This is a genomic window from Kribbella sp. NPDC003505 (genome assembly GCF_040610875.1).
Lineage (GTDB): Bacteria > Actinomycetota > Actinomycetes > Propionibacteriales > Kribbellaceae > Kribbella.
Genome location: NZ_JBEXNA010000009.1, coordinates 220838 through 277108, shown reverse-complemented (window position 1 = coordinate 277108; position 56271 = coordinate 220838). Strand labels below are relative to the sequence as shown.

The following is a 56271-nucleotide window of genomic DNA, read 5'->3' as shown; positions in this document are numbered from 1 at the left end:
GTTCTGCTCGTCCTCGCGGTCCTCCTGCTCGTGCCCGTCCCGCCGGCCGCGCAGGCGGCGCGACCAGACGAGTATCCCTGCCTGCACCCGGACCTGACCGTCTCCGGGGACTGCGAGGTCCTGAGCACCGGCACGGAGGTCGCCAACGACGGCGGCATGGCGCACGCCGGCACCGGGGTCACCTTCACCTTCCAGGCCCGGACGTTCAACCTGACGATCGACCTGTGCAACCTCCGGATCACCGACGGCCGCACCTGGCAGGTCAACCACTGGCCCTGTGAGAACGTGCCGAAACCGAAGCCGGCCCGGACCCAGTCGCTGAGTTGGTCGGTCACCGTTCCGCTGGACTGCAAGTTCGTCGGGCTCACCGAACCTGCTGGACGTGTCCTTGACGAACGGCAAGGCATCGGCAGGCGCCTCGGTGATGATCTACGCGGGTGCGCCCGGATTCGTGCTCCCGGACAAGCAGGCGCGGGCGTTCTTCGGGCCGTTCGCGATGCAGTCCGATCCGGTCAACTCGCTGACGGGCGCGCTGACCGCTGTCGAGACGGACGCGTCGGTCGGCGCCCTCGGCGTACCGCTGACGGTGACCCGGACGTACAACTCGAACGACACGTCCACCGGCTCGCTCGGCGCCGGGTGGCGGGCGTCGTTCTCGGATCGGCTCGAGCTGTCGCCGGGTGGTGCGCGGTACCTGGCGTCCGACGGACGGGAGATCGGGTTCACGCGGGAAGGTGCCGGCTTCGTCGTCGAGCCGGGGCCTGCGCGCTTCACGCTGGCGCGGTCGGGGCCGACGTACGTGCTGACGAGTATCGACCAGGTGCGGATGCAGTTCTCGGCCGCTGGCGAGCTGCAGGCCATCCGGGACCGCAACGGTCAGGGGGTGGTCGTCAGCCGGGCCGCGGGGCGCGTGCAGACCGTCACGAACGGGCGGCGGTCGCTGTCGTACGAGTACTACGCCGGCGGACAGATCGCGTCGGTGCGGTTGTCGGGCCCGGGCGTCGCGCCGCGGACGGTGCGGTACGAGTACTTGGACGGACGGCTGGTCGGGGTGACGTCGCCGGGCGGGATCCGGACGCGGTACTCGTACGTCGACGGGCGGCTGACGTCGGAGACGGTGGGGGACGCGGCCAAGCCGGCGTACGTGACCGAGTACGACTCTGACGGGCGCGTCGTCGCCCAGACCGACGGGAAGGGCGGCCGGTCGACGTGGTCGTGGGACACGGAGGGCATCCGCGGCACGTCGACGATGACCGACCCGACGGGTGGGAAGTGGATCAACGAGTACGAGCGGAACCGGTTGATCCGTCAGACGGATCCGACCGGGGCCACGGCCACGTTCCACTACGACGCCGACGGCAATCTGATCCGCGTGTTCGACAGCCTGGGACACGGCGCTCGGCATGCGTACGACACGCTCGGGCGAGACGTCGCCTCGATCGATGCCGTGGGTGCGGTGACCCGGCGTACGTACAACGCGCGCAACGACGTCGTCGCGACGGTGGATCCGCTCGGGCGGCGTACGACGTACAGCTATGACGCCCGCGGGAACCTGATCGGCACGGCGTACGCGGGGCGTGTCTCGTCAGCCACCTACGACACCCGTGGCCTGGTGTCGGCGACCCGCGACGCGCTGGGTCGGACCACGCAATACACCTACTCGGTCGACGGTGATCTGACGACGGTCACAGATGCCTTGAAGCGGGTGACACGCATCGATAACGACGGCTGGGGCCGTCCGATCAAGGTGACCTCGCCGCGCGGTGCCGTCAGCACGGTCACCTACAACGACGACGACCAGCCGCTCGAGCAGCACGGCGCGCTCGACGTCACCACGCGGCAGACGTACGACGGGCAAGGCCGCGTGGCGACGCTCACCGATGCCCGCGGCGGCACCACCAAGCTGCGCTACGACGACGCGGGCGCAGTCGTCGGCATCACCCGACCATCGTTGCCCGAGGCCACCACAACGTTCGATTTGTCCGGCCGGGTGACCCAGGCTGTCGACGCCAGCGGCCGTTCGCAGACGTTCTCCTACGACAGTGCCGGGCGGACGACCGAGGCGACATACGGCGGCCGCACCTGGCGGTTCGCGTACGACAAGGCCGGGCGCCTGATCCGCACCACGCTCCCGTCTGGCAAGACGGCGTCCTTCGTCCTGGACGCCCGCGGCGCGCCGCTCCGGATCGCGTATTCCGACAAGACACCCGCCGTCAGCTACACCTGGGACGCCGCGGGCCGTCGTACCTCGATGACCGACGGGCAGGGCACGACCCGGTTCGGCTACGACGCCTTCGACCAGCTCACATCGGCGGGCGCCGTCTCCTACCGCTGGGACCCCGCCGGCAACCTCATCGCACGCTCGGCAGCCGGCCACACCGAGTCCTACACCTGGGACGCCGGCAACCGCCTCACCTCGGCTGCAGCCGACGGCAAACCACTGGCGTCCTATCGCTACGACGTTGCCCACGGCACCATCACGACGACCCAGCCCGGCGGACTCGTCAAGACCGAGCGTCTGGACCTCCGCGGTCGCACGACCTCCCTGTCCCTGACGCAGAACCGGCGCCCGCTCCGCACCATCACCTCCGCGTACGACGCCGCCGACAACGTCACCCGCTCCGCCGACTCCGTCGCCGGCCAGTCGTCGTACACCTACGACCCTCTGAACCGCCTGACCTCAGCGTGCTACGGCGTAGAGCAATGCACCGACGAGGCCCGCGACTACATCCGCTACGCCTACGACGCCAACGGCAACCGCATCTGGGAGAAGCGCCCGACAGGCAGCACCTGGTCCCTGTACGGCCCAACGAACGAACTTCAGGCCTCTCTGAGCACACCGGCCAACTACCCACTCGACCCGCCCACTGCCCGCACCTACACCTACGACCCCGACGGCAACCTCACCTCCGACGGCACCACCACCTACACCTGGTCCGCCGCCGGCAAACCCCTCACCTCAACCACCGCCGGCGTTGCGACGAGCTACACCCACACGGGTGACGGCCGCCGAGCGACCTCCACCACCGGGACCCGAACCACCCGCTACCTCTGGGACCCGCTCTCACCCCAGATCCTCAACACCACAGACGGCCAGAAGCCCACCCGCTACCTCTACGCCGCCGGCCTGGTAGCCCAACAAACCCCGACCGCCACAACCCCGCTAGCCACAGCCCCGAACGGCTCAGTCCTCACATCCCCGACCGCCCAACCCGACTACGAGCCCTACGGCCAAACCCGAGCCGGCCCTCCAACCGCGAACAGCCCCGGCTACATCGGCGCCCTCAATCTCCCCACCGGCAACTACCTCCTGGGCCAACGCGAGTACAACCCGACCACTGGCACCTTCCTCACCCCAGACCAAGCAGGCTCCGCCAACCCCTACGCCTACACCTCCGGCAACCCCCTCAAAACCACAGACCTCCAGGGCCTCGACGAAATCGAAGGCACCCTCACCGACGTCTCCCACATCTCCGGCTACATCTCCACCGGAGCCCTGGCAGGCGCCATCATCTGCACCATCGCCCGCCCCTGTGCCCCCGCCGTCCCCGTCCTCCTCCAAATCTCCTCCGCGACCGGCGTGATCTCCGCAGGCGCAGCCGGCATCCTCGACTCCCAAGCCTGCATCCTCAAAGGCAACTGCTCCCAACTAGTAGCCGACGTAGGGGTTGGCCTTGTAGCTAGCCGCTTCGCAGCGCTGGGAGCGGTTGGAACACGAACCCGTGATCCTGTGGTCAGCCAAATCCTGATACGTTCGCCGAAGCAGTTGCAGGCGAAGTTCAAACATGCTGCTGACTTCGGTGTGACCGGGAACTACAACAAAACGAACGCGGCTCGGTTCAGCGCAGCTCTTAACGAGCACATCAACGCTCCCGGCACCCAGGTGATCACCGGCACGTACCACGGTGATGCGGTGACACACTATCTGGATCCAACAACCGGACTGAACGTGATCGCTCGGAATGGGACGTTCGTCAGCGGTTGGAAGCTGAGCCCCGCTCAACTGAGCAACGTTCTTCAGCATGGAGGTCTTGGCGGTGGCTGACGAAATCTTGCTGGGATTGTCCCGCGATCAGGCACTAGTACTTTTCGATTGGTTGGCTCGGACCGACGAAGCCGGAGAGCCTGCGGGTTTTGCGGATCAAGCTGAGCAGCGCGTGTTCTGGGACATGAGCGCGGCTCTGGAGAGCCTTCTCGCCGCGCCGTTCGCGTCGGACTATCGAGCACAGCTGGAACGAGCTCGTGCGACGGTTCGAGATAGCGAAGAGTAAATGCGCAGGGCGAGGCGCTTGGTCCGCTGCGAGGGTGTTACATCCGAGGGACTGCGGACGCGGCAGCCGCCGGAGGAGCGCCCAAGGTGAGGATCGAGACATGGAATGGTGGCGTTCGAGAACACCGCGCCATGAGTGAAGAATTTCGGGCCCGCCAAACGCGTGGTCACGGGTCGTCATGCACGCGCTCGACGACTTGCAGGCTGGCGGGGGTGAGATGCGGGGACGGGCGCGCGCTACCCGGGTGGTCCGCAACGACAGCGAGCCAGCGGGCGTCGTACTACAGGCCAGGGCGACAACTGAACCAGGTGCCGGATCCATGACCTGCTTGAGGCGCTCTCATGCGACTACTTCCCTCTAGTGACGAATCAGTCCGGTGTGTTGGGCTCGACCCCGATAAGATAGCGTTCGCGACGACTCGCGCCGAACTCGCATTTCTGACGAACTCGATCCAGGAATGCCTTGAGGCAGTTGAGGACGGGGAGCGGCGCACTGACGCGGAGGCAGTAGGTAGGCCTCGACTCGCGGTCGTCCCCGCCCGGCTTCCTGGCCGTCTTGGCAATCGGTAATTCGGTTGAGGAGGGCCGGGCAGCACCTCATCATGAACCCATGATTACTGCGACCTTTGGACTGTTGCTTGTGGAACCTGTGGCCTTGGCGGCTCGGGTTCAGCAGCAGGCCGGTCGTTGTAGGGGGTCGAGCTTCGGTCCGTTGTGATCGGGGTGGTGGTCGCGGGGCTCTTGGCCGGGTTTGGGGTTGCTATGCCGGTCGGGCCTGTCGGGACCTATCTGGTGGCGTTGACTGCGCGGAGTTCGTTGCGGATCGGGGCGTTTGCGGCGCTCGGGGTTGCTTCGGCTGACGGCGTGTACGCGGCGGTGGCCGCGGGTGCCGGCACTGTGCTGGCTCCGCTGCTGGTGCCGATCGTCGGACCGTTGCGGTGGGCATCGGTCGTCGTGCTGATTGGACTGGCCGTCCTTGGGGCGGCCAAGGCGGTACGGCGTTATCGCGAGCGGCGGATCGTTGCGTTGCAGCAAGAGACACCGATCGGCGCGTGCACGGCGTACTTCGGAATGCTCGGCATGACGATGCTCAACCCGTGGACGATGATCTACTTCGCCGCGCTGATAGTGGGCGGGTCCGGTGTCGCGGGAGTCGGTGAACGGATCGTGTTCGTCGTGGCAGCATTCGTGGCGTCAGCCAGCTGGCAGCTGCTACTCGCGGGCGGTGGCGCGTTGCTCGGGCGATTGTTGACCGGGGCAACCGGCCGGCTCGTCACCACGTTGGCGTCGAGCCTGCTCATCGTCGTACTCGCGATACGCCTGGTCGCCTGACTGAGCGGCGTTCGCGGCGGGGACGCGGCAACCGCGATCACCTGTCCTGGGTGCAGATCGCGTCCTGCTGCTTCGCGGTGGCAACAGCCCATGAGAGCTGTTGCCACCGTGGACGCGTTGTCTGACAACGTCGGGTGTTGGAGGCGCTGGTTGCCGTTTCGGGCTAGCGGTCCTGGACGGTGTAGGTCAGATGGGTGACCTTCGGGGAGGACTCCGCGTGGGTCTGTGTGAGGGCGATGCGGCTGGCGTCGATGCCTTCGAACAGGCGGATTCCGGTGCCGAACAGTACGGGGGACAAGGCTATTGAGAACTCGTCGATCAGGCCGGCGTTGAGGTACTGGAGGATTGTCTCGGCGCCGCCGGCGATGCGGACGTCGCGGTCGCCCGCGGCTTGGCGGGCCTGGTCGAGGGCCGGCTCGATGCCGTCGTTGATGAAGTGGAAGGTGGTTCCGCCCGGGCGTTCCCAGGGGTCGCGCTTCTCGTGCGTTACGACGAAGACCTGGGTGTGGAACGGCGCCTCTTCCGGCCACATTCGTTCGCCGGCGTCGAACATCCGCTTGCCCATGATGCTCGCGCCGGTGCGCTCGAACGTCTCGCGCGCGATATCGTTGTCGCGGCCTTCCTCACCGCCTTTGCCGAGCTTCAGGTTCTCCCGGAAGAAGCGCAGCGGAAAGACCCATCGCTGCAGTTCCATCCACTGCTTCCCCATCAGGTCCTCCGGGGAGTCGGGCGCGATGAAGCCGTCGAGCGACATCGATACGCCGAAGTACACCTTGCCTGCCATCAGTCTTGCGTTCCTTTCAGGACGAGTTCGGTGATGTAGGCAGCCAGGTTGCCCAGGGTCTGTTGGCCGCCCACGATCGCGTGGTACCTCTCGACTGCCTCGTCGCGCAGTTCCTTGGTCGGGAAGACCGTGCGCATCTCGATCCGGGTCGCCGTACCGTCGGGCTCGAACGTGATGAGCGACTCGAAGGCGTCCGGGTCGGCGCGGTACTCGCCGTGTACCAGGGCGATCCGCTCGGGTGGGACAATCTCTGTCCAGGAGATCCATTCGGGATAGTCGGTCCCGTCCGGCCCGTGCAGTACGAAGACCCACTCGCCGCCGACGTGGAACTCGAACGACCGCGTGGTGGTCGTGAACCCGTCCGGACCCCACCACTGCGACAGGTGCCGGATGTCGGTGAACGCCTCGAAAACCACCTCCGGTGGGGCGTCGATGATGCGGGAGATGACGATCTCGCGGTCGGCCGTCGTGGCGCGCACCGATACCTCTGGTGCCGTGTCGGATTGCGCTGGGACCGCAGCTTCCGTGTCGGTCCGCGCCGATCCTCCCGGTTCCGCCTGGGGCTGTGCTGGTACTGCGGGTTGCGTCTGCGACTGCGCTGATATCGCAGGCCCCGTCTCGGACTGCGCCAACTCGTCGGGTCTGGTCTCGGACTGTGCCGATACACCCGGTGCGGACGCGAGGTGCGCGGGTGCTCCTTGGGCCTTCGCGCTCATTGGTTGTCCTCCTGCCGTGCGTGCTTGAGGTCCTGTACGTAGGCGTCCAGCCGGTCGAAGCTCTCGTTCCAGAACTGCTCGAAACCGCCGATCCACTCGTGGACTGGCCGCAGCCCGCGGGCGTCGAGTCCGTAGAGGCGCTGTTTGCCTGCTTTGCGGTCCTGCACCAGCCCGACCTCCCTGAGTACCCGCAGGTGCTTGGATGCGCCGGGCTGGGTCATGCCCAGCTCTTGGGCCAGCTCGGTCACCGGGCGTTCGCCTGTCCGCAACAGCACCAGGATCTGCCGGCGCTGCGGCTCGGCGATGGCGTTGAAGACGTCGGACGTCGTGGCTGCTCGTGCCATGAACGTCATCATATGCCCATATGGGCATGCGTCAAGGGTGGGTGTGATGCCGGGCTGCGGCGGCTCGGGCGGTGCGTCGTGCTGGGGACGGATCGTGAGCCGAGCGGGTCGTGCACCGGCCGCGTTGGCCGAGCAGGGCAGCGCACGCCGTCGTGTTGGGCGGCAGGCATCGTTCGGCGGGCTGAGCTGTTGCTCGGTCGGCTGCCTGGCGTGCGGATGTGCCTGGGGGCGGCCGCGGTGCCTAGCGGCTGTACGAGGCGGGACGCGCGGCTGGTCCGGGACGTCGACTCGGCCCGGCCCGGTCCGGTCCGGTGGGCATGGTGGGCTCGGCGTGGCGCGGTGGGGCGCGATGCGAGTCGGCATGACGCGGTGGGGGTCGGCGTGAACCGAGCTGGGCTCGACGCGACCCGGCGTGATCCGGGCGGGCTCGGGGGGATTGCGGCTCGGAGCGGCTTGGGGTGGGGGGAGAGGGCTGGGGTGGCGCGGGAATGGGTGGAGGTTAGAGGGGGCGTTCTACGGCGGTGGTGGGATTGAGGAAGAGGAGCACGGGTGGGGCGGTGTTGGGGAGGATTTGGGCGTAGGCCTGGAGTTGGGGGGCGTAGTAGGCGACTCTCGCGTCCAGGGCTGAGGCGGGGATGACGTCGGTTTTGTAGTCGACGATGGTCAGGCGGCCGTCGTCTTCGCGGTAGATGAGGTCGACGAAGCCTTCGAGGATGGTGCCGTCGGGTTGCTCGGTGCCGACGTACGACTCGCGCCAATGGTCGCGGGCGGCGGCGCGTTGTACGACGTCGGATGCCAGGGCTGAGCGGACGAGGCCGGTGACCACGTCGGCGTACTCGAGGACGCCCTCGGCGAGGCATTGGGTTGAGACGGCGGCTTCCAGGCCGGCGCCGGTGGAGAGGTCGACGACCTGGAGTACGGCGTGGACGGCGCGGCCGATTGCGGTGCCGTAGCGGCCCTTGGACCAGGGTGGGAGTTCGAGGTCGCGGGCCGCCTTCGCGGTGCCGGGGTCGACAGGTTCGTGGTCGGAGCCGGAAGCAAGATCCGTGAGGGTGAGTTCGGGGCCTGTGCCCTCCAGGCCGGAGGCCGATTGAGCGGAGGGGCGGCGGCTGGCGGACTGGGCGGTGGTGGCTCGGGTTTCCCAATCGGTGCGGGAGATGGGCGGGGTGACGTCGGGGCTGCTGGTGGGTTCGCGGTCGGGGACCGGCGGGCTGGTGAAGACGGTGGCGTGCGGCGCGTCGGCGCCGCCGGCGGTGGCGAGGAGCTCGGCATTGCTGGTGTGGCGGCGGTTGCCCGAGCGGTGCAGCGAGACGACCAGGTGATCGCGGGCGCGCGTCGCGGCGACGTACAGCAGGCGGCGGCGTTCGTAGTCGTCCATCTGCTCGTCGACGGGCTGGACGAGGTCGAAGTCCTCGGTCTGGACGGAGGACTTCAGCTTGACGGCGTACCCGCCGGTGAGCGGCCAGAGGACCTGGACTCCGCGCTGACGGTTCGGGGACGCGGTCATGCCGGAGAGGATGACGATCGGGAACTCGAGACCCTTCGCGGCGTGGATCGTCATCACCCGGACGGCGTCGGCGTCGGTCTCGGGCAGCACCGCCTCGGCGACGCGGGACGTCTCCTCGCCCTGATGGGCGGCCCAGGCGAGGTACGAGCGGAGGCCGCCGTGCTCGACCTCGGACCAGGCGCGGGCCTGGTCGACGACGAACCGGATCCGGCGCCAGGCGTCACGGGCGCGCGGGCCGATCGCGGCGACTTCGAGCATCCGGCGGTCGGCGACGATCTTCGCGAGGGCCTCGCTGGGGGTGAGCCAGCGGGCGGCGTAGTACGTCCGGCGGAGCCACTCCATCGCCTCGGCGACCGGGTGGGTGAGGAGCTGGTCGGGGATCGGGGCGGTGAGGATGAACCGGCCGCCGTCGCGTTTCCAGGTGTACAGGTCGTCGTCGCCGCAGCCGAACAGCGGCGAGCGGAGCGCGGTGACGAGCGCGAGCTGGTCGCTCGGGTCGCCGAGCGCGCGGGCGCAGGCGAGCAGGTCGCGGACCTCGGCGGTCTGGTAGACGAGCGAGCTGGCTTCCGCGCGGTACGGGATGTCGGCGCGGTCGAGCGCGTCCTCCAGGAACGGCAGCGAGGTGCGGGCCGGGACGAGGACCGCGATGTCGCCGGCTTCCGCGGGACGCCAGGTTTCCGCGTGCTCGTCGTACACCAGCCAGCCGTCGCGGAGGGCCTCTTCGATGACGGAGGCGACGTCGGTGGCCTCGCGTTCGCGCAGGACGGAGGCTTGCGCGCGGGGGAGGTCGTCGTGCGGCACGGCGCCGAGGATCGTCACGGCCGGGCCTGCCGCTGGATCCTCGGGTGCTTCCTCGCCCCAGTCCTCGACCGCGTCCTGGACCGCCGCGTCGACGGCGTCGTCGCGGCGGCGGAACGGGAGGACTGCGGCGAGGTCGGCCACCTCGTCGGAAGCGGGCTCGTCGAACAGCGTGGGCTCGTCGAAGATCGAGAGCTGGTCACCCCGGACCGGGTCGGAGGACGACGGGGCGGGCGCGTCCTGGTCGGGTCGGCTGCCCAGGCGCGACGGGCGTGCGGCGCCGGCCGATGACGGCGAGCCGGGGCCGGCAGCCGAGGTGACGGCGGGGCCCGCGGATGCGGACGAGCTGAGGCCGGCAGCGGAAGCGGCGGTGGTCGGATTCGTGCGGTGGGGAGAGAGCGACTGGTACGACGGCTGGGCCGACTCCTGCGGCTGGATCAGCGTGCCGAACACGGTGTTGATCCACTGCAGGATCGCCGGCACCGTGCGGAAGTTCGTGGTGAGGGCGACCGTCTCGCCGAGCAGCTCCTGGGCGGTGAGGTACGTCGCGATGTTGGCGCGCCGGAACCGGTAGATCGACTGTTTCGGGTCGCCGACCACGAACAGCCGCCCCTCGGGGACCTCGACGTCCTGCCAGTCCGGTGCGTCGGCCTCCGCGCCGCCGGCGATCCGGACCGCGAGCTCGATCTGGATCGGGTCGGTGTCCTGGAACTCGTCCAGCAGCAGCCGCTCGAACCGCTCCTGCAGGGCGGCACGCACGTCCGCGTCGCGGCGGAGCAGGTCACGCGCGAGCACCAGCAGGTCGTGGAACTCCAGCCGGCCCTCGGCCCGCCGCAGCTCCGCCGACTCCAGCACCCGCTCCGCGATCCAGTGCGAAAGGTGCCGAAGGCAAGCATCAAGGAGCAGCTCGACGAGTGAGCCGGCGACCTCGACGACCTCGGTGCAGTCCGCGCGGACCTTCGCGATGTCCGGCCAGTTCTCCTTCCGGCCGATCCGGCCCACCTTGAGACCACGGAACGTCTGCAGCAGCGCGAGCTGCGTCTCCTGGTCGGACGCGGCGTCGAGCATCAGGCCGAGCTCCTGGATCTGCTGGACCTTCGGCAGCAGCCGGTCGTCGGCGTCGAGGCAGGAGCCCGCCGCGGCGCCGATCTGCGCGGCCGCGGCGACCAGGCCGCTGAGGTCGGGCATCGCGACCAGCTCGGGCGGGTCGACCAGGACCCGGTCCGCGATCAGGTCCCAGTCGTTGCCGAACAGGCGGGCGAGCGACCGGAGATGCTTCAGCTCGACGCCGACGGCCATCGCGAGCAGCAGCGGCTCGGCGATCGAGTCGTCGTCGAGGAGTTGCTGCTGCAGCTCGGCCCAGCGTTCCTCGAAGGCGACCGACGAGCCGACCTCGTCGAGGACGTCGATGAGGGGCGGCAGCCCGGCCTCGATCGGATGCGCGAGCAGGATCTGTTGCGCGAACGCATGCAGCGTCCCGATCGACGCGGAGTCCAGATCGTCGAGCGCCGCGTCGGCGAGCCGGCCCGCCGAACGCTTGCGCGCCCGCTCGAACTCGACCCGCAGCCGGTCCCGCAGCTCCGCCCCGGCCTTCTCGGTGAAGGTCACGGCGGCGACGGTCCGCAGCGGTACGCCGTCGCGCAGCACCAGCGTGGCGACCCGGTCCACCAGCGCGTGGGTCTTCCCCGACCCGGCACCCGCCTCCACGAACAGCGTGGTGTCGGTGTCGGACCGGATCCGGTCGCGCGCGGCCCCGTCGAGCAACTGCTCGGTCATCGGCAGCCTCCTGGCCGGAGCGTCGGGTGGCGACGGCTACTCATCCGAGGCCACCTCCAGCGCGGTCGGGTCGATGAGCCGCACCAGGCGCTCGAGGACAGGGTCGTGACGTTTGCGGTCCCACCGGGCCCGGACCTCGCTGTGCCCCAGGCTGTCGGGATTGCAGTACGGGCACTGCACCCACAGGAAGTCGGGCACCTCGGGCGCCTTCGGCGGGAAGAACCCGGCCGCGATCGAGGACACGATCACGTCGAGCGTGTCGACGTACCGCGCCTCGACCTCGGGCGTCAGCGGGACCGGGATCCGCTTGCCGCCGCGGCGGACGAACCAGTACGACGCCTCGACCGGGGTGGACGGTTCGCCCAGGCGCGCGCGGGCGGCATACGCGTACACGGGCAGCTGCAGTTTCGTCCCGCCGGCGACGGGATCCGATTCGATGCCCTCGTACCGCGAGAAGCCGCCGGTCTTCACGTCGGTGACGTAGATCGTGCCGTCCGCGCCGAGGTCGACCTTGTCCGCGGATCCACGCAGCAGCACCCGCCCGGACGGCACCGGGATCTCGACCGGCGGCTCGCCGTCGAACCCGAACGTCAACTCGCTGGCCACGACCGACGCATTCCGCTCCGAACGCCAGCGGTCGTCGTCGGTGAGCAGCACCATCAGATCGCCGAGGATCCGCAACCGCTCGCGCTGCCACAGCCGGGGGTGACCGGTCAGGCCCTCGGCCTCGAACTGGTCCGCGAGATCCGCGCCGATCGCCAGCAGCAGCGATCGTTGCTCCTCGGTCCAGGGCTCGCCGTACCCAGGCAGCGAACCGGCGAGCCGGGTGACGAACGCGTCGAGGCTGTTGTGGATCAGATTGCCCACGTGGACGGGGGAGATGACGAGCAGATCCTCCGGAGCCTCCAACGGCTCCACCTGGAGCAGCCGCTCGACGAAGTACGCGTGCGGGCACGTCGCATACGACTCCAGGGAGGTCGGCGAGGCGATCCGGTCCTCGACCGCGAACTCGGGCAGACCCGACACGCCCGACAGGTCGCCGTCGAAGCGCGTGAACGCGCTGGAAGCACGGCCCCGCAGCAATTCCCGGGCCTGCACGAGCACCCGGTCCTGCACCCACAACTTCGCCGCGGCCGCCCGCGTCTGCCACTCCTGCTCGGTCGCCGGCATCGTTGCCGTGATCAACGAACCGGCGTACGACGCCGACGTCCGCAACACCTCGCCGTACCGATCCCATTGCGTCGCCGGCAGACCGTGGTCACCGGTCAGCTCCCGCAGCGAGCCGAGCAACCAGCGCGTCGGCAGCCGCCGCGACGACCGGCGCAGATCGCCGCGCGGGAACGACGCCACCACGCGCGCGCCCGCCGAGAACGCGACCAGCAGATGCCGCTGCTTCGCGTCCAGACGGTCGCGGAACGACGCGAGCTCCGGCGCGGCTGCCTCACGCACCCGGTGCGGAAGCAGCGCGTCCTCGTGGACCCGGCCCGGATACAGATCCTCGGACAGACCGACGACATACACGATGTCGGCCGACAACCCGACGCTCGCCGACAACGGCGCCACCAGAACGCCGGTACCGAAGGAACCGACGCGGGGAAGTGATTGCTGCAGCTCCAGATCGAGAACGTCCCGCAGGACGGCGAGACTCGCCGGTGTCCCGAGCTCATCGAGTGTCGACAGACCCTTCAACGACCCCTCGACGGCGGCCGCGGCGTACTGCTCCTCGATGGGCAGCGACGAGTAGTCCCCGAGCAAGTCATGGAAGAGTTGCAGCACGCCCTCCGACAGCGCGGACCAGGTTTCGAGCTCCGCCAGACGCGCGAGCCGTCGACGCAGGGTTGAAGCGAACGTATGCAGGCGCTCGGCCATCGAAGCGTTGTACTGCGCGCGCCGGATCGCGGCCGGCCGGGGATCCTCGGCGGCCTCTTCCTGGTCGGCGGTCCGCCGCTCGGACTCGGCATACCGCGCGAGGCGGGTGTCCCAGTCGTCACCGCGCACCACCCCGGCCGCCCGCGACATCCGCTCCCACTGCGGCACCGGGATGCGCTCGCCGGCGAAGTCCCGCGTCGGCGCGTTCGCCAGCGCGCGGAACACGTCCGCGCGTGGCAGATCCTGGTCGACGAGCGCCAGCACTTCGAGCAACGTCCGCGCGATCGCCCGCTCGTGCACCGGACGCGTGCCGGGTCCGTTGACCTCGATGCGGGCGGCGCCCAGGTGCTCGTGCAGGAGCCGTGCGTACGGCGAGGCGGCGGCGTACAGCACCGCGATCCGATGCGCCGGCGTGTGCTCGAGCGCGGCGACGACGTCACGCACCACGCAGCGAACCTCGTCGTCCGCGTCGGACGCGTTGAGGATCTCGGTCGCGACCGGATAGTTCTTCGAGATGGACGGCGGCAGGTCGATCCCGATCCGCTCGAGCGATCGCCGGACGGCCCGATCGGCCCGTCGGACGTCCGTCAACCCGACGATGACGGTGAGATCGGCCGCGGCGTCGCCGAGCGCGGCGACGAAAGCAGCCTGGGACTGGGTGAGCTCCTGAGGGAGGTACAGCACGAGTGCGCCGAGCTCGCCGACGACCTCGGGCGACGCCGCGATCCGGGCCGTGGCGGCGCGCAGCAGATCGGTCTCGTCGTACCAATCGGCGGCCAGCTCGGTGGTGACATAACGATGCAGCCGAACGAGATCGGGGCCGAGCGCCGACGCATGCGCGACGTTGTCGAGCGCGAAGTCGGTGAGGTCGCGGAGCTCACGATGCGCGGATGCGAGCGCTTGAATGGTCGACGGGTGCCCGGCGACCTCCTCGAAGATCCCCGGCGCCTTCGCGAGCGCCGTCCGCCAGGTGGCCGCGACGATCGGACGGGTGGCCGGGCGACGCGGCGTCAGCAGACCGGCCGCGATCTGCTCGGCCAGCCGCTCGAGGGTCGCCAGATACAGCCCGCCGATCGACGAGCGGGCGAGGTGGCGGCGGGCGACGACGCCGGCCAGATTGTTCGGCAGGAGCAGGGTGACAGGGGTCATCGGATCGTCGGCCTTCAGCCGCGCGACGACGGCGTGCAGGCGCTCCAGAGCGGCGGCGCCGTACGCCGTGCTCTCGATCCGGGTCGTGCTCACTCCAGCCCCCGATCCGTCCACTGTCACCGCATTGTCACCGCAGACCGTAAACCCTGCCACGGACAGAAAGCTGACGGGGCGCGAAACGCCAAGGTTTCTGCAGGGTCGGCGGCTGCCTCGCACAATGAAGAAATGACCAGGGAGACGCGGTTCGCGCGGGTGTTGCTCGTGCTCGTTCTCGCGCCCTCCGGCGGGCTGTTCGGCAAGGCCGTCGCCGAGGCCGCGCAGGCCCGTCCGTGGTGGCCGTGGCTGGTCGCCTCGCTCGGCTGGCTGCTGCTGTCCGGCGCGATCTCGATGGCCGTGTCGCATCATGACGCCGAGCACAGATAATGCTCCGATGGCCGCCGCGGTGCATCACGTCGAGATCTGGGTCCCGGACCTGTCCCGGGCCGTCACGAGTTGGGGCTGGGTCCTCAACCGGCTGGGCTGGAAGGACGGTGACGGCTGGCCGGGCGGGATGACCTGGGCCGCCCCGGACGGCTGTTACGTCGTCGTCGAGCAGAGTCCGGCGATGTCGGCCGCCGAGCACGACCGGCTGCGGCCCGGGATGAACCACCTGGCGCTGAACGCGGGCAGCCGGGCCGAGGTCGACGGCATCGTCGCGGAGGCCGCCGAGCACGGCTGGACGCTGATGTTCGCCGACCGTCATCCGTACGCCGGCGGCCCGCAGCATTACGCCGCCTTCCTCCACAACACCGACGGCTACGAGCTCGAGATCGTCGCTCCTGATTAGCAGGTGAGACTACTGATACCTGGAGTGACCACTGGGGCCACTGGTGTGACATGGTTACACCACGCAATCAACGGGGCAATCAGTACGGTCGCGGGGCAAGTGTGGAAGGACGATGCTCGTGACGGAGAAGCCTGACGGGGGGAGTGCGCCCGGTCCGGCCGCACCGGAGCTCCTGGAAGCGCGGATCCGCGGTTTGCAGCATGCGCTGGGACAGTTGCTGGACAACGCCCGCCGCTTGACGTACGGCGAGCACCAGCGCGCCGTGAAGCTGCACCGTCAACTGCAGGAGCAGACGGCGGCGGCCCGGCGGGAGTCGCGGTCGCTGGTCGACGCCAAGACGGCGGAGGCGCTGTCCGACGCGGAGCCCCGGGCCCGGCTGCTCGCGGACCGGCTCGCCCCCGGACTGGCATCGATCCCGCCGAACGACGCCCGCTGGCGTTCGCGGCAGCTGATCGGCGCGGGCGTCCCGGCGTACGTGCGGGTCGGGGAGCTGGACACCGGTACGCCGGTGGTCGCGCCGCTGCTGCGCACCAACGGCTGGAAGGTGACCGGCGACCGTCACGAGTCCGCGCGCCGCCTGCTGCAGAGCATCGCGCTGCGGCTGGTCGCGGCGTCGGAACCGTTCCGGCTGCGCATCGACGCCTTCGACCCGAAGCTGACCGGGATGATGGGTCTGCTCGGGCACCTGACCACGAAGTACCCGCAGTTGGTGCCCAGGGCAACGCACACCGCGGAGCAGCTGCACACGGTGCTGTCCGGCCTCGTCGACGTGTCGTCGCTGCGGGCCAGCCGGCAGGCGCAACTCGGGCACGAGCGGTTCGAGGACCTGCTGAAGGAGACCGGTCAGGTGACCGATCCCTATCGGGTGGTCGTCCTGTTCGACTACCCGTTCGGCATCGACACGCTCGCCCAGCGCGACCTGCTCCGGCTGGCCGCGACCGCCGGCCGGCGCGGCATCTGCTTCCTCGTCCACTACGACGCGTCGACGGCCGCCGAGCTCGACGTCGACTCGAAACAGTTGCTCGATCTCCTCAATCCGGTTGCCATCGTCAACGACCGGGTCGAGATCGCGCAGCTGCCGCCGGCCCGGCTGGATCCGCCGTTCGACGCGACCGTCGCCGCGCGGATCTGCGACGTGATCGCCGAGCAGGCCGAGATCGCCGTCCTCCCGACCGTCGACTTCGACCGGACGCTGCCGGACCGCTCGACCTGGTGGCAACCGGTCAAGGACGAGATCGGCACGGTGATCGGGTACGACGACCGCACGCCGGCCTTGGTACGGCTGCGCAGCGGCAACCCGGCCCTGCCGCATGTGCTGGTCGGCGGCGCGGTCGGCCAAGGCAAGTCGAACCTGCTGCTCGTGCTGATCCACGGTCTGGCCGCGCGCTACTCGCCGGCCGACCTGGAGATGTACCTGCTCGACTTCAAGCACGGCGTCGAGTTCTCGGCGCTCGGCCCCGGCCCGGATCGGCCGCACTGGCTGCCGCAGATCAGAGTGCTCGGGGTGCACAGCGACCGCGCGTTCGGTCTCGCCGTACTGCGTCACCTGTCGGACGAGCTCGCCCGGCGCAGCGAGATCTTCAAGTCGCACGGCAACGTCGCCGACATCGCGGAGCTGCCCGCAGGACCGGAGCGGCCGCCGCGCATCCTCGTCGTACTCGACGAGTTCCAGGTGCTGCTCGAGGACGACGACGAGTTGGCGGACGAGGCGGCGAAGCTGCTGGAGCGGCTGGTCCGGCTGGGTCGCGCGTACGGCGTGCACGTCGTGCTGGCGACGCAGACGATCGAGGGCGTGAAGCGGCTGTCGACGCGGCGGGACTCGATCTTCGGCCAGGTGCCGTACCGGATCGCGTTGAAGACGACACCGGCCGACTCGCAAGCAATTCTGCGCAGTGGGAACACGGCGGCGGCGGAGCTGCAGTTCCGCGGCGAGGCCGTGCTGAACGCGAACTTCGGCTCGCCGGACGACAACCAGCATGTGCTGGTGAGCTTCGCCGACAAGGCCGTGCTGGACTCGCTGCGGCAGGAGCTGTGGACACGGGCGGGTACGGCGGTACACCCGCCGCGGGTGTTCCACCTGGCCGAGCCCGCGCGGCTGACGGACACGGCGACAGCGGTGAAGCCCGAGCTCGGCCGGCCGTGGACCGGGCTGCCGATCGCGGTGACCGAGGAGCCGGTCGCGGTCGAGGTGCAGCCCGAGCCCGGTGCCGGTGTACTCGTGCTGGGCGACGGGCCGGCGGACGCTCTCGGCGTGCTGACCGGGCTCGCGGTGTCGACGGCCGCCGGGGCACTGGAGCCGCCACGGTTCCTCTTCGTCGACGGCACGAACTCTGCGCCGTCCGTTGCTGAGGGCAAGGATGCGCTGGTGCAGGTGCTGCGGCAGCTCGGGTGCGAGGTCGAGACCGTCGACAAGCACGACGACATCGCGCCGCGGCTGTTCGCGCTGCGGGACGCGATGCGGAGCGGGGAGGCCGCGGGGACGTACTTGCTCGGGTTCGGGTTCCACGGCGTACCGCGGATGCAGGTGCATGCCGAAGGGTTCTTCGAGAGCCCGGCGAACGTGCTGCAGGACATCGTGCGGGACGGGCCGGCGCAGGGGCTCATCACCTTCGGGTGGTGGAACCGGCTGCACGTCTGCACCGAGCAGCTCGGGTACGGGCGCGCGAACGTGGCGACGCATCTGTTCCTGCGGCACCCGCAGGACGGCGTACGCGCGGTGGCGGGTCCGCTGGTGCGCTGGGCGTCCGAGCCGCACCGGGCGTTGCTGTGTGACGGGCTGCATCCGGAGGCGCAGGTCGTCGTACCGTACGCGGCGCTGCGGTCGGACGAGGTGGATCGCGCAGTGGAGCTGGTGCGGCGATGAAGACTGAAGAGCAGGAATGGTCCGAGTACACGCGCGCTCTCCGGACGGTCGCGATGGCGCGGGCCGACGCGCAGCAGGCGCAGGACCGGGTGACGGCGCACAAGTCGAAGGCGGAGGCGACCGCGGCGGCCGAAGCCGACGCGATGGCCGAGCGCGGCCGCAAGCTGCAGACGCGGCTCAACTCGCTCGCCGAGAAGGCCGCCGAGAGCCTGCAGCGCGCCGGGCTGCCCGCGGAAGGAACACGGGCCAACCACACGCTCCCCGAGATCCGTGCGCTGAACGACATCGAGAAGGTCGCCGAGCGGATCACGGAACAGCTCGCCGAGAGCGTCGACCAGCTGGAGGAGCTGCGGACCAAGGCCCGGGCGCTCCAGGAGCGGCGCAAACGGCGTACCATCAGCGCGGTCCTGGCGCTGGTCGGGTTCGTGCTGGTGTGGGTGCTGACCGGCTCGTTCCTGGCCGGTGTCGAGGCCGCGGCGATCGCCGCCGTCACGATGCTGGCCGCGTCGCGGGTGCTCGGGCTGCCTCGGCTGCCCGGCGCGCGCTGGTGGGGCTGGGGCGGTGCCGCCGCGGTGCTCGTACTGATGGCGGCCGGGCTGCCCTGGTGGCTCGGGATCCTGGTGCCGGTCGTGGTGGCGGGGACGGCGATCGTGCTGCCGAAGAAGCGCACTAGTTTGGGAGTGGGTTGAGGTGTCGGACGTACTGCGGCTCAAGGAACAGCTGCACCAGGTCTCGATGGAGGCCAAGCAGGCGGCGGGCGGCCTGGCCGGGTTCAAGCTCAGGTTCACCCAGCACAGCCAGCTGGTGGAGAGCCTGATCGCGGGTACGGCCACCGGCATCGACCGCGACATCACCGAGATCCTCGAAGCCGCGAGCAAGGCCGTGGAACAGGCCGCCGAGGCACTCGAGATCGCCTCGGCCGGCTGCAAGAACTACGCCGACCAGATCTGACACCCGAGTCACCACGGTGCCGTCCGAGCTGCAGCGGGTCGCCCGCGGCCTGGTCGACTGCTTCGACGAGATCCCGCGTGTCGTCGAACAGCTCACGCGTACGGCGGCTCGCTGCCGGGAGAACGCCCAGCTGGCACTGCTGGCGTCCCGCGGCCAGGCCACCGTCGCCGCCCAGCAACTCGACGCCGCGGCCCGCGCCTGCGAAGCCGCCGCCCATTTCCTGTCGATGGCCCCACCAAAGGCCCGCGGCTGGGCCGAAGGCCTCGTCGGCGACCGCGGCCCGAGCACGAACCGGCCTTCGTCCGACTCCGCCGACCGCAACCGCGCCACCGGCGGATCCGTCGACCTGAAGACCAAGCGGCTCAGCGTCAGCTACGAGGACGTCGAGGTCGTCGAGGACGACGAGCCGCCAGTGATCACCGTCGCCCGCAGAGCCTTCGAGAAGTACCTCAAGGCCCAGGAGAAGGACGACGAGAACCGCGAGGACCCGGAGCCCCTGGAACTCGAGATCACCGTCACCGAAACCGGCGAGCTGATCTTCGAAGAACGTGACAAGAGCGAAGAGCAGAAGCGAGCCGAACGGCTCACCCGGGACTTCGAGTTCGGCGGCGAGCCCGACGACGAGGCTCCGGAGCCCGAAGCGCGCGGCGACAGAGAAGATCACAAGCGCGCGGACCGCCTGACTCGCGACTTCGAACTCGACCCTGACCTCACCGAAGCAGTCAAGGCCTTCCTCGAGACGATGGCGGAGGACCGGCACTGGGAGCACGCCACCTTCACCATCACCACCGGCCTCATCGAGGCCACGTTCGACGACCCCGAAGAAGGTTCTCGCGCACCGATCGTCGTCGACATCGAACTCCCGGACCTCCCGACACTGGTCGACCTGGACTTCGATCCGGCCTTCAACCCGCGGCCGCTCGACGTGAGCTTCTCGCCCGGCGTCGTCGACCCTGAGAACGTCTTCACGCCGAAGGAGCGGGCGATCGCCGAGCGGCTCGCAGAAGAGGGGTGGCGCGTGGACGCGAGGCCGGCAGACCACACCAGGGACAAGGTGCGGAACCCCGACAGCATGGTACGAAAGGCCAGGGGCACTGCAGGCGTCGTTGTCGAGTTCAAGACGCCGATCAGCGGGAAGCCGAACGCGATCAAGCGGAACATCCACGAGGCGAGCAGTCAGGCGGGCGAGGGAAACGAGATCCTGATTGACGGCAGAGGGATCGAGCTGTCGGAGGACGTCGCGTCGAGAGCGTTCCGGAGAGCGTGCGGTCAGCCCGGCGGACAAGTCGCCGATGTCGTTCATGTCATCGTCGGTGACGGGCGTCTGATCACGTACACGAAGGAGAACTGATGTCCAACAGTGACACGATCTTTGTGGCCGCCGAGCAGCCGTTGGTTGCGCTGGCCGGGTGGCTCGCGGACACCTTGCAGCTGGAGCGGCTGGACGATCCGGAGCTGCAGGCGGATCAGTATTTCTTCCGTGGACGTGCACGGACCGTTGACGGGCGGGTTCTGCTGCTCGTCGGGCCCAACATCTACGGTGAGTCCGACCCGGCGCCGGAGGACGTGTCGGCGATCGATCGGTACACCGGAGTGGTCGACGTGCGCATCTCGGGCTCGAGGAACGAGGAGGCGCAGACGAAGGAAGCGCGTGCGATCTTCGACGAACTCGCCGCGACGCAGCCTCAGGTCGCCCTCGTCCTCGCGAAGGCGATGTCCTGGATCGTGGCGGCGTACCTTCCCGGTGCCGGCGTCCACAGCTTCCCACCGCAAACCACACTCGACGCCGATGACCTCGACGCCTGGCGCCCTTGGATCGTCGGCTGAATCTCACGGGCTGTGAGAAAATTCTCTGGATTGGCGTCATGAACAGCTCGGCCGGTCGTCACTTCCTGTGAACCCATCCCCACAGGGAAGTGGAAGTGATTGCCGTGAAGGGTTGTGCGAGGTCGCTGATGGGATCCGGCTCGATGCGGTGCCGGGTGTGTTGAAATGGCCGACGGTGCGGTCCGGGTGGAGCGTCGTCGGGTCAGGGTCTGGTTCGGGGATCATGTGGTCGCCGACTACCGGGCCGAGGCGGAGTTGGCCGAGCGGTACGCGGCGGCCATGTCGCGCAGGTTCGCCGGGTTGCGGGTGACCAGCGACCCGATTCCGGACCACGATCCAGGACCGGAGCGGAGGCTGCCGGGGGAGCGGCTGTGGGAGGTCGCGCCGACATGAGCTCCCGTCGCTTCCGGTTGATCCGTCATCAGGACGTCTCCGGTGTCAGCGGCACCGGACCCGTCGCCGAGGGGGTGCAGTTCACCGACGGCGCGGTCGCGCTGCGCTGGTACGGCGACTACCCGACCACGACGGTCTGGGACAGTATCGAGTCGGTGGTCGCGATCCACGGTCACGGCGGTGCCACGGCGGTCGAGTGGCTCGACCCGGAATCGGGTCCCGATCCCGAGCTGAGGCTGCCGCCGCGCGAGTCGCTTCCGCCCCGGCCGTGGCCGGATCTGCACTCCACGACCGAGCGGCAGGACCCCGACCCGCTGCATTCCGACCGCGACCTCGGGCCGCACGGCGCGGCGCCGCCGTCCGCGGGGCCGTCGTCCCGGGTCTTTCGCTGAGGTTGCGATCCACCGGTGCCGGGTGACCCCTTCCGGCACCGGTCACCTCGGTACGGCGTACGCCCGGGCGAGCCGGCGTACGCCGTACCTGAGGATCAGCGGTACTCCTGCTGGTCCACCAGGTCGAGGTTGTAGAACGTGCCGGGCCCGTCGCAGAGCTCCATCATCCGCTCCGAGAATTCGGTGGTGTCAGTCCGCCGTGAGTTCTCCATCGCCGCTTCGTACGAGGCGAACTCGACGATCGCGAAGTAGCGCCCCGGCTCGTCCCGGTCGGCACAGGTCATGCCGCGCGTCGGCGCCGCGCCGCCCGCGTCGGCTTCACGCTTGGCGCGGAAGTCCTCCATCAGCGCCGCGATCTCGTCCGGCTTGGACGTCCGGTACTCGATGATCTGAACGAAACCAGCCATCTCTCCCCCTGCTGCCACAGACACTCACCCCTGGGTGTCCTGATGGTTCGACAGTGCGCCCGGATCGTGCGGCTGGCAAGGGGGCGACGACGACGGTGACCTGACGCGGGCGGCGGATCACCGACGGGAGTTTCTGCCCTCGGCAAAGGTGCTTGGGAATCGTCGCCGCCGCCTGATTGGCTGGCCCGCATGGAGATTCTGATCCTCGGTGGTACGGCGTGGCTCGGTCGGGAGATCGCGACGCAGGCGATCGCCCGCGGGCACGCGGTGACGTGTGTGGCCCGCGGCGAGAGCGGCGCGGTCGCGGACGGCGCGACGCTGGTGGCCGCCGATCGCAGTCGTCCGGAGGCGTACGACGGGGTGCCGGTGCGGGACTGGGACGCGGTGTTCGAGGTGTCGTGGGAGCCGGGCTTCGTGAAGGGTGCGCTGGCCGCCTTCGGCGCGCGGGCGAAGCACTGGACGTACGTGTCGTCGGTGAACGCGTACGAGAAGTACGACACGCCCGGCGCGGACGAGACCGCCGCACTGCGGGAGCCGACCGCCGCGGACGCGGTGGACCGAGAGCTGTACGGCGAGGCCAAGGTCGCGTGTGAGCTGGCGTCCCGCGAGGTCGTCGGGGACCGGCTGGTGCTCGCGCGCGCCGGGCTGATCGGCGGCCCCGGGGATCGCAGCGACCGCGCGGGGGCCTGGGTCGCGCGGGCGGCGCGGGCGCCCGAGGAGCCGTTGCTGGTGCCCGACACGCCCGAGTTGGCGACGTCGGTGATCGACGTACGAGACCTTGCCGGATGGCTGCTGGACAACGCGACCGAGGGGCGGACCGGGACGTTCGACGTTCGCGGACCCTTGGTGCCGTTCGGCGAGTGGATCGAGCTGGCCCGGGAGGTCGGCGGTCACACCGGGCCTGTGGTGCGCGCGCCGCGGGAGTGGCTGGTGGAGCAGAAGGTCGACCAGTACATGGGGCCTGACTCGCTGGCGATGTGGCTGGTCGAGCCCGGGTACGAGGGCTGGTCGTCGCGCAGCGGCGCGGCAGCGGCGGCGGCCGGGCTGACCCATCGGTCCCGTCGGGAGTTCCTGGCGGACACGCTCGCCTGGGAACGCGAGCTCGGCCTGGACCGTGAGCGAAAGGCCGGCCTGAGCCCGGCCAGGGAGCAGGAGTTGATCGAGGCCCTCGAGGCGTAGAGAGTGGGCGCATGCGCCTCCTGCTCATCTCTGACACGCACTTGCCGGTGCGGGCGAAGAAGTTGCCGGCACCGGTGTGGGAGGCGGTCGACGACGCCGACGTGGTCGTCCATGCCGGCGACTGGGTGAGTGTCGCGCTGCTCGACGAGCTGGAGGCGCGCGCGAAGCGCCTGATCGGGTGCTGGGGCAACAACGACGGTCCCGAGCTGCGGGCGCGCCTGCCCGAGGTCGCGCGGGTGACTCTGGGCGGCGTATCGGTGGCCGTGGTGCACGAGACCGGCCCGGCCAAGGGGCGGGAGGCCCGCTGCGAGGCGGCGTACCCGGGAGTGGATCTGCTCGTGTTCGGGCACAGCCACATCCCGTGGGACACGACCGGCCCGGGTGGGCTCCGGCTGCTCAACCCGGGGTCGCCGACCGACCGCAGGCGGCAGCCGTACTGCACCTACCAGACCGCGACAATCACTGGCGGACACCTGGAACAAGTTGCCTTGCACAACCTTTAGGTTGCGTACCGCAACGAGAACGGCCGGGCAGCCGTGGATTGCCGCCGTACCACCGAGTTACGGCGTATCCACGTCTGCCCGGCCGGGCTTCGCAGCCGGGTCAGGCGTTCGCTGCTTGCTTGACCCGGGCCTTGAGACGATCACGGACCTCTTCGGGCGTGTACGCCTTGCGCTTGCGCTCTCCGCGGGCGATCACGACACCCGTCGCGGCGACGCCGACGAGCCCCGCAAGCCCTACCACCTTCCATACCTTCATGGCGACTAACCTAGCGATGTGACCAGCCGGATATCACTGGATGACGCTACGGAACTGACACGAACAGGTGACATTTGGCTGTTCCGTGGCGACAGCGCGGCGGACCGTGCCATTCAGCTGACCACCAACAGCCCGGTCAACCATGTCGGGATGGCGATCGTCATCGAGGACTTGCCGCCGCTGATGTGGCACGCGGAGCTCGGCCGCTCGCTCCCGGACGTCTGGACCGGAAAGCACCACCGCGGGGTGCAACTGCACGACCTGCGGGACGCGGTCGTGGTGTGGGGCCGCAAGTACGGCCAGCGCGCGTGGCTGCGGCAGCTCGACCATCCGGTCACCCGCGCGATGGAGGACGCCGTACTGAAGACCGTCGCGCGGCTCGACGGTACGCCGTTCCCGTCGACGGCCAGGCTCGCGTCGCGGTGGGTGCGCGGCCGGGTGCCGGCGCTGCGGAAGGGATCGCGGGAGCTCGAGCTGGAGTCTGCGTACTGCGCCGAGGTGGTCGCGGTGACGTACGAGGCGATGGGACTGCTGCGCGGCCGGCGGCCGAACTGGTACGACCCCGGCCGGTTCTGGAGCGGTGACGAACTGCAGCTCGCGCAGGGCGCGAAGCTGGGCGCGGAGATCGCCGTCGACGTGCCGGATTCCTGACCGGACGGAAACTGTCGGCGGGCTGTGATTGGGTTGTTCCAGTCGGTCAGCGAGCCGGAGGAGGGCCCGGGATGTATGCGGTCATCGACACCGAGACGACCGGCCTGCTGCCGACCCATCGGCACCGGGTCATCGAGATCGCGGTCGTGCTGCTGGACGCGCGCGGGCAGGTCGAGCGCGAGTGGGTGACGTTGCTGAATCCCCAGCGCGACCTCGGCCCGCAGCACATCCACGGGATCCTCACCGCCGACGTGCTGGCGGCGCCGGAGTTCCGGGACGTCGCGCGACAGCTCGGTCAGCTGCTGGCCGGGCGGATGGTTGTCGGGCACAACGTCGAGTTCGACCTGGGTTTCCTGCGCGCCGAGTTCGCGCGGCTCGGCGTCGCGGTTCCGCTGATCACCGAGCGGTCGATGTGCACGATGGCGCTGGCGGGATATCTGCATCCGGGCGCCAAGCGGACGCTCGGCGCCTGTTGCGCGGCGGCCGGGATCTCGATCGAGGGCTGGCACTCGGCGCTGGCGGACACGCGCGCGACCGCGGAGCTCTTCGCTCAGTATTTGGGGGCGTTCGCGTCGCCGCCGCCGTGGCAATGGGCCTATGAAGAGGTCCGGCGGCTGCCCTGGCCCGACCTGCCCGGGTCGGAGGTCGCGCCCACCGTCCGGCCCGTGCATGCCGGCGGGCGGCACGGCTGGATGAGCCGGCTCGTCGATCAGCTGCCGCGTGTCCCGGAGCCACCCCAGGCCGATTCGTATCTGGTGCTTCTCGACACGCTGATCGCCGATCGTGAGATCACGGCGGCGGACGCGGATCAGTTGGTGCAGGTGGCCACCGAGTTGGGCCTCACCCGCCCCCAGGTGGACCACCTGCATCGGTTCTACGTGTCCGCGCTGGCGGCCGCGTCGTGGGGGACCGGCGAGATCACGCCCGACCAGCGCAGCGATCTCGACAAGGTCGCGGTCATCCTCGGGCAGCGCGCGTCCGACGTCGACGACGCGCTGCTCCGGGCGAGCGCCGGGCGGTATGTCGTACCGGATCGTCCCGGGGCGCGGGGGTTTCCACCCGGGAGCACCTTGGTGTTCACCGGGGACATGGTCGAGCCGCGCGAGGTGTGGTGGGACCGTGCGGTGGCCGCCGGGTTCGCGCCGCAGGAGGCAGTGCGCCCCGACACCACGTTCGTGGTCGCCGCCGACGTCGACAGCCTGTCCGTGAAGGCGCGTGCGGCGCGGGAGTTCAACGTCCCGATCATCTCCGCCGACGATTTCCGCCGACTCCTCCCGGACGCCCCGCGAAAAGCGGGCTGAATCAGGGCTGCAGGTGCTCCGGGGTGAGCAGGGAGTGCAGGGTCAGGCCGGCTTCGGTGAGCGGTGCCGGGGTGGTGAGGTTGCGGTTGATGACACACAGGGCGTCGGTGATGGTGGCGCCCAGGGCGCGGAGCTCGTGGGTGGACAGGACGATCTGCCCGCCGGTGGTGACGACGTCCTCGACGATGGTGACCCGGCGGCCCTCGGTCTCGGCGCCCTCGGCCAGGCGGCAGGTGCCGTAGGACTTCGCGTGCTTGCGGACGAAGGCGCACGGCAGGCCGGTGTGCCGTCCGAGCGCGGTGACGACCGGGATGCCGCCCATCTCCAAGCCGGCCAGCACCTCGGTGCCGTCGGGGATCAGCGGGACCATCGCCGCGGTCACCTCGTCCAGCAGCACCGGATCCGCCTCGAAGCGGTACTTGTCGAAGTACTCCGTCGTCGTCTGCCCGGACCGGAGCAGGAACTCCCCGGTCAGATGCGCGGTCGCGTGTACCCGACGTCCCAGCTCAGCAAGCTCCACGCCCCGCACCCTACCTGCCGGCCCGCCGGCGCCATTCCCGCGGAGTCGCGCCGTACGCCCCGCGGAAACGCCGGCTGAAATGGGCCGCGTCGTCGAACCCCCAGCGTGCCGCGACGGCTGCGATGGGCAGGTGCGCACTCGCCGGATCGGTGAGCTGGCGAGCGGCGCCGTCCAGGCGTTCGGTGATCAGCCACTGCTCGAGGCTGCGGTGGCGCTCGGCGAACAATTTGTACAGGTACCGGACCGACACGTTGTGTGCAGCGGCGATCCGGGCGGGGCCGAGCGTCGGGTCGGTGAGATGCCGGCGCACGTACCAGGTGATCCGCGAGAACAGGACGTCGGTCAGCGCGGGCGGCGCGGCGTCGTGGTCCGCGGCGGAGGTCAGCAAGGCCCGCACGAGCTGGGTGCTGGCCGCGCCGACCATGTCCGCCGACGGCGAGTCCTGCAGCGACTCGAGGATTCGCGGCAGCGCGGTGAGGTGATGCAGGACGAGCTCGTACACGGGGCTGCTCGGCAGCCGCGCGGCCGCCGCGCGGATCGTGTCGACGCTCAGCCCGAGGTCGGCGTAGTCGATCTGGAAGGCCTGCGACGCGGCGTGTCCGCTCCAGGCGAAGTCGTACGGCGCGGTCAGGTCGACCAGCATCAGCTCACCGGTCCGGACCCGCTGGTCGACGCCGCCCTGGCTGAACACCCCCGACCCGATCACCTGCACCGCCAGTGCGAGCCGTTCCGGGCCGCCGATACGGACGTGTTTCGGCGTCCGGACGAGACGGATGCCGGAGCCTTCGTTGCGGAACAGGTCCGGCGTACCGAGTTGCCAGAAGTCCATCCGGGCGTGGACATCGCCGTCCGGGTTCTCGTGCTCGACGCGCGACGGCACGCTGGCCGACATCATCGCGGCGTGGAACGCCTCGGTGCGGTCCCGTCGCGGCAGGACAGCAGTGTCGAGCAGCACGGCCATGTCGCGCCTCCCACCCCGGTGATCTGGTGGGCGAACTGTGCACACACAGCCCAGATCCGTGCAGGCACATTCTAGGGAGCCCGCGATCGGCACAGCTACGGTTTCGGCAGATCCGACGGAGGAGGGAGCTGCGACCATGCCTGCCGACACGATCGTGCTGGTGCACGGTTTCTGGGTGACGCCGCGAAGCTGGGAGCACTGGATCACCCACTACGAGGCGCGCGGGTTCCGCGTGCTGGCCCCGGGGTACCCGGGCTTCGAGGTCGAGGTGGAGGCGTTGAACGCCGACCCCGAACCGGTGCTCAAGGTCACCGTGCCGGCCATCATCGAGCATCTCGAGTCGGTGATCCGCGAGCTGTCCGAGCCGCCGATCATCATCGGTCACTCGGCCGGTGGGGCGTTCACCCAGATCCTCCTCGACCACGGCTTCGGCGCGGCGGGTGTGGCGATGAACTCGGCGCCGACCGAAGGCGTCCGGGTGGTGCCGTTCTCGCAGGTGAAGTCGACGTTCCCGGTCCTGAGGAGTCCGGCGAACCGGCACAAGGCGATCGCGCTGTCGTTCGAGGAGTGGAAGTACGCCTTCACCAACACGTTCACCGACGACGAGGCGCGGGCGTTGTACGAGCGCTACGCGATCCCGGCGAACGGCGGGATCCTGTGGGGGAGCGTACTGGCGAACTTCCAGCCCGGTCACCAGGACACCTGGGTCGACTACCACAACGACGCCCGCGCTCCGCTGCTGTTCGTCTCGGGGTCGGAGGACCACATCATGCCGCCCGAGGTGCAGCGCTCGAACGCCAAGCACTACAGGTCGAACACGATCACCGAGATCCGCGAGTACGACGGTTACGCGCATCTGCTCCCGGCGCAGGTCGGGTGGGAGCAGATCGCGGACGACGTGCTCGACTGGGCGCTGAAGCACTCGTCGTGAGCGAGGCGCGCATCACCCACGTCGGCGGGCCGACGACGTTGATCGAGGTCGACGGCTGGAGCCTGCTCACCGACCCGACGTTCGACCCGCCGGGCCGGCGGTACACGTTCGGCTGGGGGACGGCGTCGCGGAAGCTGGCCGGGCCGGCGATCGGGGCCGGAGACCTGCCGCCGATCGACGCCGTCCTGCTGACCCACGACCAGCACGCGGACAACCTGGACGACGCCGGCCGGGCGTTGCTGCCGTCGGTCGGCGCGGTGATCACGACCGCGGCCGGTGCCGTACGGCTCGGCGGTGGCGCGGTCGGGCTGCGCCCGTGGTCCGTCCACACTCTGCGCCGACGCGGCCGGCCGCCGCTGGAGATCGTCGCCACACCGTGCCGGCACGGGCCGCCGCTCAGCGGCAGGATCACGGGTGACGTCATCGGCTTCGCCCTGCGCTGGCCCGGTCAGGAACACGGCGCCCTGTGGATCACCGGCGACTCGGTGCTGTACGGCGGCATCCGGCAGGTCGGGGTTCAGCTGGACGTCGGTACGGTGCTGCTGCATCTCGGCGGCGTGCAGTTCGGTGTGAGCGGACCGTTGCGCTACACGATGACCGGCGCCGACGGCGTGGAGCTGTGCTCGCTGATGAAGCCGCGCACCGTCGTACCGGTGCACTACGAAGGCTGGAGCCACTTCCGGCAGGGCCGCGACGGAATCGAGCAGGCCTTCGCGGCCGCGGGTCCGGAGCTCACCTGGCTGGACCCAGGAACGCCGGGCTCGGTGTCGGTCTGAGGTCTATTCCTCGTCGGGGACGGTTTCGACCTCGAAGCGGAGTTGCTTGCCGGAGCGGATCCGTTCGATCGCGGCCAGGCAGGCGTCTTCGCTCATCTGGACGTTGATCTCGGCGAGCTTGTGGCGCAGCACCCGGGCTGCGTCGTCGGCGGAGCGGGCGCTCGACTCGTTGATCGCCTCGATCGTGGTCGCGGTGAGCCGCTCGCGGATATCCGGATGCGTCTTGTGGATCTCGTGCGTGATCCGGAACTCGGTCATCGCGCTCTCCCTGGTGCTCCGAGGCCGACTGTGGGGTACCAGCGTAGTGTCAGGCACACACGCGGCGGATGAAAGCCTCCAGGCGGGTCGCGAGGCGTTCGGCGCGGACTTCCGGGGTGGCGGTCTCGCCTTGCGGGACGTCGAGTTCCTTCAGACCGCGGATGTACAGCGAGCAGGCCAGATCGGCGCAGATGTACATGCCGACGGTGTTCCCCTCCCGCCCGGCCGAGCCGGCCCGGCGGGCCGCGAACAGCGCGACGTCGCTCACGTGGTGCGCGGTGTTGCACAGGTCGCACAGCCCCGCGAACCGGCGCGCCGCGCCCGACGCCTGCGTGCTCACCGCGATCCCGGTCACGCCGGCGTCACGCCGGACGACGAGGTAGCCGCGGTTCGGCGCCTTGCCGTCGCGCCAGCCGAGGAAGTCCAGGGACTCCCAGGGCAGCTCGGCGAACTTGGGCGGCAGTGCCATCGCCTTGATCTGGCTCTTGGACGAATTGACGAACGAGCGCCTGACGTCCTCGGCGCTGAGCGGTTCCACGACGGTCCTCCGATCTCCGACCACCTATGAGACAAGCTCGCCGGCGCGGCCGCAACCGGTTAACTCTGTTGCTGTAGGCAACGGTTGACCCGGCGGCTCGAGTCCGATCTCCGGTCGGGTCCGCGTCCACGACTCGGACACGCCGGCGGGGGAGTGGACATCCGGGCCGGAAGGGTGAAACCTGTACTGTCTAAAGTTCAACTACTTTCCTGGAGGAATCCGCGATGTCCAGCGAGTACGCCGCCCTCAGCGGTGACTACACCCTCGATGCCTCGCACACCCGGATCGGCTTCAGTGCCCGGCATGCGATGGTGACCAAGGTTCGGGGCGCGTTCGACGAGTTCGAGGGCTCGTTCCACATCGACGGGGAGAACCCGGCGAACTCCTCCGGCCGGGTGACGATCCAGGCCAAGAGCATCAACACCCGCAACAGCCAGCGCGACGAGCACCTGCGCAGCAACGACTTCCTCGCGATGGACGAGAACCCGGAGATCACCTTCGTGTCGACGGCGATCGCGCCGGCCGGCGACGCCGAGTTCGTGGTGACCGGCGACCTGACGATCCGCGGTGTGACCAAGTCCGTCGACGTCACCTTCGAGTACACCGGTACGGCGACCGACCCGTTCGGCAACCAGCGGCTCGGCCTCGAGGGCTCGGTCGTGATCAACCGCAAGGACTTCGGCGTCAGCTGGAACGCGGCGCTCGAGGGCGGCGGTGTCCTGGTCAGCGAGAAGGTCACGCTGGAGCTCGAGGTCTCCGCGATCAAGAACGCCTGACCGCAGAGCCCCCGGCGGGGACCTTGGACAAGCCGTTGCCTGTCGAAGGTCCCCGTTTCGTGTCCAAGGTCAGGCGTGGCGGGTGGTTTGCTGGAGCAGGGACTCGACTGCTCGGCGGAGCTCGGTGTCGTGGTGGGGGCCGGACCAGACCACGATGCGGCCCTTGTCGCCGAGCTTGGTGGTGATCAGGTCGCGGGCAGGAGTGGGGTCGCCCTGGTTGACGAGGACGACCAGGCGCCGGCCGTCGCGCTGCAGGCGGTCCAGCAGCGGCGGCAGGGTGGAGCCGCGGAACAGGCCGGGGTCGCTCTTGACCTTGGTCTCGATCATCACGCCGCGGCCGCGGACCACCAGCAGGAAGTCGGCGCGGTCCCGGGTGAACTCGCGATCGTGGTAGATCCGCGCCTTCGGCCACAGGCGTTGCAGGGCCGCGTCGACGTCGGCGTCGTACTGCGCGGCGAGTCGGCTCACCCGCGAGCTGGTGCCGCGTGGGCGCAGCGCTTCCGGCGTACGGCGGCGTCCAAGGAACGGCAGCCACCGTCCAATACTCGTGTCGATCATCGGCGGACCCCTCGACCTAGCCGGCACTTACGGCGAAGTCTTCCCGGGCCGGTGCGGTGGAACCCAGGGGCCACGCGATCGTGATCCCACTGGCATAAAGCCGTGGGTTTCAGCAGGCGCTCGGCGTGGTGGTGCCCCCGTCGACGACCCAGCGGCCCTGCTGGTTGAGGATACGCATCTGGTCGAGCCAGCGGGTCGGGGTGGTGTTCGGCAGGACGCCGCGACCGCGGACGTTCACGGTGCGCGCGGCGGAGGTGTCGTAGCAGGCGCTGACCATGACGCCGTTCGACGCGAGGGTGCGCTTCGCCCAGAGCACCTTGGTGGTGCCGGTGTTGCGCAGTTTGCGGGTGCGGAAGTACTTCGCCTGGGCGCTGATCGCCTGGAACATCGCCGGCGTCATCACCGGCTCCAGTTGCTTGGTCTTCGCGCCGCCGCTGCGCATCATCACGTCGAGGGCGACGCGGTACCCGTAGTAGGCGTTCAGCACGGGGTCGTCGGAGCCCACGGCCTCGTCGACGGTTGTGGTCCGGGTCGCCTTCTGGGCCGCGGGCGCGGCCGCGGCGACGCCGGCGTCGGTGCCGCAGCCGGCGAGGAGCAAGACCGGGATCAGCGTGGCGGTCACTGCCAGGTTCTGCATGTGCATGGGGTCCGGATACCTCCTGTTGGACGCGCCGTCGGCAGCACAGCGAGCCGTGCGGACTGTTCGGCACTGACCGTGTAACGTCGGGACACGCATTGTGGTCACTGTGACCTGGGTCACATCAACCCCCTACCCGGGTACTGGTCCCGGATCGGTTCCGCGGCGGGAGGCGCCGGCCGCTCCGAATTCCTAGCCTCGATCTCAGGACCTGAGACAGAGGAGATGACCATGACCGACGTACTGACCCGCCCCGCGGCCACCGCCGAACCCGGCAGGATCCAGCGCTTCGTTCGTTCGCTGCGGTACGGCGCGTTGCTCGCACCCGTCGGCATGCTGGCGATGGCGGACGCGATCGCGGGCGAGGAGGAGACCGCGGCGCGTCGCCTCGGGATGCGGCCCGCCGGCGGTGCTCGCGCCTTCGGGTACGGACTGCTCACCGCTGTGCTCGGGCTGGCGAGCTGGTTCGTGATGGTGCTAGCAGTGCTCGCGGTGGTGCGCGGACCGTTCTGGGGATTCGTCGAACACGGCCCGGTCGAGCCGGGCACCTGGGGCGGACCGACGCGAGCCGGTGCGTGGGCAGCGCACGGCCTGATCGCCGTGCCGTGCCTCGCCCTCTTCCTGGCGGTGCTGCGGGCGATCGCGGCGCTGCAGCGGCTCCTGGTCGAGGGCTCCCGCAGGTGGGTGCTCCCGGCAACTATCGTGGCGGCAGTGGGCAGTCTCGCGTTCTTCTGGTCGTGGCTCCAGCAGCTGTGAGTAGGGTCCAACCGTGCAGATTCCGAACGGGTGGCCGCGCCGCCGCTGGGCGTGGGTAGCAGGCCTTGGAGTCGCGGCGCTGCTGGTGCTGACCGTCATGGACCTCGGGCAGCACTACGACGTGTCGCTCGGGGCTGTGCTGGCACTGGCGATCGCGCGAGCGCTGGCGCTGGGGCTGTCGTGGCTGCGGCCGCGGCTGGCCGTGGTGGTTTCACTCTTCACCACGGCCGTCACCGCAGCGTTGACGACGCCGGTCGCCTCCAGCGAACCCTGGCCGTGGGGTACGACGGCGGCGTTCGGGCACTCGTTCGTTCTCGCGATCGCGGGTGCGCGTGGACTCGGCCGGCGGGAGCTGGTCGGCTGGTGGGCGGCGACTCAGGCCGTGGGCATTGTCGCGATCGAGCTGGCGCCGGACCGTGGCAGCTGGAGCAGTCTGATCACCATGGCCGTGCTGTCGGCAGCTGCTGTGGTCGTCGGTGACCTCCTCCGGTCCCGCGCCGAGACGAACCGTCGGCTGGCCGAGCAGGAGACGATCAGTAAGGCAGAGCGTGCGGAGCGGGAGCGGCTGCAGGAGCGGGCCAGGATCGCCCGCGAGCTGCATGACGTCGTGGCTCACCACCTGTCCGTGGTGGTGGTCCGGGCGGACAGTGCGCCGCACCGGTTGCCCGACGTGCCGGACGCCGTACGTGCGGAGTTCACGGGCATCGCCGACGAGGCACGGGCTTCGCTGACAGAGATGCGGAGGGTGCTTCGGCTGCTGCGCGAACCTGTCCAGCAAACAGGGGAGCTCGGCCCGCAGCCCGGGCTGGACCAGCTGGCCGAGCTCGTGGAGAGCACTCGGCGTGCCGGTGCCGACGTGCAACTGGTGGGCGAGGTGCCGAGCGGCTTCGATCCCGCTGTTGAGCTGACGGCGTACCGCGTAGTGCAGGAAGGCCTCAGCAACGCAGTGCGGCACGCGCTACACGCTGCCGTGCAAGTGGCGGTACGGCGTCGTAGCGGCGAGCTGGAGGTGACGGTGCAGAACGCGAAGCCGCCGCGGCCCGTCGTACCGGCGGCGGGAAGCGGGCATGGGCTGACTGGTATGCGTGAGCGGGTGGCTCTTCTCGACGGAACGGTGAGCGCCGGTCCGACCCCAGATGGCGGTTATCTGGTGCATGCGGTGATCCCGGTCGGAGAGGAGGTGGCCAGTGGCGATCACAGTCATGGTCGTTGACGACCAGGAGATGGTGCGGGCCGGATTCGGTGCGCTGCTGAACTCACAGCCGGACATCGAGGTGGTGGGACAAGCCGGCGATGGCGCGCAGGCCGTCGAGCTGGCCGCCGAGCTGAAGCCGGACGTGATCCTGATGGACGTCCGGATGCCCGTCCTGGACGGACTCGCCGCCACGCAGCGCATCCTCGCCGGTTCGGCACCGGGTGAACCGCCGCGGGTCGTGATGCTGACGACGTTCGACCTGGACGACTACGTGTACGCCGCTCTCCGTGCCGGTGCGAGCGGCTTCCTGCTGAAGCACTCCACGCCGGACGAGCTGGCGGCCGCCGTACGCGTCGTCGCGGCCGGTGACGCACTACTGGCGCCCTCCGTGACCCGACGGCTGGTGGAGGACTTCGCTCGCGCGCAACCCGTCGTACCGGCGACACCGGCCCGGCTGACGCCGCGGGAGGCCGACGTACTGCGGCTGGTCGCGCGGGGATTGTCCAACCGGCAGATCGCCGCCGAACTGGTGCTGGCCGAGCAGACCGTGAAGACGCACGTCAGCAACATCCTCACCAAGCTGGACCTCCGTGACCGCGCACAGGCAGTCGTGTACGCGTACGAGTCGGGCGTTGTGACCCCGGGACCGAGACACTGAACAGATGGACGTTCTGGAACGTGTACGCAGCCTGTGCCTTGCACTGCCCGAAGTGACCGAGCGACCGAGTCACGGCGAGCCGACGTGGTTCGTCCGGGACAAGAAGACGTTCGTCATGTACGCCGACCACCACCACGACGACCGCCTCGGCGTCTGGCTGGCGGCGCCGCCCGGCGTCCAGGAGTCGCTCGTCGCCGACGACCCGGAGCACTTCTTCCGGCCGCCGTACGTCGGTCACCGCGGCTGGCTCGGGGTCTACCTGGACGTCGAGGTGGACTGGGGCCATTTCGAGGACCTGGTGGAGACCGCGTATCGCCAGATCGCCCCGAAGACCCTGATCGCTCGCCTGGAGGAGTCGTAGCCGTTCTATAGGGTGATGTGGTGGACATGCGCGGGCCGGTGGGTCAGAAGCTGGCGATCTGGCTGGCGTTCGGCAGCTCCGCCGCCGTCATGGTCCTGGAGCTCGTGTCGCTCCGGCTGGTCGCGCCGTACATCGGGCTGACCCTGGAGACGAACACCGCGGTCATCGGTGTCGCCCTGGCGGCCATCGCCACCGGTGCGGCCCTCGGTGGACGGTTCGCGGACATGGTGCCGCCGCAGCGGACGCTCGGGCCGCTGATCCTGCTCGGCGGGGCATTGGTGATGCTGGTCCTCCCAGTGGTCCGCTGGACCGGTGAGGCGCTCCGAGGCGGCGCGAACGACCTTGTGTTCCTGGTGCTGGCGGTGACGCTGTTCGCTCCGGCAGCACTCCTGTCGGCCGTCACTCCGATGGTGACCAAGCTGCGGCTGGACACGCTGACCCAGACCGGCACCGTGGTTGGCAGGCTGTCCGCGTACGCGACGGTCGGCGGCATCGTCGGCACCGTGCTCACCGGGTTCGTGTTCGTGGCGACCATTCCGATCAGCACGATCGTCCTGGCGCTGGGTGCCGCACTGGTCGTTGCCGGCGCCGCACTGACCTTCCTGCTCCGTGGGGTGCGGTCCGCGGTCAAACCGGTCGCTCTGGCGGTCATCGGCGCGACGCTGACCCTGGTCGCGCCGCGGCCGTGTGAGGTCGAGACTGCCTACCACTGCGCCCGTGTCGTCGCAGACCCGAACCGGGACGGCGGCCGGACCCTCTACCTGGACCAGTTGCGGCACTCGTACGTCGACCTCGACGACCCGACGTACCTGGAGTTCGAGTACATCAAGAGCTTCGCGGCCGCGATCAACGGCACCTGGGCCGAGCGGCAGCCGCTCGACGTGCTGCACATCGGCGGTGGCGGGATGACCATGACGCGGTACCTGACGGCGACGCGGCCGGGCAGCAAGCACCAGGTGTACGAGATCGACGCGGCCGTGGTGGAGATCGACAAGCGCGAGCTGGGCGTCCGGACCGGACCGGAGCTCGCGGTGACGGTGCAGGACGGCCGGCTCGGCGTCCGGGACGAGGCGACGGACAGCCGGGACCTGGTGCTGATGGACGCGTTCAGCGGGCTGTCCGTGCCATGGCACCTGACCACCCGCGAGGTGATCTCCGACGTCCGCCGCGTGCTGCGGCCGGACGGGCTGTACCTGATGAACGTCATCGACCACGGCGACGCGAAGTTCCTGAAGGCCGAGATCAAGACCGCGCAGGCGGTCTTCCCGTACGTCGCGGTCATCGCGCGCAAGGACGAGCTGTCCGGTCGCAGCGGCGGCAACTTCGTGGTCGCCGCCGCCGACCGGCCGATCGATTCCGCGGCGATCGAGCGCCGTCTCGGGCCCTCGCTGGACGTCCTCGACCGGCCGGACGGCTTCGTCGGCGACGCGCCGGTGCTGACCGACGACTACGCGCCGGTCGACCAGTTGCTCACGCCGTACAGCGGCTGACCGTCGTGTGATTGCATGTGGTCATGCACCCACGCGCAGGCCAGCCGGCACAACCCGAGGACCTCGTCGACGTCGACGCCATGCTGGCGGCGTACACCGACCTCACTCCGGACGTGGAGAACCCGGCCCAGAAGGTCGTCTTCGGTACGTCGGGCCACCGCGGCTCGAGTCTCGACGCCGCGTTCAACGAGGCGCACATCCTGGCGATCACGCAGGCCGTCTGCGAGTACCGAGCAGGCCAGGGCACCACGGGACCGCTGCTCGTCGGCCGGGACAGCCACGGTCTGTCGGAGCCTGCCTGGCGCACGGTGCTGGAGGTGCTGGCCGGTAACGACGTCCAGACGCTGGTCGACAGTGCCGACCGGCTCACGCCGACGCCGGCGGTGTCGCACGCGATCCTGCGGCTGAACCGCGGCGCCGGCGCGGACGCGGACGGCATCGTCATCACGCCGTCGCACAACCCGCCGCGCGACGGAGGCATCAAGTACAACCCGCCGCACGGCGGACCGGCCGACTCCGACGCGACCAGCTGGATCGCGAACCGGGCCAACGAGCTGATCGCGGGCGGCAACCGCCAGGTCCGCCGGACGCCGTTCGAGCAGGCCCGGCAGCGCGCGGGGGACTACGACTTCGTCGCGCACTACGTCGACGACCTGCCGTCGGTGCTCAACCTGGCCGCGATCCGCGACGCCGGCGTGCGGATCGGCGCCGACCCGCTCGGCGGGGCCAGTGTCGACTACTGGGCCGCGATCGCCGAGCGGCACCAGCTCGACCTGACCGTGGTGAACCTGCGGGTCGATCCGGCCTGGTCGTTCATGACGCTGGACCACGACGGCAAGATCCGGATGGACTGCTCCTCGCCGTACGCGATGGCCTCGCTGGTCGCGCAGCGGGACAAGTACGACGTGGCGACCGGGAACGACGCGGACGCCGACCGGCACGGCATCGTCACGCCCGACGCCGGGCTGATGAACCCGAACCACTATCTGGCGGTCGCGATCTCGTACCTGTTCAGCAACCGCGAATGGGGTCCCGACGTCGCCGTCGGCAAGACGCTGGTGTCGTCGTCGTTGATCGACCGCGTGGTGGGTGACTTGGGGCGCCGGCTGTGGGAGGTTCCTGTCGGCTTCAAGTGGTTCGTGCCGGGTCTTGTTGACGGCTCTGTCGGCTTCGGCGGAGAGGAGTCGGCCGGTGCGAGCTTCCTGCGTTTCGACGGCACAGTGTGGACCACTGACAAGGACGGGATCCTGCTGGCGCTGCTGGCGAGTGAGATCACCGCTGTCACCGGTGAGACTCCGTCAGTGGCCCATGCCAAGCTGGTCGAGCGGTTCGGCGCATCGGCGTACTCGCGGGTGGACGCATCGGCTACGCGCGAGCAGAAAGCCAAGCTGGCCGCTCTGTCGCCTGATGCGGTCACCGCGACCGAGCTGGCGGGTGAGCCGATCGTGGACCGCCTGACGCACGCGCCTGGTAACGGAGCCGCGATCGGTGGGCTGAAGGTCACCACCGAGTCGGCCTGGTTCGCTGCGCGCCCGTCGGGGACCGAGGACCTCTACAAGATCTACGGCGAGTCGTTCAAGGGCGCAGAGCATCTGGACGAGGTGTTCACGCAGGCACGTGACGTGGTGTCCAAGGCACTGGGCTAACGCACGAAGGAGTCCAGCAACCGCTCCAGATCCGCGGCGGGGTCGTCGGTGAGCCCGCTGTGGATCGGTCCGGGATGGACGACGGTGCTGCGCGGCGCTGCCAACCACCGGAACCGCTCGCCGATCGAGGTGGCAGCAGCCGGGCCTCCGCCCGCTTCACCGGCGCAGATGGCCCGAACCTGATCCAACGACGCACACACGACGTCAACGTCGACGGCTGGGTCCAGGGCCTTCAGGCGTTCGGGATTCACATCCCAGGCAGCGCCCAGGTAGTCCAGCGCCCGGCAGTACAGGACCGCGCCGACGTTGATGAACTCACCGCGCTGAATACGCGGCGCCGCCCGCAGGATGACGTAGTCGAAAGGCTTCACCGCGCACCTCCCGGCACCCAGGCGGGCCGGTTCGCCAACCGCGCGAGCAGATGACCGAGGTACCGCTCCCGGTCGCCGTCCTCGAGCCACTCGGCGGGCGCCAGCGCGATCACTTCGGTCAACAGGTCCGGGGTGATCGCCGCGGCCAGCTCGGCGTCCACCTTCGCCACCCCTGGCATCGCGACCGAGAACACGTGGTCGTTCGCGTCGTACGGCAAGGAGGCGAACTTCTCGGCCGGCATCCACGAGTGGTGGAAGTACAGCGCGGCCCCGTGGTCGATCAGCCACAGGTTCTTGTGCCACACGAGCATGTTCGTGTTCCGCCACGACCGGTCCACGTTGGCCACGAACGCGTCCAGCCACAGGATCCGCGCCATCGCCTCGTCACCCGGGTTGCCGGCCGATCCGTCGTACCCGAAGGAGCCGGGCAGGAAGTCGACGGCGAGGTTGAGCCCAGCGCTGCGGATCAGCAGTTCCTGGATCTCGAAGTCCGGCTCGGACTTGCCGATCGCCGGGTCGAGCTCGATCAGCTTCAGCTCCGGGACCCGCAGACCGAGCCGGCGGAACAGCTCACCGACGATCACCTCGGCGACCAGCGCCTTGGGCCCCTGGCCGGCGCCGTGGAACTTGATCACGTACGTCCCCAGGTCGTTGCCCTCGACAACACCGGGCAGCGATCCCCCCTCCCGCAGCGGCAACACGTAGCGGGTTGCGGTGACAACTGGCAGACTCACGACGGAGAGCCTAACTGGTTGACGATCGGGTACTGGTGCAGGGTGAAACAACCGTCCTTCGGGGTCGAGGAAGAGTTACTCCTCGTGTCCGCGACCGGCGACCCGCTGCCGCGGAGCAAGGCCGTCGTCGCCGACGTGCAGGACCTCGACGTCGCCCTCGAGCTCACCCGGGCCATGGTCGAGATCAACACCCCGGTCTGCGAGTCGGCCGCCGAGCTGCGGGCCGCGTTGTCGGGCATGCGTGCCAAGCTCGCGCTGGCGGCCGCGGACGAGGGCGGGCGGCTGCTGGCCATCGCCGTACCGCCGCACGGCCGGGCGGCCCAGGCGATCACCAAGAAGCGGCGTTATCAGGAACTCGCGCAGCGGTGGGGCCTGCTGGCGCGGGAGCAGGGTGTCTGCGGCTGTCATGTCCATGTCGACGTATCGGATAAAGAGACAGCTGTCCGCGTCAGCAATCACCTTCGTCCGTGGCTGCCGGCACTGCTCGCCCTCACAGCGAACTCACCGATCTACCTCGGCCAGGACACCGGCTTCGCGAGCTGGCGGTGGCTGATGACCACACGCTGGCCCTGCTCCGGTCCACCGCCGTACCTGGAGTCGTTGGAGCACTACGAGGCCATGGTGGCCATGCACATGGCGGCCGGGACTCTGATGGACGAGCAGATGGTCTATTGGGACATCCGCCCGTCGACGCACCTTCCGACGGTCGAGGTGCGGGTGAGCGACATACCGCTGACAGTGGACGAGACCGTGCTGCTGGCGACGCTGGTCCGAGCTGTGGTGATGATCGCGCTCGAGGACGGCGGCCGAGGCCCGACGCTGGAGCCGGAGGTGCTCCGTGCGGCGTACTGGCTCGCTGCGCGGGACGGTGTCACGGGCGACGGGCTGGACGTGCTGACGGCCGAATCGCTACCGATGGCCCAGGTCCTGGAACGGCTGCGACGCCATGCGGCGCCCGCGCTGCAAGAACTCGGCGCGTCCGACCTTGTCGAGGAAGGCATCCAGCGTGCGCTGACCGACGGCAACGGTGCCGTCAAGCAGCGCAGGGCCCTCCGTGAGGGCGGGGACTTCGTCGCCCTCACGGAAGTCAAGCCCTAGCCGCGCAAGAAGTCCTCCAGACCGTGCAGGTCGTCGGTGTTGATGTAGTCGACGTCGGCGGCGACCAGTTCGCGCCACAGGGCCGCCCGGGCGGCACCCGGTACGTCGGGGGTCGCCCAGAAGCGGACCTTGTACCCGGCGTGGTGGGCCGTCACCACGATGTCGTGCAGCTTGGTCTTCTCGCTCTCCGGCATCGGACCGACGCCCTGCCAGGTGAAGACGTTCGTCCAGTTGTCGCTGACGAGTGGCATCAGCGACGCCGGCAGGCCGGACTGCAGGTCGCCGAGGCGTCCGTCGTACCCGGCGTAGCGGATCTTCTGCGCCTTCATGGCGTCCAGCGGGCGGTTGCCGCTGATCACCGAGGTGACCGCGCCCCGGAACACGCGGCCGTCGACGAAGATCGTGCTGATCCCGCGGTACTGCGCCAGGGCCTTGTCCACCGCGGCGTACGTCGACGGTCCGTCGCTCTTGATGTCGATCAGCAACTGGAACCCGCTGCCGTGCTTGTAGACCTGGCCGTGGTTCTCGCGGACCCGGTCCGCCAGCGGCTTCAAGTACAGGCTCTCCAAGGTGCGGCCGGGCTGCGCGTCTTCCAGGTCGTGGGCGACCCGCAGCTCGCCGTCGATCAGCCAGACGTCCGCCTCGACGCTGTTGAAGCCACGGTCGAGCGCGTCCTGCAGCGGCCGGCGGTGGTCGTAGTCGTTGTGCGCGTGCGCCGACGGCAGCGCCTTGACGGCCGGGGCGTCGTACGACTTCGGGAGTTTCAAGTGGTTGGCCCGGGCGACCTCCCGCACCCGGTCCGGGTAGTCGCTGATGATTCCGTCGACGCCCTGGTCAACGAACCACTGGATCGTCGCGGGGTCGTCAACGGTCCACGGAATCACCTTGAGCCCGGCCTGGTGCGCGGCGTCCACCGTGGCCTTGGTGAAGTACGGGCGGAACGCCGGGTCGGAGATCTTGCCGCCCTGCGGGAAACCGTCGACCGGTGAGATCGCCGACGCGCCGAACGACCTCACCGCCTTGATCGGGTCGCCGCCGAAGTCGTCGATGTCGATACCGCCCAGCCACGGCGACTTCCCGGGCTGGCCGACCTGCAGGAAGTTGTAGTTGTCGAGCGCGACCAGTGGCAGCTGCGGCATCACCTCGCGCATCCGCATCAGCGAACCCCAGTCGAAGCTCTGGATCGTCACCTGGCGCGCGATGTTCGCCTTCCGGATCTCACTGGCGACCACCTGGACGAACTGCTCGCGCGGCGCGGTCTCGGACGGTGCTCCGGCCTCGACCTTGGTCTCCACGTTCAGCTTCACGCTGTCCGCGTGGTACCGGTGCACCAGCGCGAACACGTCCCGCAGCTCGGGCATCCGGGCACCCGGGTCGGGCTGCTGCCCCGGGAAGTTCGGCAGCGTCTGCGAGCCGCAATCGAGCTGCTTGACCTGGTTCAGCGAGAGCGTGTTCACGAACTTGCCGACGTACGGGTACTCGGGGTCGCCCGGGGTGTACGGCGCGGTGTCACGGCACTTCTTGCCGTCGACCTTGCGGTCATGGGTCACCACGGCGTACCCGTCCTGGGTGATCTGCACGTCGAGCTCCAGCGTGCTGACACCGAGCTGCAGCCCGTGCGAGAACGACGCGATCGTGCTCTCCACGGTCAGCCCGAGCCCACCGCGGTGGGCCTGGATGTCGAACTCACCACGAGCAGCAGCGGCCGGGGCGGCAGGAAGCAGCAGTCCGGCGATCAGCGCGCACGGGAGAAGTGCGCGGGGAAGGCGGCGCATGAGGGGTTCCTTCCGGAGGGGTCATGGGCGGGACGTCCCTGAGGCTGTCTGCCACAGGCATACCCACGTCCTCGCGAAAGTAGCCGAAAAGTAGCCCACCGGTAACGCTCTGGTGTGCCTACGGCGTAGAGGTGATGCGGCGTGCTGACTGGGTTTCGGCGGTGATGTGGCCGTTCTTGAAGGCTTTGTCGAGGGTGCCTTCGGTGCGGCGGGTGAGGGTGAGGTTGACGGGGCAGCTCGTGGGTGGCTTCACGCCGGGAGTAGGTGTGGCGAGGGACGGGCGGAGGGAGCCGGGCGGAATGGTCGCGGAGGTGTGGCCGGGCTCGAGTTCGAGGCTGTCGGGCTGGATGCAGTCGCCGGTCCAGGCGAGGATCGACGGGCGGTCGGACGGGCCCGTGGCGATGCGGACCGGGATCGCGGCGCGGCGCGAGTACGTCGTACCGGCCAGCGGAGCGGTCAGGCGGACGCGTTCGGGGAGCTTCACCGTCGACCTCGGCGCGGAGTCGTCGCCCTTGCCGCGGGTGAGGTCGAAGGTGACCTCGGTACCTGCCTGGACCACGCCGTCGAGTTGGCCGGTGTAGTCGGTGACGCCGGCGGTGTGGTGACGCTCGAGCTCGACCGTCCTGCCGCCGCCGGACGACCTGACCGATTCGCCGTCGCCGAGCTCGACGAACGTCAGGGTGCCGACCCGGTACGACGCGCTCACCTGCGCGGCCTCGGCCGTCTCCGGCAGCGTGACGACGTAGTTCGCCGTGATCCCGCTGGTCCGGATGTCCTTCGAATCGACCGTCGAACACCCGGCGAGCACGACAACCATCCCGACAACGCCAATCCGCTTCACAGTCAGCGAAGCTAACAGCGCAAGGGGTTACCGACTTGCGGAGAACTACTCGTACTGCAGCGCCTCCAGAGGGTTGAGCCGGGCCGCGCGCCGGGCCGGCCAGATGGCGGCGAAGATTCCGACGACGACCGAGAGGACGGCGAAGATCACCAGCTGGCCGGCCGGCACGGTGAAGGAGATCTCGTCGAGCCGGGCCGCGAGCAGTGCGGCCAGCACCAGTCCCAGGACGATGCCGATCACCGCGCCGATCAGCGCCGTGATCACGCTCTCCTGGCGGATCATCCGTTTCACCTGTCCTCGGGTCAACCCGATCGCCCGCAGCATGCCGAGTTCACGGGTCCGCTCGAACACGGTCAGGACCAGGGTGTTCACGATGCCGAACAGGCTGACCACGACGGACAGCGCCAGCAGCACGTAGAGCACGTTGAGCAGGCTCTTGATGCTGTCGGTCTGCGCGTCCTTGAACTGCTCGATGGTCACCGCCTTGGCGTTCGGGAACGCGCTCATCGCCGCGTTCAACGTGGCGGTGTTCTGCGCGGTCACCCCGCCCTGCATGGTGAGGAAGGTGTAGATGTTCTGCGGCTGCGGCGTGGCGGAGTCGAAGGTGGCCGTCGAGATCGTCACGTTGCCGAACGGTGAACCACCCGCCGGCGGCTTGAAGATGCCGCGCACCTGGAACGGCAACTGCTTCCCGGTCACCATCTGCAAGGTGATCGCCGATCCCAGCCCCAGCCCGTGCTGCTTGGCGTAGTCGGCGTCGACGATCGCGCCGTCGGGTTCCAACTCGGCCAGCGAAGCCTGGGAGCCCGCTTGCCAGTCGAAGCTGAGCAGCTGCGGTGCGGTCCGGTCGATCGCGGTGATCGAGATCGTCTTGCCGAACGCCTGCGCCTGGCCGCCGCGGACGCTCGTCACCTCCTGGACCGTCGGCACCTCCGCAGCCTTCTCGGCCACCGCCGGCGGCAGCGGACTGAAGTTGTTCTGCGCGGTGATCGCGTAGTCGGAGCTGGAGATCCGGTCGACCGCGTCCTCGAACGGCTTGATCAGCCCGGCGCCCAAGGTCGCGACCAGCGTGACCAGCGCCAGCCCGATCATCAGAGCGGCAGCGGTCGACGCGGTCCGGTGCGGATCGCGGCGGCTGTTCTGGCCGCCGATCGCGACCGCCGGCCCGTCCGGCAGGATGCGCGGGAACTCGGGATGCCCGCCGAACAGCCGTCGGAGCGCCCAGATCGGGACCAGCACGATCGGCCAGATCAGCGCGGTCAATACGACGACGGCCCAGCGCGCCACCGGATCCGACACCGCGGCCAGCGGGCGGACGAGCCGCGGGGAGAACGCGGCGATCCCGATGAACAGCAGCAGAACGCCCGCGCCGAGCAGCGACAGCAGGGTGCTCGTCTTCAGCCCGTCCGCGAACAGTCCGACGAGGACGCAGGCGACGCCGGCGGCCGCGAGCAGCGCCGCGCCGACCGGACGGTAGCGGTGCAGCCGCCCGGGAGCGAGGACCGCGCCCTCGCGGACCGCCGCGATCGGCGGCACCCGGGTCGCCCGCCACGCCGGGCGCAGGCTCGCCACGGTCGTCACCACGACGCCGACGAGCAGCGCGACCACGATCGTGCGGGTCTCGAAGACCAGGCCGTTGTTGGGCAGCGTGAACCCGATCGCGTCGAACAGCTTGAACAGCCCGGTCGCGATCGCGAGCCCGAGGAACAGCCCGACGATCGCCGAGACCAGACCGGTGACGAGGGCTTCGAGCACCACCGAGCCGAGGACCTGCCGCCGGGAGGCGCCGAGCGTCCGGAGGGTCGCGAACTCGCGGGTGCGCTGGGCGATCGTGATGGCCAGCGAGTTCGCGATCACGAACGACCCGACGAACAGCGCGATCGCGGCGAACACGAGCAGGAACGTCCTCAGGAAGTTGAGGAACGTCGTCGTCCCGGCCGCATCCTCCGCGGCCTGCTCGTCGGCGGTCCGGACCTGGGTGGCCTCGGGCAGGATCGGCCGGACGGCGTCCACCAGTTGCTGCGGCGTGACGCCGGACTTGGCCGCGATCAGGATCTGGTCGAGCTTGCCGATCTTGCCGAACAACCGTTGCGCGGTGCCGAGGTCGAACCCGGCCAGCGTGGCGCCGCCGATCGACGACACCGCACCGAACTCGACCAGCCCGGTGATCCGCATCTGCTGCGCCGCACCGCGGGCCTGGACGCCGACCATGTCGCCGGCCGCGAGTCCCTTCTTCTTTGCGGTCTGGGTGTCGACCACAACCTGGCCGGCAGCCGGCCACGCACCCGACACCAGGGTCAGCGAGTTGAACTGCGGCTGCGCGGGATCCACGCTGAAGCCGATGTTCGGCGCGCCGCCGAACACGATGACCTTGCCGTCCTTGCCGATCAGCTGCGCCTCACCGCTGACCACCCCGCCCGCCGCGCCGACCTCGGGCAGCTCGCGGACCTTGTCCAGCAGCCCGGCCTGGAACGGCGGCGCGGTGACGACGGTGCCGTCGTCGGCCGCCTCGAACGCGGTCTTCCCGGTGATCGCGGCGTCGGTGTTCTTGTAGTTCTCGGTGAAGATCGAGTCGAACGCCGACGTGATCGAGTCGGTCAGGACGTACGTGCCCGAGATCAGCGCCACGCCGAGCACGACGCCGATCGCGGTCAGCGCCGTGCGGAGCTTGCGGGCCAGCAGCCCCTGCAGCGCGAACCTGATCACTGCAGGTCCAGCGTGTCGATGATCTGCAGGATCTCGTGCTGGCTGGTCCGGCCGGTCTCCTTCACGATCGTGCCGTCGGCCAGGTAGAGCACCCGGTCCGCCAGCGCGGCGGCGCGGGCGTCGTGGGTCACCATCACCAGCGTCTGGCCGTACTCCTCGACCGAGGAGCGCATCAGCGTGAGGATCTCGCCGCTGGTCCGGGAGTCGAGGTTGCCGGTCGGCTCGTCGGCGAACACCACGGTCGGCCGGGAGACCAGCGCTCGCGCGATCGCGACGCGCTGCTGCTGGCCGCCGGACAGTTCGGCGGGCCGGTGGTCGAGACGGTCGGTGAGACCGACGCGCTCGATCAGGTCGTCGAAGTACTGCGGATCCGGCTTCGTGCCGGCGATCGTCAGCGGCAGCAGCACGTTGTCGCGGGCGCTCAGCATCGGCAGCAGGTTGAAGAACTGGAAGATGAAGCCGATGTGCTGCCGGCGGAGCTTGGTGAGCGCGTCGTCACCGAGCGTGGTGATCTCGATGCCGTCGATCCGCACCGAGCCCGAGGTCGGGCGGTCCAGCCCGGCCAGGATGTGCATCAGCGTCGACTTGCCCGATCCGGACGGTCCCATCACCGCCGTGAGTTGCCCGGGCTCGATCCGGACGCCCACCCCGCGCAGCGCCTCGACGGCCGTGTCCCCCTCGCCGTACACCCGTACGACGTCCTCTGCGTTTACAACTTCCGTTGCGGTCCCCACCATGCCGACCATCGCCCCTCCCGGCGATCCAACGGCCCCCAGCCTGTTCGGTTGTCTCCTTCGAGTCTGACCTGGATCAGGCGATCCCGACAGAGGGGTGTCCCCGATCGACCCCTGAGCTGGAGACGGCCGGGTTGCGGGGGTGCAGCCGGCGACCGTGGACATGTCGTTGCGTCAGGCAACGCGAGAGGGAAGAGAAGAGGGTGCCGGACCGGGAAGCGCCTCACGGCGCGTGGCCGCTCGTAGCGGCTTATTTTGGGACCCGGGGCTTGCACCGGCCCGACACCTCGAACAGTGTAGCGGGTGCCCAAACCCCTTGTCCTGTTGGGAATCCAGGCAGCGAGACGTTATAACACCCGTCGGCGCCGCGTGCAACTACCAGAGGTTCCCGGCGCGTTCGGCGCGCGCCGCGGTCTGCAGCTGGTCAGCGGTCTCGACCAGTTTCGACGCGGACAGCACCTGGTCGTGGCCGTCGTCGGCGAGATGGGCGCGTCCGGTCGCCACGATCCGCGCGAACGCCGCCGCGCGATCCAGTGTGGTCGCGAAGTCACCGGTTGCGACACCGCGCAGTACGGCGTCCACCATGTCCCGCACCTCGGCGGGGCCGGGGGGCTCGGCGACGCCGGCGACGACGGCGTGCACCTCGGCGTACTTACGGCCGGTGGCGAACTCGCGGGACACCGCCTCGGCGTTCGAGTGCACCCAGGACCGCAGCACGTACAGCCGCCAGAGCGCCCCGGGCAGCGAGTCGGCGGGGGAGTCGGACCACAGCTCGGCGAGCTCGTCGAGACCGTACTCGTCGGCCAGTTTGACCACCCGGGCGTGCACCTCGGCGTCCTCGGACTTGCGCACCCCGCGGACCAGCAACTCCGCGGTCCGGTGCGCGGCCTCGGTGACGGTCGCCGGATCGGCGGCGCCGGGCAGCGACTCGAACAGCTTGTTGCCGGGCATCACCGGCCGACGCGGGTTGGGGGTGCTCACGGCCTCCATGGTGCCTGACGCCGTGCGGCACCGCATGCCGACCCGGCGCAGTCAGTAGGCTCGACGCATGGCAGGCGCGGGGAAGGCGAACGGGAAGCTCGCCAAGAACTTGGTCAAGTACGGCGTGCGGTACGGACCGCTCGTCGTCGAGGCGGTCCGGCACGGGCGCGAGCCCGCACAGCAGGCGCTGCAGGCGGCCTGGGCGAAGCGGTCCGCGCGCCGCAAGGCGGTCGAGCACGTTCTCACCGTGCGCGAGGGGTCCTTGTTGAAGGTGATCAAGGACGGGCAGGCGATCTTCTTCGTGTTCTCCGGCGACGCGATCGTGACGACCTACCCCGCCGTACCGCAGAGCAGCTACCCCGAGCTGCTCCGGCACGCCGACCTCGACAATCGTGAGCCGGCCGCCGCCCTGACCGCCCAGCGGCCGAACATCCTGCTGCTGGTCCGCCGGAAACGTTGACGCGCGCGTAACATCCCGGACCCGGCCGGGCAACAGGCCGGACGCAGAGTGGAAGGACGTTTCCACGAGGGAGGGCGTCCGCATGCTCTGGAAGATCAGGACCGAACTCGCCGACCGGCCCGGTGCCCTGGCCGAACTCGCTGCACGGTGTGGTGCGGACGAAATCAACATTCTCAGCCTCGAGGTCTTCACCGCCGAGACCGGCGCCGTCGACGAGCTGGTGGTCTCCACCGGCGTCGGCTGGACCGCCGACGACCTGACCGCGCTGGCGGCCGAGGCCGGCTGCGTCCGGACGACGGTCCGGCCCTGCCAGGCCGACGTCCTCAGCGACGCCCCCACCCGGTACCTGCGCGCCGTACTGCGGCTGATCGACGACCCGGTGTCGGTCGACGACGAGCTGGGCAACCTGCAGGGGTTCGACGAGTACACGCCGGCCGAGTGGGCCCGCGCGGATGTGCTCGTCGAGATCGCCGGCCGGCTGGCCGAGCGGTTCGAGACGCCGGAGGGGCCGCGGCCCGGGACCGGCGTACCCGACCTGCGGCTCGCGACCGTCGAGGACGCCGACGCCGTGGTCGCGATGCACGACCGGTGTTCGTACGAGAGCCGCACCCGGCGCTACCACGTGCCGATGCCGAAGCTGACCGCCCGGACCGCACGGCACCTGTCGGCGCCGGCCGGCGGCGTGTCGGTCGTCGCGTGTGTCGACGACGCCGTGATCGGGATGGCCACGGCCGCGCCGTGGGAGGAGCTGGGCAGCACCACGATGGAGATCGCCGTCCTGGTCGAGGACGGCTGGCAGGGGCAGGGCCTCGGGCTGCGGCTGCTGCGCCAGGTGGTCGGGGAGGCCCGGGCCCTCGGCGCCGACCGCGTGGTCTGCATGGTGCAGCCGGAGAACCACGCGATGCTGCGCACCCTGGAGCGGTTGCGGATGCGCTCCCGGGTGATCCGGGACGGCGACAGTCTGATGGTGAGTGTCGCACTGTCCGACCGGAGCCTGTCGCATGCGGTGGATCGACCGCCGGTGCAATATCGTCAGACCCGTGCCACCCCTTCCCACCGGTCGGAACCCCCACGGTCTGCTGGTCAACCTGCCCGCGAGCACGCGCTCGCCGCTCTTTCAGCTCTTCAGCCGATTTCTGATCGCGCTGGGGCTGCTGACCGTGATGGTGCTGATCGTGGTGGTCGACCGTGACGGCTACAAGGACAGCTACGACGGCAGCGTCGACCTGATCGACGCGATCTACTACGCAACCGTCACGCTCACCACGACCGGGTACGGCGACATCACGCCGGTGACGCCGACCGCCCGGCTGGTGAACGCCTTCATCGTCACTCCGCTGCGGATCGCGTTCCTGGTGGTGCTGGTCGGTACGACACTGGAAGTGCTGGCCAACGAGGGTCGCCGGATCATGCGCGACACGCGCTGGAGGAAACGGATGAAGGACCACACCATCGTCGTCGGCTACGGCACCAAGGGCCGGGCCGCGGTGCAGACCCTGATCAGCAACGGCGTGAAACGCGACGAGATCGTCGTGATCGACCCGCGCGCGCAGGCGATCGGTGACGCGGGCAACGACCAGATGGCCGCCTTCCACGGCGACGCGACGAACCGGACGGTGTTGCGCCGCGCCGAGGTGATGACCGCGCGCGAGGTGATCGTGACCACCGACCGGGACGACTCGGCCGTGCTGGTCACGCTCGCCGTGCGGCAGCTGAACCCGAACGCGCACGTCGTGGTCGCGGTCCGCGAGGAGGACAACGTGCCGTTGCTGCGGCAGAGCGGCGCGGACGCCGTGGTCACCTCGTCGGAGGCGGTCGGCCGGCTGCTCGGACTGTCCGCGGTCAGCCCGAACCTCGGCGAGGTGATGGAGGACCTGCTGACCTACGGCGAGGGCCTCGAGGTCGCCGAGCGCCCGGTCCTCGGTCGCGAGGTAGGCAAGCCGCCGTCCGCCGTACCGGACCGGGTGGTCTCGGTGGTCCGCGACGGCAAGGTGCACCGGTATTACGACTCCAACGTCTCGGTCCTGGCCGCCGGCGACAAGCTCATCGTCGTCCGTCCCGCCAAGGAGACCCCGTGGGCCGAGCGCCCGGGCGCCGAAGAGGACGACGAGTAGCCCTTCCGCCGTACGGCTGCCCTGCTTAGAGTCGGATTGCCTGGGGGACCGACTCATGGCAGGGGGCAGTCATGAAGTGGAACAGAGCAGCGCGGGCGGTCGCCGTCGTGGCACTGGTGGGCGCCGGACTGAGTGGGACGCAGAGTCAGGCCACGAGCCTGCCGAGCGGAGACGCCTGTGTCTCGGAGGACAGCGTCGTAGCGGCGCGCGGAGGGCCGCGGGAGCCGAACCTGGGGCAGGTCGCCCAGGAGTTGCCGGCGTCGGCGCAGGGCAAGGCCAAGCCCGGGTTCAGGGCGACGGTCCCGGTGTACTTCCACGTGGTCACGAACGGGACGATCGGGTCCCTGACGAGCGCCCAGATCGCGGCGCAGATCGACGTACTGAACAACACGTACGCCGGTGGTGAAGGCGGAGCCCGCACCGGGTTCAGCTTCACGCTGGCGGGCGTGACGCGGACCGACAACGCGGCCTGGTTCGCCGCGAACCCGGGCGGTGCCGACGAGAAGAACATGAAGCAGGCTCTGCGCACCGGCGGAGCGGGCGACCTGAACCTGTACTCGACGACCGCCGGCGACTACCTCGGATGGGCCTACCTACCGAGCATCGTGACGACCAACCAGGCCTACTTGGACGGCGTCGTGATCGACTGGGAGTCCTTCCTCGGTACGTCGACCACGTACGCCGGACGCTACGACCAGGGTGAGACCTCGACGCACGAAGTCGGGCACTGGCTCAACCTGGAACACACGTTCGCCGGCAAGTGTGGCTCGAAGGGCGACTTCGTCGACGACACCCCGGCGGAGAAGACGCCGACCTCCGGATGCCCGGCCGGCAAGGACACCTGCCAGGCGCCGGGCGACGACCCGATCCACAACTACATGGACTACTCCTACGACTCCTGCTACACCGAGTTCACGCCCGGACAGGCGCAGCGGATGGCTGACGCATGGTTGCTCTACCGAGCGGGCAACTGACTGGGCATGACCTTCGACCGCGGCATCGTCGTACGGCCGGCCGCCGGTGAGACCTTGCGCGTGCTGCTCGACAGTTCGGGCAGCGACAGTGCGCTGAGCGTCGTCGAGATGACGCTCGAGGTCGGGTCCGGTGGCCCGCCACTGCATCTGCACCCCACGCATGCGGAAGGTTTCTACGTCCTCGCGGGCGACCTGACCGTGCAGCTGGGCGACGAAGTACTCACCGGCGGACCGGGGACCTGGGCGTGCGCTCCGAAGAACACCCCGCACACGCTCGCCAACCTCGGCACCGAGCCGGTCCGCCTCCTGTGCCTCTTCGCCCCCGCCGGCTTCGAACGCCGCTTCCAACGCATGCTCGCCGACCCCGTCACCGCCGAGACGCTCGAACGTACCGAAGCCGAGCTTCAAACCCGACTCCTCGGCCCACCTCTCACCGCGCGGCCCTGACCCGCCCCTCCTCTGCGCCGTGAGGTCACGGTCCGGTTGCGGTGGGGGATGTGAGCTGCGTGATGTTGACCGGGAAGCTTCAGCGTCCTACTGTCTGGCCTGTAAACGATTACAAGAACGATTACAGGAGGTCGGCGTGAGTCGTCCGACGATCGCTGGGGTGGCCCGGGCGGCCGGGGTCTCGGTGGCGTCGGTGTCGCGGGTGCTGAACGGGCTGCCGGCCACCGAGGAGATGGTCGAGCGGGTGCAGCGGGCGGTGTCGGAGCTCGGCTACGTGCCGGACGCGCGGGCCCGGTCGCTGAAGGTCGGGCGGACGTTCCAGCTGACGCTGGCGGTCGCGGACGTCGGCAACCCGGTGTACGTGACGATGATGCGGGCGGTCGAGGAGGTCGTGGCCGCGGCCGGCTACCGGCTGGTGGTGACGACGACCGGGCCGGACGTGGTGGACGAGGTCGCGCTGGTTCGGGGGATGGCGCGCGGGTACGCCGACGGTCTGCTGATCAGCCCGCTGCGCGTCGACGAGGATCTGGTGAAGTCGATCCGCGAATGCGAGGTACCGGTGGTCGTCGCCGGTAACGTCCCGGCCAAAGCGGGTGTCGACACCGTGCGGGCGAACTCACCCAAGGGCATGCTGCTCGCCGTCGACCACCTGGCGTCCCGCGGCCGCACGCGCATCGCGTTCCTGAACGGTCCCGCCGACACGGTTCCCGGTGCGGCCCGCGCGAAGGGTTTCACCGAAGCCCTGAAGGCCTACAACCTCGAGCCCGTCGCCGCCACGGAGGCAGCCGACTTCACCTTCGCCGCAGGACGTTCTGCCGGACGGCAGCTGCTGACGACCTCCGGTGCGGAGCGGGTCGGGTTCGATGCGGTGGTGTGTGCGAACGACTTGCTGGCCGTGGGGTTGATGCACGAGCTGGCGGCGGTCGGGTTGCGGGTGCCGGAGGACGTTGCGGTGGTCGGGATGGACGACAGTGAGCTGGCCGAGCAGAGCTTCCCTCCGTTGACGAGTGTGAACCTCGGCTCCGCCGAACGTGGCCGCCGGGCGGCTGAGTTGCTGTTGGCAAGGATCGAGGACAACGACCGGACGCCGCGCCGCATCGTCGTCCAGCCGTCGTTGAGTATCAGGAGGTCCACGCCGTGACGGCAACAGTGACCGCGCCGCCGGCGCCGGTGACGAAGAAGGGCCGAAAGCCGCGGCAGAACCGGGAAGCGATCCTGCTGTTCCTGCCCGCCTTGCTGCCGGTGCTGATCCTGAGCGTCTACCCGCTGATCCGCGGTATCGCGCTCGGCTTCACCGACGCCCGCGCCGGCCTGCGGGTCGACACGAACTTCGTCGGCTTCGACAACTTCGCCAAACTCCTGCACAACGACCTGTTCTGGGACTCGTTCCGGATCGGCGTGATCTGGACCCTGTCGGTCACGATCCTGCAGTTCGTCGCCGCGCTCGGCCTCGCACTGCTGCTGAACACGAACCTCAAATTCCGCGGCGTCGCGCGCACCCTCGCGCTGATCCCCTGGGCGATGCCCCCGGTCGTCGTCGCGATCATGTGGCGGTTGCTGCTGCACCCGACCAACGGCCCGGTCAACGAGATCCTGCAGAAGCTGCACCTCACCGACCATCCGATCAACTTCCTCGGCGACTTCAACACCGCGCTCCCGGCCGTGATCGTCGTCGGCATCTGGGTCGGCATGCCGATGACCACGATCACCCTGCTCGCCGGCCTGCAGGGCATCGACCGCACTCTGTACGAAGCGGCCGCGGTCGACGGCGCCGGCGCCTGGAGCCAGTTCTGGAACATCACGCTTCCGCAGCTGCGGACCGTGATCGTCGCGATCACCAGCCTGGACATGATCTGGAACTTCAACTCGTTCGGCCTGGTCTACGTGCTGACCGCCGGCGGCCCGGGCGGCAAGACGATGCTGCCGATGTTGTTCGCGTACAACGAGGCGTTCCGCTACGGCAACTTCGGGATGGCCGCGGCGATGGGCGACGTGATGGTGGTCATCATCATCGCGTTCCTGTTCTTCTACCTGCGGAACCGGCTGAGGAGCGAGGCATGAGGCGGCGCCGCTTGGGTACGCGTCCCGCGACCCGCTTCCTGCAGTACGTCGCCGTCGTCTGCTACCTGGTCTTCCTCGGCTTCCCGCTGCTCTGGCTGATCTCCAGCTCGCTGAAGTCGCCGCAGGAGTTCGCCAGTATCACGCCCAGCCTGCTGCCGAAGCACTTCGACCTGTCCAACTACAGCGACGCGCTGAACGAGCAGGGCCTGGTCCGCGGTCTCGGCAACAGCCTGCAGATCTCGATCTACAGCACCATCCTGGTGCTGATCGTCGCGCTCCCGGTGTCGTACGCGCTGGCCCGGTTCCGCAGCCGGCTGCGGCCGCTGACGAACGGGTGGATCCTGGTCAGCCAGGTGTTCCCGGTGATCCTGATCGTGATCCCGCTGTTCATGATCCTGCGCCCGCTGCACCTGACCAACACGATCCCCGGCGTGGTGATCGTGTACATGGTCTGGTCGCTGCCGTTCGCACTGTGGATGCTGCAGGGGTACGTCGCCGCGGTCCCGCGCGAGCTCGAGGAAGCGGCCTCCGTCGACGGCGCCGGCCGGGTCCGGACGATCGTCTCGATCGTGATGCCGCTGCTGCGGCCGGGCCTGATCGCGACCGCGATGTTCACCTTCATCTCGGCGTGGAACGAGTTCTTCTTCGCCCTGGTCCTGCTGCAGGACCCGCAACTCAAGACCCTTCCGCTGGTGCTCGCCCGGTTCGTCGGGGCCGAGGGCCAGGTGCAGTTCGGCCCGCTCGCCGCCGCCTCCGTGCTGGCCACCGTCCCCAGTCTCGTGTTCTTCGCCTTCCTTCAGCGCCGGTTGACCTCCGGCTTGCTGAGCGGCGCAGTCAAAGGTTAGGAGAGATAATGAAGAAGGTATTGACCGCGTTGCTGGCGGCGGGAGCGCTGGTGACGCTCGCCGCGTGCGGGGGCAACAGCGACGACAGCGGTTCGGGGTCGTCGACCGAGAAGGTGACGCTGAAGTTCCAGAGCCTCGCCTTCCAGAAGACCACGGTCGCCGCGACCAAGAAGATCGTCGCGGACTGGAACGCCGCGAACCCCAACATCCAGGTCGAGTACGTGCAGGGCAGCTGGGACTCCGTGCACGACCAGCTGGTCACCCAGTTCCAGGGCGGGACCGCGCCGGACATCATCCACGACGAGTCCGCCGACATCACCGGTTTCGTCAACCAGGGCTACCTCGCGGACCTCTCGCCGTACCTGAGCCAGGACACCAAGGACGCCGTCGGTCAGGGCGTCTGGGACACGGTCTCCAAGGACGGCAAGATCTACGCCGCGCCGACGCTCCTGCAGTCGTACGTCGTGTTCGCGAACTCCGCGATGCTCAAGCAGGCCGGGATCACTGCGACCGGTGACTCGCTGAGCTGGGACGACCTGGCCGCCGATGCCAAGAAGCTGACCGCGGGCGGGAAGTTCGGACTCGGCTGGGGCCTGAAGAGCCCGACCGCGACGATGCTGAACCTCGGCCTGAACTTCGACGCGAAGTACTTCGACGGCTCCGGCAAGGACGCGAAGGCGACCATCGGCGACGCCGAGCTCGAGGTGCCGAAGCGGATCCACGCGATGGCCTACGACGACAAGTCGATCGACCCGACGTCGCTGACGCAGAGCGGTTCGGACGTGCTGCCCGGGTTCTACGCCGGCAAGTACGGGATGGTCGTGGCCGGCAACTACGTCGCGCAGCAGATCCTCGAGGAGGCGCCGAAGACCTTCCAGTGGGAGGTGCTGCCGCCGCTGAAGGGCACGAGCAGCAAGCAGGCCGCGAACCCGCAGACGCTGTCGGCGCCGGCCGAGGGCAAGCACATCGAGCAGTCGGCGAAGTTCATCGACTACTTCATGAAGGCCGAGAACCTGGCCGCGGTCGGTCAGGGCGACTGGCTGATCCCGACCACCCAGGCGGCGCGGGACGCGGTGCAGCAGGCGACCGGCGGCAAGAACGGCTGGCAGCAGATCCTGGCCAGCGGCGCCGAGCTGACCAAGGCGCCGTTCCAGAGCGTGGAGAACTACCCGCAGTGGAAGGACCAGATCGCGACGCCGGCGTTCCAGCAGTACCTGGCGAACAAGACCGACGCGGCGGCGCTGGGCAAGAAACTGAGCGACGGATGGGGTCAGGTCAACAACTGATGTCCTTGATCGAGGAGAAGGCAACGGGGGTCCTCGTCGGGTCCGCGGTCGGTGACGCGATCGGCGGAGCCGTCGAAGGCTGGACACCGGAGGCGATCCGGGAGCGGCACGGCGGCTGGGTGACCGGCATCGTCGGCCCGTGGTACGACGACTGGCGGACCGCCCGCCCGATCGCGCCGTACCACAAGGGCGACGGGCACATCACCGACGACACCTTGATGACGCACGCCCTGGTCGAGGTGTACGACGAGCGCCGGTCGCACCTGGACGCCTACGCGGTCGCCGAGTCGCTGGTGCCGAAGATGCTGAACGGGACCCGCTGGGTCCCCGAGCTCGAGGCCGACGCGCTGCTGCTGCAGCGGGTGTTCCTGGCCGAGAAGTGGCTGGTCGCCCGCCTGCACTACGGGCACGTCGATCCGCGCGAGGCGGGTGTCGGCAACATCGTGAACTGCGGTGCGGCGATGTACATGGCACCGGTCGGGATCGCCAACGCCGGCGATCCCGAAGGCGCGTACGCCGAGGCGCTCGACGTCGCCGGTGCGCACCAGTCGAGCTACGGACGGGAGGCGGCCGGCGTGTTCGCGGCCGCCGTCGCCGCGGCGATGACGCCGGGCGCAACACCCGCGTCGGCGGTCGAGGCTGCTGTGGCGCTGGCCAAGGACGGCACTCGGAGGGCCGTCGAGGCGGTC

Annotated in this window: 56 protein-coding genes (1 of these 56 running past the window's edge); 36 read left to right on the top strand and 20 right to left on the bottom strand. The window is 69.5% G+C overall.

Features of this window, described 5'->3' with window-relative positions:
* Positions 1–382 precede the first annotated feature (382 nt).
* The 3 genes from ABZX12_RS29420 (at position 383) to ABZX12_RS29410 (ending at position 5602) form a co-directional block, all read left to right on the top strand.
* Positions 383–4045, top strand: a complete 3663-nt coding sequence (locus ABZX12_RS29420; RefSeq protein WP_355698360.1) for a colicin D domain-containing protein — start codon at positions 383–385, stop codon at positions 4043–4045.
* On the top strand, positions 4038–4271 hold the full coding sequence (locus tag ABZX12_RS29415) for a hypothetical protein (protein WP_355698358.1): 234 nt from the start codon (positions 4038–4040) through the stop codon (positions 4269–4271). The genes ABZX12_RS29420 and ABZX12_RS29415 overlap by 8 nt, the downstream gene beginning before the upstream one ends.
* A gap of 761 nt (positions 4272–5032) precedes the next feature.
* The gene (locus tag ABZX12_RS29410) at positions 5033–5602 is read left to right on the top strand and encodes a LysE family transporter (RefSeq protein WP_355698356.1); all 570 of its coding nucleotides are present in this window, start codon (positions 5033–5035) and stop codon (positions 5600–5602) included.
* 163 nt (positions 5603–5765) lie between these two features.
* Here the strand turns inward: ABZX12_RS29410 and ABZX12_RS29405 are convergent, their stop codons facing one another.
* From ABZX12_RS29405 to ABZX12_RS29385, 5 genes are all read right to left on the bottom strand, one after another.
* On the bottom strand, positions 5766–6386 hold the full coding sequence (locus ABZX12_RS29405; protein ID WP_355698354.1) for a dihydrofolate reductase family protein: 621 nt from the start codon (positions 6384–6386) through the stop codon (positions 5766–5768).
* Positions 6386–6865, bottom strand: a complete 480-nt coding sequence (locus ABZX12_RS29400) for an SRPBCC family protein (protein WP_355698352.1) — start codon at positions 6863–6865, stop codon at positions 6386–6388. Before ABZX12_RS29400 ends, ABZX12_RS29405 begins: the two co-directional genes overlap by 1 nt.
* A 233-nt stretch (positions 6866–7098) precedes the next feature.
* A complete protein-coding gene (locus ABZX12_RS29395) occupies positions 7099–7446 on the bottom strand; it encodes a metalloregulator ArsR/SmtB family transcription factor (protein WP_355698351.1) in 348 nt (115 codons plus the stop codon).
* Between the two features lie 499 nt (positions 7447–7945).
* Positions 7946–11527 carry a UvrD-helicase domain-containing protein gene (locus tag ABZX12_RS29390; RefSeq protein ID WP_355698349.1) on the bottom strand — a complete coding sequence of 1194 codons (3582 nt, stop codon included), beginning with the start codon at positions 11525–11527 and terminating at the stop codon, positions 7946–7948.
* Between the two features lie 36 nt (positions 11528–11563).
* Positions 11564–14638: a PD-(D/E)XK nuclease family protein gene (locus tag ABZX12_RS29385; RefSeq protein WP_355698347.1), complete on the bottom strand. Its 3075-nt coding sequence runs from the start codon at positions 14636–14638 to the stop codon at positions 11564–11566.
* 132 nt (positions 14639–14770) lie between these two features.
* Between ABZX12_RS29385 and ABZX12_RS29380 the strand changes: the two genes are divergently transcribed.
* From ABZX12_RS29380 to ABZX12_RS29340, 9 genes are all read left to right on the top strand, one after another.
* Complete coding sequence (locus ABZX12_RS29380; protein WP_355698345.1) at positions 14771–14968, top strand: hypothetical protein; 198 nt, start codon at positions 14771–14773, stop codon at positions 14966–14968.
* 7 nt (positions 14969–14975) lie between these two features.
* Entirely contained in the window at positions 14976–15371 is a 396-nt protein-coding gene (locus ABZX12_RS29375; protein WP_355698343.1) for a VOC family protein, read from the top strand.
* Between the two features lie 118 nt (positions 15372–15489).
* Positions 15490–18234 (top strand): FtsK/SpoIIIE domain-containing protein, encoded by a 2745-nt coding sequence (locus ABZX12_RS29370; protein ID WP_355698341.1) that lies wholly within the window; start codon positions 15490–15492, stop codon positions 18232–18234.
* The gene (locus ABZX12_RS29365; protein WP_355698340.1) at positions 18231–18923 is read left to right on the top strand and encodes a hypothetical protein; all 693 of its coding nucleotides are present in this window, start codon (positions 18231–18233) and stop codon (positions 18921–18923) included. The genes ABZX12_RS29370 and ABZX12_RS29365 overlap by 4 nt, the downstream gene beginning before the upstream one ends.
* Before the next feature lies 1 nt (position 18924).
* Positions 18925–19185: a hypothetical protein gene (locus ABZX12_RS29360; RefSeq protein WP_130388988.1), complete on the top strand. Its 261-nt coding sequence runs from the start codon at positions 18925–18927 to the stop codon at positions 19183–19185.
* Between the two features lie 16 nt (positions 19186–19201).
* Entirely contained in the window at positions 19202–20536 is a 1335-nt protein-coding gene (locus tag ABZX12_RS29355; RefSeq protein ID WP_355698338.1) for a hypothetical protein, read from the top strand.
* Positions 20536–21012, top strand: a complete 477-nt coding sequence (locus tag ABZX12_RS29350) for a hypothetical protein (RefSeq protein WP_355698336.1) — start codon at positions 20536–20538, stop codon at positions 21010–21012. Before ABZX12_RS29355 ends, ABZX12_RS29350 begins: the two co-directional genes overlap by 1 nt.
* A gap of 165 nt (positions 21013–21177) precedes the next feature.
* Positions 21178–21405 (top strand): hypothetical protein, encoded by a 228-nt coding sequence (locus ABZX12_RS29345; protein ID WP_355698335.1) that lies wholly within the window; start codon positions 21178–21180, stop codon positions 21403–21405.
* The gene (locus ABZX12_RS29340) at positions 21402–21797 is read left to right on the top strand and encodes a hypothetical protein (RefSeq protein WP_355698333.1); all 396 of its coding nucleotides are present in this window, start codon (positions 21402–21404) and stop codon (positions 21795–21797) included. The genes ABZX12_RS29345 and ABZX12_RS29340 overlap by 4 nt, the downstream gene beginning before the upstream one ends.
* Positions 21798–21892: 95 nt before the next feature.
* Here the strand turns inward: ABZX12_RS29340 and ABZX12_RS29335 are convergent, their stop codons facing one another.
* The gene (locus ABZX12_RS29335) at positions 21893–22204 is read right to left on the bottom strand and encodes a hypothetical protein (protein ID WP_355698331.1); all 312 of its coding nucleotides are present in this window, start codon (positions 22202–22204) and stop codon (positions 21893–21895) included.
* A gap of 189 nt (positions 22205–22393) precedes the next feature.
* Here ABZX12_RS29335 and ABZX12_RS29330 point away from each other — a divergent pair, with 189 nt between their 5' ends.
* Both ABZX12_RS29330 and ABZX12_RS29325 read left to right on the top strand, forming a co-directional pair.
* The gene (locus tag ABZX12_RS29330; RefSeq protein WP_355698329.1) at positions 22394–23383 is read left to right on the top strand and encodes an oxidoreductase; all 990 of its coding nucleotides are present in this window, start codon (positions 22394–22396) and stop codon (positions 23381–23383) included.
* 11 nt (positions 23384–23394) lie between these two features.
* Complete coding sequence (locus tag ABZX12_RS29325) at positions 23395–23886, top strand: metallophosphoesterase (RefSeq protein ID WP_355698327.1); 492 nt, start codon at positions 23395–23397, stop codon at positions 23884–23886.
* 100 nt (positions 23887–23986) lie between these two features.
* Here ABZX12_RS29325 and ABZX12_RS29320 read toward each other — a convergent pair whose 3' ends face one another.
* The gene (locus tag ABZX12_RS29320) at positions 23987–24142 is read right to left on the bottom strand and encodes a hypothetical protein (protein ID WP_355698325.1); all 156 of its coding nucleotides are present in this window, start codon (positions 24140–24142) and stop codon (positions 23987–23989) included.
* Between the two features lie 150 nt (positions 24143–24292).
* Here ABZX12_RS29320 and ABZX12_RS29315 point away from each other — a divergent pair, with 150 nt between their 5' ends.
* Together ABZX12_RS29315 and ABZX12_RS29310 are read left to right on the top strand one after the other, a co-directional pair.
* Positions 24293–24793 carry a hypothetical protein gene (locus ABZX12_RS29315; RefSeq protein WP_355698324.1) on the top strand — a complete coding sequence of 167 codons (501 nt, stop codon included), beginning with the start codon at positions 24293–24295 and terminating at the stop codon, positions 24791–24793.
* A 71-nt stretch (positions 24794–24864) separates the two neighbouring features.
* Positions 24865–26094: an exonuclease domain-containing protein gene (locus tag ABZX12_RS29310; protein WP_355698322.1), complete on the top strand. Its 1230-nt coding sequence runs from the start codon at positions 24865–24867 to the stop codon at positions 26092–26094.
* 1 nt (position 26095) lies between these two features.
* Here ABZX12_RS29310 and ABZX12_RS29305 read toward each other — a convergent pair whose 3' ends face one another.
* A complete protein-coding gene (locus ABZX12_RS29305; protein WP_355698320.1) occupies positions 26096–26614 on the bottom strand; it encodes a phosphoribosyltransferase family protein in 519 nt (172 codons plus the stop codon).
* A 10-nt stretch (positions 26615–26624) separates the two neighbouring features.
* On the bottom strand, positions 26625–27575 hold the full coding sequence (locus tag ABZX12_RS29300) for a helix-turn-helix domain-containing protein (RefSeq protein ID WP_355698318.1): 951 nt from the start codon (positions 27573–27575) through the stop codon (positions 26625–26627).
* Positions 27576–27711: 136 nt separating this feature from the next.
* Between ABZX12_RS29300 and ABZX12_RS29295 the strand changes: the two genes are divergently transcribed.
* Entirely contained in the window at positions 27712–28506 is a 795-nt protein-coding gene (locus ABZX12_RS29295; RefSeq protein ID WP_355698316.1) for an alpha/beta hydrolase, read from the top strand.
* A complete protein-coding gene (locus tag ABZX12_RS29290) occupies positions 28503–29282 on the top strand; it encodes an MBL fold metallo-hydrolase (protein ID WP_355698314.1) in 780 nt (259 codons plus the stop codon). The genes ABZX12_RS29295 and ABZX12_RS29290 overlap by 4 nt, the downstream gene beginning before the upstream one ends.
* Before the next feature lie 3 nt (positions 29283–29285).
* On the opposite strand, the gene ABZX12_RS29285 is transcribed toward ABZX12_RS29290, so the two are convergent.
* Together ABZX12_RS29285 and ABZX12_RS29280 are read right to left on the bottom strand one after the other, a co-directional pair.
* Positions 29286–29540, bottom strand: a complete 255-nt coding sequence (locus ABZX12_RS29285; RefSeq protein ID WP_355698312.1) for a hypothetical protein — start codon at positions 29538–29540, stop codon at positions 29286–29288.
* A gap of 49 nt (positions 29541–29589) precedes the next feature.
* On the bottom strand, positions 29590–30078 hold the full coding sequence (locus tag ABZX12_RS29280) for an FBP domain-containing protein (protein WP_355698311.1): 489 nt from the start codon (positions 30076–30078) through the stop codon (positions 29590–29592).
* 224 nt (positions 30079–30302) lie between these two features.
* Between ABZX12_RS29280 and ABZX12_RS29275 the strand changes: the two genes are divergently transcribed.
* Positions 30303–30854 carry a YceI family protein gene (locus ABZX12_RS29275; protein ID WP_355485921.1) on the top strand — a complete coding sequence of 184 codons (552 nt, stop codon included), beginning with the start codon at positions 30303–30305 and terminating at the stop codon, positions 30852–30854.
* Between the two features lie 69 nt (positions 30855–30923).
* On the opposite strand, the gene ABZX12_RS29270 is transcribed toward ABZX12_RS29275, so the two are convergent.
* Positions 30924–31412, bottom strand: coding sequence for a hypothetical protein (locus tag ABZX12_RS29270; protein WP_355698309.1), 489 nt, complete (start codon positions 31410–31412; stop codon positions 30924–30926).
* Between the two features lie 109 nt (positions 31413–31521).
* Positions 31522–32055 carry a hypothetical protein gene (locus ABZX12_RS29265; RefSeq protein WP_355698307.1) on the bottom strand — a complete coding sequence of 178 codons (534 nt, stop codon included), beginning with the start codon at positions 32053–32055 and terminating at the stop codon, positions 31522–31524.
* 225 nt (positions 32056–32280) lie between these two features.
* Here ABZX12_RS29265 and ABZX12_RS29260 point away from each other — a divergent pair, with 225 nt between their 5' ends.
* From ABZX12_RS29260 to pgm, 6 genes are read left to right on the top strand one after another with little or no spacing between them, the layout of a single operon-like run.
* Positions 32281–32805 (top strand): hypothetical protein, encoded by a 525-nt coding sequence (locus ABZX12_RS29260; RefSeq protein WP_355698305.1) that lies wholly within the window; start codon positions 32281–32283, stop codon positions 32803–32805.
* 13 nt (positions 32806–32818) lie between these two features.
* Positions 32819–34018 carry a histidine kinase gene (locus ABZX12_RS29255; RefSeq protein WP_355698303.1) on the top strand — a complete coding sequence of 400 codons (1200 nt, stop codon included), beginning with the start codon at positions 32819–32821 and terminating at the stop codon, positions 34016–34018.
* On the top strand, positions 33993–34658 hold the full coding sequence (locus tag ABZX12_RS29250) for a response regulator transcription factor (protein ID WP_355698301.1): 666 nt from the start codon (positions 33993–33995) through the stop codon (positions 34656–34658). The genes ABZX12_RS29255 and ABZX12_RS29250 overlap by 26 nt, the downstream gene beginning before the upstream one ends.
* Positions 34659–34662: 4 nt before the next feature.
* Complete coding sequence (locus ABZX12_RS29245; RefSeq protein ID WP_355698299.1) at positions 34663–35019, top strand: MmcQ/YjbR family DNA-binding protein; 357 nt, start codon at positions 34663–34665, stop codon at positions 35017–35019.
* A gap of 26 nt (positions 35020–35045) precedes the next feature.
* Complete coding sequence (locus ABZX12_RS29240) at positions 35046–36509, top strand: fused MFS/spermidine synthase (protein ID WP_355698297.1); 1464 nt, start codon at positions 35046–35048, stop codon at positions 36507–36509.
* Positions 36510–36532: 23 nt separating this feature from the next.
* Positions 36533–38155 (top strand): phosphoglucomutase (alpha-D-glucose-1,6-bisphosphate-dependent), encoded by a 1623-nt coding sequence (pgm, locus tag ABZX12_RS29235; protein WP_355698295.1) that lies wholly within the window; start codon positions 36533–36535, stop codon positions 38153–38155.
* On the opposite strand, the gene ABZX12_RS29230 is transcribed toward pgm, so the two are convergent.
* Together ABZX12_RS29230 and ABZX12_RS29225 are read right to left on the bottom strand one after the other, a co-directional pair.
* The gene (locus tag ABZX12_RS29230) at positions 38152–38526 is read right to left on the bottom strand and encodes a DUF3037 domain-containing protein (RefSeq protein ID WP_355698294.1); all 375 of its coding nucleotides are present in this window, start codon (positions 38524–38526) and stop codon (positions 38152–38154) included. The two genes, pgm and ABZX12_RS29230, sit on opposite strands and share 4 nt — an antisense overlap.
* On the bottom strand, positions 38523–39260 hold the full coding sequence (locus ABZX12_RS29225; RefSeq protein ID WP_355698292.1) for a HipA family kinase: 738 nt from the start codon (positions 39258–39260) through the stop codon (positions 38523–38525). Before ABZX12_RS29225 ends, ABZX12_RS29230 begins: the two co-directional genes overlap by 4 nt.
* Before the next feature lie 42 nt (positions 39261–39302).
* Between ABZX12_RS29225 and ABZX12_RS29220 the strand changes: the two genes are divergently transcribed.
* The gene (locus ABZX12_RS29220) at positions 39303–40358 is read left to right on the top strand and encodes a glutamate--cysteine ligase (RefSeq protein ID WP_355698290.1); all 1056 of its coding nucleotides are present in this window, start codon (positions 39303–39305) and stop codon (positions 40356–40358) included.
* On the opposite strand, the gene ABZX12_RS29215 is transcribed toward ABZX12_RS29220, so the two are convergent.
* The 5 genes from ABZX12_RS29215 to ABZX12_RS29195 all read right to left on the bottom strand — a co-directional run bounded on the left by ABZX12_RS29215 (position 40355) and on the right by ABZX12_RS29195 (position 47404).
* On the bottom strand, positions 40355–42133 hold the full coding sequence (locus ABZX12_RS29215) for a glycerophosphodiester phosphodiesterase family protein (protein WP_355698289.1): 1779 nt from the start codon (positions 42131–42133) through the stop codon (positions 40355–40357). The genes ABZX12_RS29220 and ABZX12_RS29215 overlap by 4 nt on opposite strands.
* A gap of 118 nt (positions 42134–42251) precedes the next feature.
* Positions 42252–42974 (bottom strand): hypothetical protein, encoded by a 723-nt coding sequence (locus ABZX12_RS29210; RefSeq protein WP_355698288.1) that lies wholly within the window; start codon positions 42972–42974, stop codon positions 42252–42254.
* 45 nt (positions 42975–43019) lie between these two features.
* On the bottom strand, positions 43020–45680 hold the full coding sequence (locus ABZX12_RS29205; protein WP_355698286.1) for an FtsX-like permease family protein: 2661 nt from the start codon (positions 45678–45680) through the stop codon (positions 43020–43022).
* Positions 45677–46426: an ABC transporter ATP-binding protein gene (locus tag ABZX12_RS29200; protein ID WP_355698285.1), complete on the bottom strand. Its 750-nt coding sequence runs from the start codon at positions 46424–46426 to the stop codon at positions 45677–45679. Before ABZX12_RS29200 ends, ABZX12_RS29205 begins: the two co-directional genes overlap by 4 nt.
* 363 nt (positions 46427–46789) lie before the next feature.
* On the bottom strand, positions 46790–47404 hold the full coding sequence (locus ABZX12_RS29195) for a hypothetical protein (RefSeq protein ID WP_355698283.1): 615 nt from the start codon (positions 47402–47404) through the stop codon (positions 46790–46792).
* A gap of 58 nt (positions 47405–47462) precedes the next feature.
* Between ABZX12_RS29195 and ABZX12_RS29190 the strand changes: the two genes are divergently transcribed.
* The 10 genes from ABZX12_RS29190 to ABZX12_RS29145 all read left to right on the top strand — a co-directional run.
* Positions 47463–47855: a hypothetical protein gene (locus ABZX12_RS29190; protein WP_355698281.1), complete on the top strand. Its 393-nt coding sequence runs from the start codon at positions 47463–47465 to the stop codon at positions 47853–47855.
* 82 nt (positions 47856–47937) lie between these two features.
* On the top strand, positions 47938–49047 hold the full coding sequence (locus tag ABZX12_RS29185) for a GNAT family N-acetyltransferase (protein WP_355698280.1): 1110 nt from the start codon (positions 47938–47940) through the stop codon (positions 49045–49047).
* The gene (locus tag ABZX12_RS29180) at positions 49019–49969 is read left to right on the top strand and encodes a potassium channel family protein (RefSeq protein WP_355698278.1); all 951 of its coding nucleotides are present in this window, start codon (positions 49019–49021) and stop codon (positions 49967–49969) included. The genes ABZX12_RS29185 and ABZX12_RS29180 overlap by 29 nt, the downstream gene beginning before the upstream one ends.
* 71 nt (positions 49970–50040) lie before the next feature.
* Positions 50041–50943 (top strand): zinc metalloprotease, encoded by a 903-nt coding sequence (locus ABZX12_RS29175; protein WP_355698276.1) that lies wholly within the window; start codon positions 50041–50043, stop codon positions 50941–50943.
* Between the two features lie 6 nt (positions 50944–50949).
* Positions 50950–51390, top strand: coding sequence for a cupin domain-containing protein (locus tag ABZX12_RS29170; protein ID WP_355698274.1), 441 nt, complete (start codon positions 50950–50952; stop codon positions 51388–51390).
* A 136-nt stretch (positions 51391–51526) separates the two neighbouring features.
* The gene (locus ABZX12_RS29165) at positions 51527–52531 is read left to right on the top strand and encodes a LacI family DNA-binding transcriptional regulator (RefSeq protein ID WP_355698272.1); all 1005 of its coding nucleotides are present in this window, start codon (positions 51527–51529) and stop codon (positions 52529–52531) included.
* Positions 52528–53451 carry a sugar ABC transporter permease gene (locus ABZX12_RS29160; protein WP_355698270.1) on the top strand — a complete coding sequence of 308 codons (924 nt, stop codon included), beginning with the start codon at positions 52528–52530 and terminating at the stop codon, positions 53449–53451. The genes ABZX12_RS29165 and ABZX12_RS29160 overlap by 4 nt, the downstream gene beginning before the upstream one ends.
* Positions 53448–54296 carry a carbohydrate ABC transporter permease gene (locus ABZX12_RS29155; RefSeq protein ID WP_355698269.1) on the top strand — a complete coding sequence of 283 codons (849 nt, stop codon included), beginning with the start codon at positions 53448–53450 and terminating at the stop codon, positions 54294–54296. Before ABZX12_RS29160 ends, ABZX12_RS29155 begins: the two co-directional genes overlap by 4 nt.
* An 8-nt stretch (positions 54297–54304) precedes the next feature.
* Positions 54305–55582: a sugar ABC transporter substrate-binding protein gene (locus ABZX12_RS29150; RefSeq protein WP_355698267.1), complete on the top strand. Its 1278-nt coding sequence runs from the start codon at positions 54305–54307 to the stop codon at positions 55580–55582.
* Positions 55582–56271 carry the 5' portion of an ADP-ribosylglycohydrolase family protein gene (locus ABZX12_RS29145; protein WP_355698265.1) on the top strand. It continues 444 nt past the right edge of the window, so 690 of the gene's 1134 nt are visible here — the first part of the coding sequence; the start codon lies at positions 55582–55584; its stop codon lies beyond the right edge, outside the window. Before ABZX12_RS29150 ends, ABZX12_RS29145 begins: the two co-directional genes overlap by 1 nt.

Excerpts from the sequence above, each read along its gene's own strand:
- ABZX12_RS29275 (WP_355485921.1), top strand. The coding sequence starts at position 30,303 with ATGTCCAGCGAGTACGCCGCCCTCAGCGGTGACTACACCCTCGATGCC.
- ABZX12_RS29170 (WP_355698274.1), top strand. The coding sequence starts at position 50,950 with ATGACCTTCGACCGCGGCATCGTCGTACGGCCGGCCGCCGGTGAGACC.
- ABZX12_RS29300 (WP_355698318.1), bottom strand. The coding sequence starts at position 27,575 with ATGGCCGTGCTGCTCGACACTGCTGTCCTGCCGCGACGGGACCGCACC.
- ABZX12_RS29215 (WP_355698289.1), bottom strand. The coding sequence starts at position 42,133 with ATGCGCCGCCTTCCCCGCGCACTTCTCCCGTGCGCGCTGATCGCCGGA.
- ABZX12_RS29315 (WP_355698324.1), top strand. The coding sequence starts at position 24,293 with ATGGCGATCGTCATCGAGGACTTGCCGCCGCTGATGTGGCACGCGGAG.
- ABZX12_RS29260 (WP_355698305.1), top strand. The coding sequence starts at position 32,281 with ATGACCGACGTACTGACCCGCCCCGCGGCCACCGCCGAACCCGGCAGG.
- ABZX12_RS29155 (WP_355698269.1), top strand. The coding sequence starts at position 53,448 with ATGAGGCGGCGCCGCTTGGGTACGCGTCCCGCGACCCGCTTCCTGCAG.
- ABZX12_RS29325 (WP_355698327.1), top strand. The coding sequence starts at position 23,395 with ATGCGCCTCCTGCTCATCTCTGACACGCACTTGCCGGTGCGGGCGAAG.
- ABZX12_RS29390 (WP_355698349.1), bottom strand. The coding sequence starts at position 11,527 with ATGACCGAGCAGTTGCTCGACGGGGCCGCGCGCGACCGGATCCGGTCC.
- ABZX12_RS29395 (WP_355698351.1), bottom strand. The coding sequence starts at position 7,446 with ATGGCACGAGCAGCCACGACGTCCGACGTCTTCAACGCCATCGCCGAG.
- ABZX12_RS29320 (WP_355698325.1), bottom strand. The coding sequence starts at position 24,142 with ATGAAGGTATGGAAGGTGGTAGGGCTTGCGGGGCTCGTCGGCGTCGCC.
- ABZX12_RS29175 (WP_355698276.1), top strand. The coding sequence starts at position 50,041 with ATGAAGTGGAACAGAGCAGCGCGGGCGGTCGCCGTCGTGGCACTGGTG.
- ABZX12_RS29375 (WP_355698343.1), top strand. The coding sequence starts at position 14,976 with ATGGCCGCCGCGGTGCATCACGTCGAGATCTGGGTCCCGGACCTGTCC.
- ABZX12_RS29310 (WP_355698322.1), top strand. The coding sequence starts at position 24,865 with ATGTATGCGGTCATCGACACCGAGACGACCGGCCTGCTGCCGACCCAT.
- ABZX12_RS29270 (WP_355698309.1), bottom strand. The coding sequence starts at position 31,412 with ATGATCGACACGAGTATTGGACGGTGGCTGCCGTTCCTTGGACGCCGC.
- ABZX12_RS29200 (WP_355698285.1), bottom strand. The coding sequence starts at position 46,426 with ATGGTCGGCATGGTGGGGACCGCAACGGAAGTTGTAAACGCAGAGGAC.
- pgm (WP_355698295.1), top strand. The coding sequence starts at position 36,533 with ATGCACCCACGCGCAGGCCAGCCGGCACAACCCGAGGACCTCGTCGAC.
- ABZX12_RS29405 (WP_355698354.1), bottom strand. The coding sequence starts at position 6,386 with ATGGCAGGCAAGGTGTACTTCGGCGTATCGATGTCGCTCGACGGCTTC.
- ABZX12_RS29185 (WP_355698280.1), top strand. The coding sequence starts at position 47,938 with ATGCTCTGGAAGATCAGGACCGAACTCGCCGACCGGCCCGGTGCCCTG.
- ABZX12_RS29265 (WP_355698307.1), bottom strand. The coding sequence starts at position 32,055 with ATGCACATGCAGAACCTGGCAGTGACCGCCACGCTGATCCCGGTCTTG.
- ABZX12_RS29335 (WP_355698331.1), bottom strand. The coding sequence starts at position 22,204 with ATGGCTGGTTTCGTTCAGATCATCGAGTACCGGACGTCCAAGCCGGAC.
- ABZX12_RS29330 (WP_355698329.1), top strand. The coding sequence starts at position 22,394 with ATGGAGATTCTGATCCTCGGTGGTACGGCGTGGCTCGGTCGGGAGATC.
- ABZX12_RS29240 (WP_355698297.1), top strand. The coding sequence starts at position 35,046 with ATGCGCGGGCCGGTGGGTCAGAAGCTGGCGATCTGGCTGGCGTTCGGC.
- ABZX12_RS29410 (WP_355698356.1), top strand. The coding sequence starts at position 5,033 with ATGCCGGTCGGGCCTGTCGGGACCTATCTGGTGGCGTTGACTGCGCGG.
- ABZX12_RS29245 (WP_355698299.1), top strand. The coding sequence starts at position 34,663 with ATGGACGTTCTGGAACGTGTACGCAGCCTGTGCCTTGCACTGCCCGAA.
- ABZX12_RS29345 (WP_355698335.1), top strand. The coding sequence starts at position 21,178 with ATGGCCGACGGTGCGGTCCGGGTGGAGCGTCGTCGGGTCAGGGTCTGG.
- ABZX12_RS29340 (WP_355698333.1), top strand. The coding sequence starts at position 21,402 with ATGAGCTCCCGTCGCTTCCGGTTGATCCGTCATCAGGACGTCTCCGGT.
- ABZX12_RS29150 (WP_355698267.1), top strand. The coding sequence starts at position 54,305 with ATGAAGAAGGTATTGACCGCGTTGCTGGCGGCGGGAGCGCTGGTGACG.
- ABZX12_RS29350 (WP_355698336.1), top strand. The coding sequence starts at position 20,536 with ATGTCCAACAGTGACACGATCTTTGTGGCCGCCGAGCAGCCGTTGGTT.
- ABZX12_RS29380 (WP_355698345.1), top strand. The coding sequence starts at position 14,771 with ATGACCAGGGAGACGCGGTTCGCGCGGGTGTTGCTCGTGCTCGTTCTC.
- ABZX12_RS29190 (WP_355698281.1), top strand. The coding sequence starts at position 47,463 with ATGGCAGGCGCGGGGAAGGCGAACGGGAAGCTCGCCAAGAACTTGGTC.
- ABZX12_RS29180 (WP_355698278.1), top strand. The coding sequence starts at position 49,019 with ATGGTGCTGATCGTGGTGGTCGACCGTGACGGCTACAAGGACAGCTAC.
- ABZX12_RS29195 (WP_355698283.1), bottom strand. The coding sequence starts at position 47,404 with ATGGAGGCCGTGAGCACCCCCAACCCGCGTCGGCCGGTGATGCCCGGC.
- ABZX12_RS29365 (WP_355698340.1), top strand. The coding sequence starts at position 18,231 with ATGAAGACTGAAGAGCAGGAATGGTCCGAGTACACGCGCGCTCTCCGG.
- ABZX12_RS29285 (WP_355698312.1), bottom strand. The coding sequence starts at position 29,540 with ATGACCGAGTTCCGGATCACGCACGAGATCCACAAGACGCATCCGGAT.
- ABZX12_RS29295 (WP_355698316.1), top strand. The coding sequence starts at position 27,712 with ATGCCTGCCGACACGATCGTGCTGGTGCACGGTTTCTGGGTGACGCCG.